The sequence below is a fragment of the Salmonella sp. SJTUF15581 genome (assembly GCF_043356775.1).
GTDB classification, from domain to species: domain Bacteria; phylum Pseudomonadota; class Gammaproteobacteria; order Enterobacterales; family Enterobacteriaceae; genus Salmonella; species Salmonella enterica.
Map to the genome: position 1 here is coordinate 1 of NZ_JBEUJY010000005.1, position 57,671 is coordinate 57,671.

General features: G+C 51.7%; 42 protein-coding genes and 4 pseudogenes (1 of these 46 running past the window's edge). 18 read left to right on the plus strand and 28 right to left on the minus strand.

Annotation, left to right across the window (positions count from 1 at the left end):
- Positions 1 to 552, plus strand: a 552-nt coding sequence (locus tag ABVN36_RS10740) for an IS6-like element IS26 family transposase (RefSeq protein ID WP_024181434.1), incomplete at its 5' end; no start/stop codon positions are given.
- A 53-nt stretch (positions 553 to 605) separates the two neighbouring features.
- Positions 606 to 3,263 (plus strand): annotated as a pseudogene (locus tag ABVN36_RS10745) (Tn3-like element TnAs3 family transposase); the annotation flags it as partial.
- Positions 3,264 to 3,401: 138 nt separating this feature from the next.
- Here the strand turns inward: ABVN36_RS10745 and tetR(A) are convergent.
- Positions 3,402 to 4,037 (minus strand): tetracycline resistance transcriptional repressor TetR(A), encoded by a 636-nt coding sequence (gene tetR(A), locus ABVN36_RS10750; protein ID WP_039045916.1) that lies wholly within the window; start codon positions 4,035 to 4,037, stop codon positions 3,402 to 3,404.
- Positions 4,038 to 4,142: 105 nt separating this feature from the next.
- On the opposite strand from tetR(A), the gene tet(A) reads away from it, so the two are divergent.
- Positions 4,143 to 5,342, plus strand: a complete 1,200-nt coding sequence (gene tet(A) / locus ABVN36_RS10755; protein ID WP_000804064.1) for a tetracycline efflux MFS transporter Tet(A) — start codon at positions 4,143 to 4,145, stop codon at positions 5,340 to 5,342.
- A 31-nt stretch (positions 5,343 to 5,373) separates the two neighbouring features.
- On the opposite strand, the gene ABVN36_RS10760 is transcribed toward tet(A), so the two are convergent.
- Together ABVN36_RS10760 and ABVN36_RS10765 are read right to left on the minus strand one after the other, a co-directional pair.
- Positions 5,374 to 6,258, minus strand: coding sequence for a DMT family transporter (locus ABVN36_RS10760; RefSeq protein WP_000058717.1), 885 nt, complete (start codon positions 6,256 to 6,258; stop codon positions 5,374 to 5,376).
- 137 nt (positions 6,259 to 6,395) lie between these two features.
- Positions 6,396 to 6,788, minus strand: a complete 393-nt coding sequence (locus ABVN36_RS10765) for a cysteine hydrolase family protein (protein WP_001351729.1) — start codon at positions 6,786 to 6,788, stop codon at positions 6,396 to 6,398.
- 3 nt (positions 6,789 to 6,791) lie between these two features.
- On the opposite strand from ABVN36_RS10765, the pseudogene ABVN36_RS10770 reads away from it, so the two are divergent.
- A pseudogene (locus ABVN36_RS10770) lies at positions 6,792 to 8,543 on the plus strand (Tn3-like element TnAs1 family transposase); the annotation flags it as partial.
- Here the strand turns inward: ABVN36_RS10770 and ABVN36_RS10775 are convergent.
- Entirely contained in the window at positions 8,540 to 8,854 is a 315-nt protein-coding gene (locus ABVN36_RS10775; RefSeq protein WP_050901219.1) for a helix-turn-helix transcriptional regulator, read from the minus strand. The pseudogene ABVN36_RS10770 and the gene ABVN36_RS10775 overlap by 4 nt on opposite strands.
- Before the next feature lie 105 nt (positions 8,855 to 8,959).
- Here ABVN36_RS10775 and ABVN36_RS10780 point away from each other — a divergent pair, with 105 nt between their 5' ends.
- The gene (locus ABVN36_RS10780) at positions 8,960 to 10,093 is read left to right on the plus strand and encodes a permease (protein ID WP_001089729.1); all 1,134 of its coding nucleotides are present in this window, start codon (positions 8,960 to 8,962) and stop codon (positions 10,091 to 10,093) included.
- 127 nt (positions 10,094 to 10,220) lie between these two features.
- Here ABVN36_RS10780 and ABVN36_RS10785 read toward each other — a convergent pair.
- Positions 10,221 to 10,625 (minus strand): annotated as a pseudogene (locus ABVN36_RS10785) (recombinase family protein).
- A 167-nt stretch (positions 10,626 to 10,792) separates the two neighbouring features.
- Between ABVN36_RS10785 and ABVN36_RS10790 the strand changes: the two are divergent.
- Positions 10,793 to 13,770, plus strand: a pseudogene (locus tag ABVN36_RS10790) (Tn3 family transposase).
- Positions 13,771 to 14,051: 281 nt separating this feature from the next.
- On the opposite strand, the gene ABVN36_RS10795 reads toward ABVN36_RS10790, so the two are convergent.
- The 7 genes from ABVN36_RS10795 to ABVN36_RS10825 all read right to left on the minus strand — a co-directional run bounded on the left by ABVN36_RS10795 (position 14,052) and on the right by ABVN36_RS10825 (position 22,984).
- Complete coding sequence (locus tag ABVN36_RS10795) at positions 14,052 to 14,351, minus strand: helix-turn-helix transcriptional regulator (RefSeq protein ID WP_001097216.1); 300 nt, start codon at positions 14,349 to 14,351, stop codon at positions 14,052 to 14,054.
- 352 nt (positions 14,352 to 14,703) lie between these two features.
- The gene (locus tag ABVN36_RS10800; protein ID WP_000262423.1) at positions 14,704 to 15,630 is read right to left on the minus strand and encodes a hypothetical protein; all 927 of its coding nucleotides are present in this window, start codon (positions 15,628 to 15,630) and stop codon (positions 14,704 to 14,706) included.
- A gap of 11 nt (positions 15,631 to 15,641) precedes the next feature.
- Entirely contained in the window at positions 15,642 to 17,198 is a 1,557-nt protein-coding gene (locus tag ABVN36_RS10805) for a TnsD family Tn7-like transposition protein (RefSeq protein WP_001324699.1), read from the minus strand.
- A gap of 40 nt (positions 17,199 to 17,238) precedes the next feature.
- On the minus strand, positions 17,239 to 18,687 hold the full coding sequence (locus ABVN36_RS10810; protein ID WP_001049180.1) for an ATP-binding protein: 1,449 nt from the start codon (positions 18,685 to 18,687) through the stop codon (positions 17,239 to 17,241).
- Entirely contained in the window at positions 18,687 to 20,810 is a 2,124-nt protein-coding gene (locus ABVN36_RS10815; RefSeq protein ID WP_000351437.1) for a transposase, read from the minus strand. Before ABVN36_RS10815 ends, ABVN36_RS10810 begins: the two co-directional genes overlap by 1 nt.
- Positions 20,797 to 21,639, minus strand: a complete 843-nt coding sequence (locus ABVN36_RS10820) for a TnsA endonuclease N-terminal domain-containing protein (RefSeq protein WP_000090707.1) — start codon at positions 21,637 to 21,639, stop codon at positions 20,797 to 20,799. The genes ABVN36_RS10815 and ABVN36_RS10820 overlap by 14 nt, the downstream gene beginning before the upstream one ends.
- A 142-nt stretch (positions 21,640 to 21,781) precedes the next feature.
- On the minus strand, positions 21,782 to 22,984 hold the full coding sequence (locus ABVN36_RS10825; RefSeq protein WP_023138191.1) for an NAD(P)/FAD-dependent oxidoreductase: 1,203 nt from the start codon (positions 22,982 to 22,984) through the stop codon (positions 21,782 to 21,784).
- Positions 22,985 to 23,214: 230 nt separating this feature from the next.
- Here ABVN36_RS10825 and pitA point away from each other — a divergent pair, with 230 nt between their 5' ends.
- A complete protein-coding gene (gene pitA, locus ABVN36_RS10830) occupies positions 23,215 to 24,711 on the plus strand; it encodes an inorganic phosphate transporter PitA (RefSeq protein WP_000902764.1) in 1,497 nt (498 codons plus the stop codon).
- Between the two features lie 139 nt (positions 24,712 to 24,850).
- Here the strand turns inward: pitA and uspB are convergent, their stop codons facing one another.
- The gene (gene uspB / locus ABVN36_RS10835) at positions 24,851 to 25,186 is read right to left on the minus strand and encodes a universal stress protein UspB (RefSeq protein ID WP_000626193.1); all 336 of its coding nucleotides are present in this window, start codon (positions 25,184 to 25,186) and stop codon (positions 24,851 to 24,853) included.
- 387 nt (positions 25,187 to 25,573) lie between these two features.
- Between uspB and uspA the strand changes: the two genes are divergently transcribed.
- Together uspA and dtpB are read left to right on the plus strand one after the other, a co-directional pair.
- Positions 25,574 to 26,008 (plus strand): universal stress protein UspA, encoded by a 435-nt coding sequence (gene uspA / locus ABVN36_RS10840; RefSeq protein WP_000323565.1) that lies wholly within the window; start codon positions 25,574 to 25,576, stop codon positions 26,006 to 26,008.
- A 324-nt stretch (positions 26,009 to 26,332) separates the two neighbouring features.
- Entirely contained in the window at positions 26,333 to 27,805 is a 1,473-nt protein-coding gene (gene dtpB, locus ABVN36_RS10845) for a dipeptide/tripeptide permease DtpB (protein WP_001098275.1), read from the plus strand.
- Positions 27,806 to 27,896: 91 nt separating this feature from the next.
- Here dtpB and rsmJ read toward each other — a convergent pair whose 3' ends face one another.
- The 3 genes from rsmJ to ABVN36_RS10860 all read right to left on the minus strand — a co-directional run bounded on the left by rsmJ (position 27,897) and on the right by ABVN36_RS10860 (position 31,520).
- Positions 27,897 to 28,655 carry a 16S rRNA (guanine(1516)-N(2))-methyltransferase RsmJ gene (gene rsmJ / locus ABVN36_RS10850; RefSeq protein WP_079818069.1) on the minus strand — a complete coding sequence of 253 codons (759 nt, stop codon included), beginning with the start codon at positions 28,653 to 28,655 and terminating at the stop codon, positions 27,897 to 27,899.
- A gap of 6 nt (positions 28,656 to 28,661) precedes the next feature.
- The gene (gene prlC / locus ABVN36_RS10855) at positions 28,662 to 30,704 is read right to left on the minus strand and encodes an oligopeptidase A (protein ID WP_023138192.1); all 2,043 of its coding nucleotides are present in this window, start codon (positions 30,702 to 30,704) and stop codon (positions 28,662 to 28,664) included.
- 162 nt (positions 30,705 to 30,866) lie between these two features.
- Positions 30,867 to 31,520: a hypothetical protein gene (locus ABVN36_RS10860; protein ID WP_000469190.1), complete on the minus strand. Its 654-nt coding sequence runs from the start codon at positions 31,518 to 31,520 to the stop codon at positions 30,867 to 30,869.
- Positions 31,521 to 31,797: 277 nt separating this feature from the next.
- Between ABVN36_RS10860 and ABVN36_RS10865 the strand changes: the two genes are divergently transcribed.
- The 3 genes from ABVN36_RS10865 to gorA all read left to right on the plus strand — a co-directional run bounded on the left by ABVN36_RS10865 (position 31,798) and on the right by gorA (position 34,661).
- Positions 31,798 to 32,241, plus strand: coding sequence for a hypothetical protein (locus ABVN36_RS10865; protein ID WP_033903584.1), 444 nt, complete (start codon positions 31,798 to 31,800; stop codon positions 32,239 to 32,241).
- A 120-nt stretch (positions 32,242 to 32,361) separates the two neighbouring features.
- Complete coding sequence (locus tag ABVN36_RS10870; RefSeq protein WP_000954233.1) at positions 32,362 to 33,204, plus strand: 23S rRNA (adenine(2030)-N(6))-methyltransferase RlmJ; 843 nt, start codon at positions 32,362 to 32,364, stop codon at positions 33,202 to 33,204.
- Positions 33,205 to 33,308: 104 nt separating this feature from the next.
- A complete protein-coding gene (gene gorA / locus ABVN36_RS10875; protein WP_000160780.1) occupies positions 33,309 to 34,661 on the plus strand; it encodes a glutathione-disulfide reductase in 1,353 nt (450 codons plus the stop codon).
- 46 nt (positions 34,662 to 34,707) lie between these two features.
- Here gorA and fraE read toward each other — a convergent pair whose 3' ends face one another.
- The 5 genes from fraE to ABVN36_RS10900 all read right to left on the minus strand — a co-directional run bounded on the left by fraE (position 34,708) and on the right by ABVN36_RS10900 (position 39,964).
- The gene (fraE, locus tag ABVN36_RS10880) at positions 34,708 to 35,751 is read right to left on the minus strand and encodes a fructose-asparagine asparaginase (protein ID WP_023138194.1); all 1,044 of its coding nucleotides are present in this window, start codon (positions 35,749 to 35,751) and stop codon (positions 34,708 to 34,710) included.
- 58 nt (positions 35,752 to 35,809) lie between these two features.
- Entirely contained in the window at positions 35,810 to 37,129 is a 1,320-nt protein-coding gene (locus tag ABVN36_RS10885) for an anaerobic C4-dicarboxylate transporter family protein (RefSeq protein ID WP_000498935.1), read from the minus strand.
- A gap of 53 nt (positions 37,130 to 37,182) precedes the next feature.
- Positions 37,183 to 38,028 carry a fructose-aspartate kinase gene (fraD, locus tag ABVN36_RS10890; protein WP_023138195.1) on the minus strand — a complete coding sequence of 282 codons (846 nt, stop codon included), beginning with the start codon at positions 38,026 to 38,028 and terminating at the stop codon, positions 37,183 to 37,185.
- Positions 38,029 to 38,091: 63 nt separating this feature from the next.
- Complete coding sequence (gene fraB, locus ABVN36_RS10895) at positions 38,092 to 39,069, minus strand: 6-phosphofructose-aspartate deglycase (protein ID WP_077908604.1); 978 nt, start codon at positions 39,067 to 39,069, stop codon at positions 38,092 to 38,094.
- A gap of 175 nt (positions 39,070 to 39,244) precedes the next feature.
- A complete protein-coding gene (locus ABVN36_RS10900; protein WP_000572566.1) occupies positions 39,245 to 39,964 on the minus strand; it encodes a GntR family transcriptional regulator in 720 nt (239 codons plus the stop codon).
- A 325-nt stretch (positions 39,965 to 40,289) separates the two neighbouring features.
- Here ABVN36_RS10900 and ABVN36_RS10905 point away from each other — a divergent pair, with 325 nt between their 5' ends.
- A complete protein-coding gene (locus tag ABVN36_RS10905) occupies positions 40,290 to 41,939 on the plus strand; it encodes an alpha,alpha-trehalase (RefSeq protein ID WP_000934252.1) in 1,650 nt (549 codons plus the stop codon).
- 12 nt (positions 41,940 to 41,951) lie between these two features.
- On the opposite strand, the gene ABVN36_RS10910 is transcribed toward ABVN36_RS10905, so the two are convergent.
- Positions 41,952 to 43,541, minus strand: coding sequence for an STY4199 family HEPN domain-containing protein (locus ABVN36_RS10910; protein ID WP_000185003.1), 1,590 nt, complete (start codon positions 43,539 to 43,541; stop codon positions 41,952 to 41,954).
- 280 nt (positions 43,542 to 43,821) lie between these two features.
- On the opposite strand from ABVN36_RS10910, the gene ABVN36_RS10915 reads away from it, so the two are divergent.
- Positions 43,822 to 44,178, plus strand: coding sequence for a glycoside hydrolase family protein (locus tag ABVN36_RS10915; protein WP_023138197.1), 357 nt, complete (start codon positions 43,822 to 43,824; stop codon positions 44,176 to 44,178).
- Positions 44,179 to 44,183: 5 nt separating this feature from the next.
- Here the strand turns inward: ABVN36_RS10915 and ABVN36_RS10920 are convergent, their stop codons facing one another.
- The gene (locus tag ABVN36_RS10920) at positions 44,184 to 44,786 is read right to left on the minus strand and encodes a response regulator transcription factor (RefSeq protein ID WP_001196081.1); all 603 of its coding nucleotides are present in this window, start codon (positions 44,784 to 44,786) and stop codon (positions 44,184 to 44,186) included.
- Between the two features lie 630 nt (positions 44,787 to 45,416).
- Here ABVN36_RS10920 and ABVN36_RS10925 point away from each other — a divergent pair.
- The 3 genes from ABVN36_RS10925 to ABVN36_RS10935 all read left to right on the plus strand — a co-directional run bounded on the left by ABVN36_RS10925 (position 45,417) and on the right by ABVN36_RS10935 (position 49,090).
- Entirely contained in the window at positions 45,417 to 46,316 is a 900-nt protein-coding gene (locus ABVN36_RS10925; RefSeq protein WP_000358046.1) for a LysR family transcriptional regulator, read from the plus strand.
- A 72-nt stretch (positions 46,317 to 46,388) separates the two neighbouring features.
- The gene (gene yhjD / locus ABVN36_RS10930) at positions 46,389 to 47,417 is read left to right on the plus strand and encodes an inner membrane protein YhjD (protein ID WP_000191230.1); all 1,029 of its coding nucleotides are present in this window, start codon (positions 46,389 to 46,391) and stop codon (positions 47,415 to 47,417) included.
- 350 nt (positions 47,418 to 47,767) lie between these two features.
- Entirely contained in the window at positions 47,768 to 49,090 is a 1,323-nt protein-coding gene (locus ABVN36_RS10935) for an MFS transporter (RefSeq protein ID WP_001148981.1), read from the plus strand.
- Positions 49,091 to 49,129: 39 nt separating this feature from the next.
- Here ABVN36_RS10935 and ABVN36_RS10940 read toward each other — a convergent pair whose 3' ends face one another.
- Positions 49,130 to 51,190, minus strand: coding sequence for an AsmA family protein (locus ABVN36_RS10940; protein ID WP_023138198.1), 2,061 nt, complete (start codon positions 51,188 to 51,190; stop codon positions 49,130 to 49,132).
- A gap of 109 nt (positions 51,191 to 51,299) precedes the next feature.
- A complete protein-coding gene (pdeH, locus tag ABVN36_RS10945; RefSeq protein WP_000595624.1) occupies positions 51,300 to 52,067 on the minus strand; it encodes a cyclic-guanylate-specific phosphodiesterase in 768 nt (255 codons plus the stop codon).
- Between the two features lie 228 nt (positions 52,068 to 52,295).
- On the opposite strand from pdeH, the gene ABVN36_RS10950 reads away from it, so the two are divergent.
- Entirely contained in the window at positions 52,296 to 53,225 is a 930-nt protein-coding gene (locus tag ABVN36_RS10950; RefSeq protein WP_023138199.1) for a sugar kinase, read from the plus strand.
- Between the two features lie 53 nt (positions 53,226 to 53,278).
- On the opposite strand, the gene ABVN36_RS10955 is transcribed toward ABVN36_RS10950, so the two are convergent.
- The 3 genes from ABVN36_RS10955 to hmsP all read right to left on the minus strand — a co-directional run.
- Positions 53,279 to 54,766, minus strand: coding sequence for a pitrilysin family protein (locus ABVN36_RS10955; RefSeq protein WP_001163182.1), 1,488 nt, complete (start codon positions 54,764 to 54,766; stop codon positions 53,279 to 53,281).
- 219 nt (positions 54,767 to 54,985) lie between these two features.
- Entirely contained in the window at positions 54,986 to 56,272 is a 1,287-nt protein-coding gene (gene dctA, locus ABVN36_RS10960; RefSeq protein ID WP_000858228.1) for a C4-dicarboxylate transporter DctC, read from the minus strand.
- 157 nt (positions 56,273 to 56,429) lie between these two features.
- Positions 56,430 to 57,671, minus strand: the 3' portion of a protein-coding gene (hmsP, locus tag ABVN36_RS10965) for a biofilm formation regulator HmsP (RefSeq protein ID WP_001266356.1). It continues 765 nt past the right edge of the window; only the last 1,242 of its 2,007 coding nucleotides appear in the window; the start codon falls outside the window, past its right edge; the stop codon is at positions 56,430 to 56,432.

Below are 57,671 nucleotides of genomic sequence, written 5' to 3' on the forward strand. Positions count from 1 at the left end.
CAGCGTTATGCGCCTGAAATGGAAAAACGGCTGCGCTGGTACTGGCGTAACCCTTCCGATCTTTGCCCGTGGCACATGGATGAAACCTACGTGAAGGTCAATGGCCGCTGGGCGTATCTGTACCGGGCCGTCGACAGCCGGGGCCGCACTGTCGATTTTTATCTCTCCTCCCGTCGTAACAGCAAAGCTGCATACCGGTTTCTGGGTAAAATCCTCAACAACGTGAAGAAGTGGCAGATCCCGCGATTCATCAACACGGATAAAGCGCCCGCCTATGGTCGCGCGCTTGCTCTGCTCAAACGCGAAGGCCGGTGCCCGTCTGACGTTGAACACCGACAGATTAAGTACCGGAACAACGTGATTGAATGCGATCATGGCAAACTGAAACGGATAATCGGCGCCACGCTGGGATTTAAATCCATGAAGACGGCTTACGCCACCATCAAAGGTATTGAGGTGATGCGTGCACTACGCAAAGGCCAGGCCTCAGCATTTTATTATGGTGATCCCCTGGGCGAAATGCGCCTGGTAAGCAGAGTTTTTGAAATGTAAGGCCTTTGAATAAGACAAAAGGCTGCCTCATCGCTAACTTTGCAACAGTGCCCCTGAGCGAGCTGCAAACCGTGTTCGGTTTCCGGCCCTTCACCATGAGCCATTACCGGCAGGCCGTCCAGATGCTGACCGAGCTGGCGATGCAAACCGACAAAGGCATCGTGCTGGCCAGCGCCTTGATCGGGCACCTGCGGCGGCAGTCGGTCATTCTGCCCGCCCTCAACGCCGTCGAGCGGGCGAGTGCAGAGGCGATCACCCGTGCTAACCGGCGCATCTACGACGCCTTGGCCGAACCACTGGCGGACGCGCATCGCCGCCGCCTCGACGATCTGCTCAAGCGCCGGGACAACGGCAAGACGACCTGGTTGGCTTGGTTGCGCCAGTCTCCGGCCAAGCCAAATTCGCGGCATATGCTGGAACACATCGAACGCCTCAAGGCATGGCAGGCACTCGATCTGCCTACCGGCATCGAGCGGCTGGTTCACCAGAACCGCCTGCTCAAGATTGCCCGCGAGGGCGGCCAGATGACACCCGCCGACCTGGCCAAATTCGAGCCGCAACGGCGCTACGCCACTCTCGTGGCGCTGGCCACCGAGGGCATGGCCACCGTCACCGACGAAATCATCGACCTGCACGACCGCATCCTGGGTAAGCTGTTTAACGCTGCCAAGAATAAGCATCAGCAGCAGTTCCAGGCGTCAGGCAAGGCCATCAACGCCAAGGTACGTCTGTACGGGCGCATCGGTCAGGCGCTGATCGACGCCAAGCAATCAGGCCGCGATGCGTTTGCCGCCATCGAGGCCGTCATGTCCTGGGATTCCTTTGCCGAGAGCGTCACCGAGGCGCAGAAGCTCGCGCAACCCGATGACTTCGATTTCCTGCATCGCATCGGCGAGAGCTACGCCACCCTGCGCCGCTATGCACCGGAATTCCTTGCCGTGCTCAAGCTGCGGGCCGCGCCCGCCGCCAAAAACGTGCTTGATGCCATTGAGGTGCTGCGCGGCATGAACACCGACAACGCCCGCAAGCTGCCAGCCGATGCACCGACCGGCTTCATCAAGCCGCGCTGGCAGAAACTGGTGATGACCGACGCCGGCATCGACCGGCGCTACTACGAACTGTGCGCGCTGTCCGAGTTGAAGAACTCCCTGCGCTCGGGCGACATCTGGGTGCAGGGTTCACGCCAGTTCAAGGACTTCGAGGACTACCTGGTACCGCCCGAGAAGTTCACCAGCCTCAAGCAGTCCAGCGAATTGCCGCTGGCCGTGGCCACCGACTGCGAACAATATCTGCATGAGCGGCTGACGCTGCTGGAAGCACAACTTGCCACCGTCAACCGCATGGCGGCAGCCAACGACCTGCCGGATGCCATCATCACCGAGTCGGGCTTGAAGATCACGCCGCTGGATGCGGCGGTGCCCGACACCGCGCAGGCGCTGATAGACCAGACAGCCATGGTCCTGCCGCACGTCAAGATCACCGAACTGCTGCTCGAAGTCGATGAGTGGACGGGCTTCACCCGGCACTTCACGCACTTGAAATCGGGCGATCTGGCCAAGGACAAGAACCTGTTGTTGACCACGATCCTGGCCGACGCGATCAACCAGGGCCTGACCAAGATGGCCGAGTCCTGCCCCGGCACGACCTACGCGAAGCTCGCTTGGCTGCAAGCCTGGCATACCCGCGACGAAACGTACTCGACAGCGTTGGCTGAACTGGTCAACGCTCAGTTTCGGCATCCCTTTGCCGGGCACTGGGGCGATGGCACCACATCATCATCGGACGGACAGAATTTCCGAACCGCTAGCAAGGCAAAGAGCACGGGGCACATCAACCCAAAATATGGCAGCAGCCCAGGACGGACTTTCTACACCCACATCTCCGACCAATACGCGCCATTCCACACCAAGGTGGTCAATGTCGGCCTGCGCGACTCAACCTACGTGCTCGACGGCCTGCTGTACCACGAATCCGACCTGCGGATCGAGGAGCACTACACCGACACGGCGGGCTTCACCGATCACGTCTTCGCCCTGATGCACCTCTTGGGCTTCCGCTTCGCGCCGCGCATCCGCGACCTGGGCGACACCAAGCTCTACATCCCGAAGGGCGATGCCGCCTATGACGCGCTCAAGCCGATGATCGGCGGCACGCTCAACATCAAGCACGTCCGCGCCCATTGGGACGAAATCCTGCGGCTGGCCACCTCGATCAAGCAGGGCACGGTGACGGCCTCGCTGATGCTCAGGAAACTCGGCAGCTACCCGCGCCAGAACGGCTTGGCCGTCGCGCTGCGCGAGTTGGGCCGCATCGAGCGCACGCTGTTCATCCTCGACTGGCTGCAAAGCGTCGAGCTACGCCGCCGCGTGCATGCCGGGCTGAACAAGGGCGAGGCGCGCAATGCGCTGGCCCGTGCCGTGTTCTTCAACCGCCTTGGTGAAATCCGTGACCGCAGTTTCGAGCAGCAGCGCTACCGGGCCAGCGGCCTCAACCTGGTGACGGCGGCCATCGTGCTGTGGAACACGGTCTACCTGGAGCGTGCGGCGCATGCGTTGCGCGGCAATGGTCATGCCGTCGATGACTCGCTATTGCAGTACCTGTCGCCACTCGGCTGGGAGCACATCAACCTGACCGGTGATTACCTATGGCGCAGCAGCGCCAAGATCGGCGCGGGGAAGTTCAGGCCGCTACGGCCTCTGCAACCGGCTTAGCGTGCTTTATTTTCCGTTTTCTGAGACGACCCCCCGTAGCGGGCTGCTACGGGCGTCTGACGCGGTGGAAAGGGGGAGGGGATGTTGTCTACATGGCTCTGCTGTAGTGAGTGGGTTGCGCTCCGGCAGCGGTCCTGATCAATCGTCACCCTTTCTCGGTCCTTCAACGTTCCTGACAACGAGCCTCCTTTTCGCCAATCCATCGACAATCACCGCGAGTCCCTGCTCGAACGCTGCGTCCGGACCGGCTTCGTCGAAGGCGTCTATCGCGGCCCGCAACAGCGGCGAGAGCGGAGCCTGTTCAACGGTGCCGCCGCGCTCGCCGGCCTGCTCCTCAAGCACGGCCCCAACAGTGAAGTAGCTGATTGTCATCAGCGCATTGACGGCGTCCCCGGCCGAAAAACCCGCCTCGCAGAGGAAGCGAAGCTGCGCGTCGGCCGTTTCCATCTGCGGTGCGCCCGGTCGCGTGCCGGCATGGATGCGCGCGCCATCGCGGTAGGCGAGCAGCGCCTGCCTGAAGCTGCGGGCATTCCCGATCAGAAATGAGCGCCAGTCGTCGTCGGCTCTCGGCACCGAATGCGTATGATTCTCCGCCAGCATGGCTTCGGCCAGTGCGTCGAGCAGCGCCCGCTTGTTCCTGAAGTGCCAGTAAAGCGCCGGCTGCTGAACCCCCAACCGTTCCGCCAGTTTGCGTGTCGTCAGACCGTCTACGCCGACCTCGTTCAACAGGTCCAGGGCGGCACGGATCACTGTATTCGGCTGCAACTTTGTCATGCTTGACACTTTATCACTGATAAACATAATATGTCCACCAACTTATCAGTGATAAAGAATCCGCGCGTTCAATCGGACCAGCGGAGGCTGGTCCGGAGGCCAGACGTGAAACCCAACAGACCCCTGATCGTAATTCTAAGCACTGTCGCGCTCGACGCTGTCGGCATCGGCCTGATTATGCCGGTGCTGCCGGGCCTCCTGCGCGATCTGGTTCACTCGAACGACGTCACCGCCCACTATGGCATTCTGCTGGCGCTGTATGCGTTGATGCAATTTGCCTGCGCACCTGTGCTGGGCGCGCTGTCGGATCGTTTCGGGCGGCGGCCGGTCTTGCTCGTCTCGCTGGCCGGCGCTGCTGTCGACTACGCCATCATGGCGACGGCGCCTTTCCTTTGGGTTCTCTATATCGGGCGGATCGTGGCCGGCATCACCGGGGCGACTGGGGCGGTAGCCGGCGCTTATATTGCCGATATCACTGATGGCGATGAGCGCGCGCGGCACTTCGGCTTCATGAGCGCCTGTTTCGGGTTCGGGATGGTCGCGGGACCTGTGCTCGGTGGGCTGATGGGCGGTTTCTCCCCCCACGCTCCGTTCTTCGCCGCGGCAGCCTTGAACGGCCTCAATTTCCTGACGGGCTGTTTCCTTTTGCCGGAGTCGCACAAAGGCGAACGCCGGCCGTTACGCCGGGAGGCTCTCAACCCGCTCGCTTCGTTCCGGTGGGCCCGGGGCATGACCGTCGTCGCCGCCCTGATGGCGGTCTTCTTCATCATGCAACTTGTCGGACAGGTGCCGGCCGCGCTTTGGGTCATTTTCGGCGAGGATCGCTTTCACTGGGACGCGACCACGATCGGCATTTCGCTTGCCGCATTTGGCATTCTGCATTCACTCGCCCAGGCAATGATCACCGGCCCTGTAGCCGCCCGGCTCGGCGAAAGGCGGGCACTCATGCTCGGAATGATTGCCGACGGCACAGGCTACATCCTGCTTGCCTTCGCGACACGGGGATGGATGGCGTTCCCGATCATGGTCCTGCTTGCTTCGGGTGGCATCGGAATGCCGGCGCTGCAAGCAATGTTGTCCAGGCAGGTGGATGAGGAACGTCAGGGGCAGCTGCAAGGCTCACTGGCGGCGCTCACCAGCCTGACCTCGATCGTCGGACCCCTCCTCTTCACGGCGATCTATGCGGCTTCTATAACAACGTGGAACGGGTGGGCATGGATTGCAGGCGCTGCCCTCTACTTGCTCTGCCTGCCGGCGCTGCGTCGCGGGCTTTGGAGCGGCGCAGGGCAACGAGCCGATCGCTGATCGTGGAAACGATAGGCCTATGCCATGCGGGTCAAGGCGACTTCCGGCAAGCTATACGCGCCCTAGGAGTGCGGTTGGAACGTTGGCCCAGCCAGATACTCCCGATCACGAGCAGGACGCCGATGATTTGAAGCGCACTCAGCGTCTGATCCAAGAACAACCATCCTAGCAACACGGCGGTCCCCGGGCTGAGAAAGCCCAGTAAGGAAACAACTGTAGGTTCGAGTCGCGAGATCCCCCGGAACCAAAGGAAGTAGGTTAAACCCGCTCCGATCAGGCCGAGCCACGCCAGGCCGAGAACATTGGTTCCTGTAGGCATCGGGATTGGCGGATCAAACACTAAAGCTACTGGAACGAGCAGAAGTCCTCCGGCCGCCAGTTGCCAGGCGGTAAAGGTGAGCAGAGGCACGGGAGGTTGCCACTTGCGGGTCAGCACGGTTCCGAACGCCATGGAAACCGCCCCCGCCAGGCCCGCTGCGACGCCGACAGGATCTAGCGCTGCGTTTGGTGTCAACACCAACAGCGCCACGCCCGCAGTTCCGCAAATAGCCCCCAGGACCGCCATCAATCGTATCGGGCTACCTAGCAGAGCGGCAGAGATGAACACGACCATCAGCGGCTGCACAGCGCCTACCGTCGCCGCGACCCCGCCCGGCAGGCGGTAGACCGAAATAAACAACAAGCTCCAGAATAGCGAAATATTAAGTGCGCCGAGGATGAAGATGCGCATCCACCAGATTCCCGTTGGAATCTGTCGGACGATCATCACGAGCAATAAACCCGCCGGCAACGCCCGCAGCATCGCGACCGTCATCGGTGAGAAGTTCGGCAGGTATTGGGTGGTGACAATGTAGGTGCTGCCCCAAATGGCAGGTGCTATCGCTGTGAACAATAAATCGGGCGTGCGTAATGACATGCGATTACAAGACCTCCGCTACGGCGATGGGTTTTTGAGAGTTGCAGGCGCCGCGATGACCGCACCCTGACTTGGACTGGCCCTGCCTCGCACCAATCCACCTGCGGCTATGGCCGCGATCATGCGAGGCCCGAAAATTACACGACCTGTACACGTCCGCCGAACCCGGAACGCAACAGAGCTTCGTGGGCATCCCGATCCGGGTCGTAGCAGCAGTCCTGGACCAAACGCACGTCGTAGTCCGCATCACTAGCCCAGGCGACGCTTGAAAGAACAACGCCGGTGGTGCTTATCCCGGCCATGACAAGCGTGCTTACGCCGCGCGTCCGAAGGTCGGCGTCGAGCGCCGTGCCATAAAAGACGCTGGCTCGCGGACATGCATAGAAAAGGTCGCCCCGTTCGATCGCAAGCCCTTCGACGGGCAGACCGGTGCGAAATCGTCCGCTCGGGAGATACGGTGAGATTTGGCGATTCGTCGCCGGCGGCGCATGTTCATACTCTTCGCCGAGCGAAAAGTTGGGGAACAGCACGGGCCGGCCGCGCAAGGCGTGCTGGCAGCCGTGCAGACCCTGCGTGAGATGAACGCCGACAACCTGCGCAAGGTGCCGGCCGATGCACCCACGGCCTTCATCAAGCCGCGCTGGAAGCCGCTGGTGATCACCCCGGAAGGCCTCGACCGGAAATTCTACGAAATCTGCGCCCTGTCCGAGCTGAAGAACGCCCTGCGCTCCGGCGACATCTGGGTCAAGGGCTCGCGGCAGTTCCGCGACTTCGACGACTACCTGCTGCCGGCCGAGAAGTTCGCCGCACTCAAGCGCGAGCAGGCCCTGCCCCTGGCGATCAACCCGAACAGCGACCAGTACCTGGAAGAGCGTTTGCAGCTGCTGGACGAGCAGTTGGCCACCGTCACCCGCCTGGCCAAGGACAACGAGCTGCCCGATGCCATCCTCACCGAGTCAGGGCTGAAAATCACCCCGCTGGATGCGGCGGTGCCGGATCGGGCGCAGGCGCTGATCGACCAAACCAGCCAGTTACTGCCGCGCATCAAGATCACCGAACTGCTGATGGACGTGGACGACTGGACGGGCTTCAGCCGCCACTTCACCCACTTGAAGGACGGGGCCGAGGCCAAAGACAGGACGTTGCTGCTGTCCGCAATCCTCGGTGATGCGATCAACCTCGGGCTGACCAAGATGGCCGAGTCGAGCCCCGGCCTGACCTACGCCAAGCTGTCCTGGCTGCAAGCCTGGCACATCCGCGACGAAACCTATTCGGCGGCCTTGGCCGAGCTGGTCAACCACCAGTATCGCCACGCCTTTGCCGCCCACTGGGGCGACGGCACGACCTCATCCTCCGATGGCCAGCGCTTCCGCGCGGGTGGCCGGGGCGAGAGCACCGGGCACGTCAACCCGAAGTACGGTAGCGAGCCGGGACGGCTGTTCTATACCCATATCTCCGACCAGTACGCGCCGTTCAGCACCCGCGTGGTGAATGTCGGCGTCCGCGATTCCACCTATGTGCTCGACGGCCTGCTGTACCACGAGTCCGACCTGCGGATCGAGGAGCACTACACCGACACGGCCGGCTTCACCGATCACGTCTTTGCCCTGATGCACCTGCTAGGCTTCCGCTTCGCGCCGCGCATCCGCGACCTCGGCGAAACCAAGCTGTACGTGCCGCAGGGCGTGCAAGCCTACCCGACGTTGCGCCCGCTGATCGGCGGCACCCTGAACATCAAGCACGTGCGTGCCCACTGGGACGACATCCTGCGCCTGGCCAGCTCGATCAAGCAGGGCACCGTCACCGCCTCGCTGATGCTGCGCAAGCTCGGCAGCTACCCGCGCCAGAACGGACTGGCCGTGGCCCTGCGCGAGCTGGGCCGGATCGAGCGCACGCTGTTCATCCTGGACTGGCTGCAAAGTGTTGAACTGCGCCGCCGCGTGCATGCCGGCCTGAACAAAGGTGAGGCGCGCAACTCGCTGGCCAGGGCGGTGTTCTTCAACCGCCTTGGGGAAATCAGGGATCGGAGCTTCGAGCAGCAGCGCTACCGGGCCAGCGGCCTCAACCTGGTGACGGCGGCTATCGTGCTGTGGAACACGGTGTACCTGGAACGCGCCACCCAGGGGTTGGTCGAGGCCGGCAAGCCGGTGGACGGCGAGCTGCTGCAATTCCTGTCGCCGCTGGGCTGGGAGCACATCAACCTAACCGGCGATTACGTCTGGCGGCAGAGCCGCAGACTGGAAGACGGGAAGTTTCGGCCCTTACGGATGCCCGGAAAACCTTAGCGTACGATTTTTTCCGAATTCTGCGGGCTCCCCACACAGCACTCTTCACGTAAGAATTCGATGATAGCTTCCAGTATTTCGTATTGAGAGACACACATGAGCGTTCGACTCTCCCGGTTTTGTGTGACGAGCCCTACTGATACCAGGGCTGAAATATGATGACTTAACGTTGATGAGGGAATGCCAAGCTGCTTTTGCAATTCACCTACAGGCAAACCTTGTTCTCCAGCTTTTACAAGATGTTTGAATATGAACAAACGGGTCGGGTGACCCAGCTCTTTTAGTGCTTTAGCTACTTCTTCCAGTTGCATGTGACAACCCTCTGTCTAATGATATTTCGATAATACCAGAAATATCTTGACCAGAATTATATTTCGATTATTCTAGAAACGTAGATTTTGTCAAGAGGGTTTAGTATGAATAGTTGGATTTCTATGCTGCAAGATGCCGCAGAGATGTTTTTGTTTTTGGCCGTCGAGCTATCTTTGCTGTTTATTGTCATCAGTGCCGGTGTGAGCCTGATAAGGCAAAAGGTCCCGGACCATAAAATCCAGCAATTGATAGGGGCGAAAAAAGGAAAAGGCTACCTGCTGGCCTCGTTGTTGGGAGCCGTTACCCCTTTCTGTAGTTGCTCAACAATTCCAATGCTACGAGGGTTGTTGTCGGCGAAAGCAGGGTTTGGTCCGACACTCACTTTTTTGTTTGTTTCACCGTTGCTTAATCCCATTATCGTGGGGTTAATGTGGGTTACCTTTGGCTGGAAAGTAACTTTGTTGTACGCGATCATCGCTGCCGGTGTCTCAGTCCTTGCCAGTATCGTATTGGATTTACTAGGATTTGAACGTCATATTGTTGATCACAAAAACTCAGCATCAAGTGGTTGCACCACGAAATGCGATGATTCCGAAGCTTCGGTAAAAACGTCGGCGGGTTCCAGTTGTTGCAGCACTAGCTCGACTCAATTGCCTTTAAAAACGAGTTGCTGTACTTCATCAGCGAACCCCATAATTAACTTAAGGACGGTAAAGAACGAGCAGAACGTATCAGCGTGTTGTTCATCAATATCATCTGAACAACCAGCTGTTAGCTGTTGCAGCAGCGAGAATCTGGGCAATGTGAATCTCACAACGAATACCACCTCTGGCCCAATAAAGTTAGCTATGAAAGATGCCTTACAGCAGTTTAAGGATGTTCTGCCTTATCTTTTGTTAAGTGTATTAATAGGTTCATTTATTTATGGCTTTATCCCTTCAGAGTGGATTGCAGCTCATGCCGGAGCAGATAATCCCTTAGCCATACCGCTGAGTGCAGTTGTTGGTATTCCGTTGTATATCCGCGCAGAGGCAGTGATACCACTTGCATCAGTGCTGATGACTAAAGGAATGGGCCTGGGGGCATTAATGGCCTTGATAATCGGTAGTGCTGGAGCGAGTTTGACAGAAGTAATACTGCTTAAATCAATGTTCAGAATGCCTATGATAGTCGCTTTTCTGACAGTAATCCTGGGTATGGCCATACTTATGGGGTATCTGACCCAATTGCTTTTTTAATAATAATAGTAAGGGTCTTCTGGTTTCATGTTGAACAAAGAAGACCCTTTAGCTTCTGTAATCCATTTAATCAGTCTGAATGAAATAGATTATAAATTCTGCTCTGCATACCTGCTTAACCAAAGTCTCATGATTCTGATTGTCGGTACAGTGCCTGAATGTGGCATATCTGGGAGGTGCTGTACCCTGTTGCATCTGCCGTTTCTTTCTTGACCTGCCGGTAGTAAAGTACCTTTTGATGCCGTTCCTGAGCGACCTGTTTTCCCTGATATTTACCCAGCGTATGTGCGAGTTCAACTCCCTGCTTTTGGCGCTGGCGGTCAATTTGCTCGACCAGCAAAATATCATTGCGGTGACTGTCCATCAGTAAGCGACCCAGTTCCGGTCGGTCAAGTTTTGTACCGCTGATATTCTCCCGGTAGTAACTGGCTATTTTATGCCCCCGCTCCTAAACAAACTGCTCCAGCATCTCTTTTGCCCGATCGGTGAACTGATCTTCCGTCTATGCCCTTAAATAAGTGCTGATGAACATTTTTTCACCGCATTACCGCATTTAGGTTATTGCATTTAATCTATCGCATATAGGCTATGTCGTTCATTGTGTGCCGTCACGTTTAGATTATGGTGTCAGGGTATACCCTTATGCGATAACCATTTTTGTTAAAAATAACGCATCGAATAATTTATGAGGAAAACTATATGGCAAGGAGGCAGATTCTTTCTCTGTCGGAAAGAGAATCATTACTGGCATTACCGGACGATGAGTTAACGCTGACCCGAATGGCCTATTTCAGTGAGCATGATCTGGCGCTTATCAGTGCTCACCGTAAACCCGCCAGCCGTTTTGGTTTTGCCGTCCTTCTTTGCTATCTGAAAAATGTCGGCTTTGCCCCGGATAAAAAAATCTCTCCCTCTGATGCGCTGCTGAAGCATATCGCCAGCAGGCTAAAGCTTACCGGGGATCTCTGGCCTGCTTACCTTTCCGGCCGGGATACGACCCGGCGTGAGCATTTAACCGAACTGTACCGCTATCTTGGCGTAAAGGCGTTCACCGGCAAAATACAGCAGGACTGTATTACGCACCTGTTATCGATGGCGACGCGCACCGATAAAGGCATTCTCCTAGCCGAAGAGTTACTTGTCTATCTCCGGCAGAACAACGTGATAATCCCCGCGATTGATGTCGTGGAGCGTACCTGTGCTGAAGTCATGGCAGGCGGCGATAAAATCGTATTTCAGACCCTGAATGCCCCGTTAACTCCGGCTCACAGGGATGCCCTGGATCATTTACTTGAGTCATCAGATAATCAGCCTTCCAGGCTGACATGGCTTCTGCAACCGCCGGGTAAAATCAATGGTAAGAACGTGCTGCAACATCTTGATCGGCTCAGCAGCATTGAATCGCTGGCATTACCTGAAGGTATAGATCGTACCATTCACCAGAACCGGTTGCTGAAACTGGCGCGGGAAGGCCGAAAGATGAGTAGCCGGGATTTGACCCGATTTTCAGCTGCCCGGCGTCATGCGATCCTGGTGTGCGTGCTGGAAGAAGCCAGAGCCACACTGACAGACGAAGTGATTGAGCTGCATGAGCGAATGCTGAATAGTCTTTTCAGCAAAGCCAAACGAACACAGGCTGAGCGCCTTCAGCAGACCGGAAAGCTGATCCAGTCAAAACTGAGGCAGTACATCGATGTCGGTCAGGCGCTGTCTGATGCCCGTGATTCCGGTGGCGATCCCTGGCTCGCAATAGAAAACATACTCCCATGGGCTGAATTTGTCGCCAGTCTGGATGAAACACGCCATCTCGCCAGAAAAAATAATTTTGACCCGCTGCATATTATTACCGAGAAATACAGCACATTACGGAAATATGCCCCACGCATGTTGTCCGCTTTACAGTTAGTCGCAACCCCGGCAGCGCAACCTCTGGCTGATGCACTGGTTGTGATCAAGGATATGTACCGGAAGCAGTCACGTAAAGTTCCGGCGGCAGCGCCGCTTGAGTTTGTCCCTGAAAGCTGGCGCAAGGTGGTGATTACACCTGTGGGTATTGACCGGCAGTACTATGAGTTTTGTGCACTCAGCGAGCTTAAGGGGGCGTTGCGCTCCGGGGATATCTGGGTTAAAGGCTCGCGCCGCTACAAAAATTTTGATGATTACCTCATACCCGAGAAGGACTTTGACAAACTCACACCGGCACTGCCACTGCCCGTATCTGCTGATTATCATGAGTACATTACCAGCCGTATGACCCTGCTTCAGTCCAGACTTGAAGAGGTCAATGCCATGGCTGCCCTTGGTGAACTGCCCGATGTGGAAATATCCGACAGGGGCGTAAAAGTCTCTCCGCTGGATAACTGCGTTCCGGCGCAGGTTTCACCGCTGGCAGAGCTGGTTTACAGCATGCTACCGCGACCTAAAATCACGGAAATTCTCGATGAGGTAAACAGCTGGACGACGTTTACCCGACATTTTTCGCATATAAAAAATGACATTACCCGTCCCGATACCCGCTTGCTCCTCACCACCATTCTTGCGGATGGCATCAATCTTGGCCTGACCAAAATGGCAGAAGCCTGCCCCGGGAGCACCAAATCATCACTCGAAGATATTCAGGCATGGTACATCCGTGACGAAACCTATTCAGCCGCTCTTGCAGAGCTGGTAAATGCGCAGGGGAAAAGACCGTTGGCGGCATTTTGGGGAGACGGAACAACGTCATCATCAGATGGACAAAATTTCAGAACCGGCAGCTCAGGCCGCTACGCAGGGCAGGTTAACCCGAAATATGGGCAAGAGCCTGGACGTCAGTTTTATACCCATATTTCGGATCAATACAGCCCGTTTTACACCTGCATAATCAGTCGGGTCAGGGATTCAACCCATGTTCTCGATGGCTTGCTGTACCACGAAAGCGACCTGGAAATCAGGGAACATTACACCGATACCGCTGGTTTCACCGATCATGTCTTTGCCCTGATGCATCTGTTGGGATTTGCGTTCTGTCCGCGAATCAGGGATCTCCACGACAAAAAACTGTTTATCAAAGGGAAAGCAGAGAAATACCCGGCGCTTCAGTCACTGATATCAACGACCAGCCTGAATCTGAAAGAGATCGAAATCCACTGGCGTGAAGTGCTGCGTCTGGCAACCTCGATAAAGCAGGGAACCGTGACGGCATCCCTGATGCTGAAAAAGCTTGCCAGCTACCCCAAGCAAAACGGACTTGCCAAAGCACTGAGAGAAATTGGCCGCATTGAGCGAACCCTGTTTATGCTCGACTGGTTCCGCGACCCGGCTCTGCGTCGGCGGGTACAGGCGGGGCTGAATAAAGGCGAAGCCCGTAACGCGCTGGCGCGTGCGGTATTTATGCACCGACTGGGAGAAATCAGGGACAGAAAACCGGAAAATCAGAGCTATCGCGCCAGTGGACTGACGCTGCTGACGGCTGCCATATCCCTGTGGAATACCGTCTATATGGAAAGAGCGGTCGATGCCCTGAAGCGTAAAGGGGTGAAGATCAACGAGCAACTGCTGTCGCATTTGTCGCCGTTGGGCTGGGAACACATCAATCTGACAGGTGATTATATCTGGAAAAGCAACCGGATACCGGCTTCTGGTAAGTTTCGTCGGCTAAGACCAGCTAAAGTCGAAAGGTCAAAAAACAGCCTTAACGTACAATAATTTTCGATATCCAAACTGACCCCTACTGACACTGATGAATTTAAAAGAAGATAGATTTTCATTTACGGATTATTTCCTAAATTCATCGATAATGTGATCGACATAAAATTTTCACTGAAGAATGAAGAGATAATTTAAGGCCGAGCGAAATAGCTCAAAATGGTGTATTTAACATAACAGAAGAAATGAAAGGCTCTATCGCAACCTGATACTTCAGGCCGCTAAGGGGTTAATCTTGTTGAAGAAAAATTAGACCGGGAAGCGCCAGGCGTCACCATTTCTCCCGCCTGGCTGGAAGTGAAGAATAATTGTGCATAGCTCCGTATTCGGGCTTTGCATCTGACAATGGTTCCCTGGATGAAAGTACGATCTCCACTCCAAGGACGCTGAACACCCTAAACAAACGCTCAAAACCCGCACTTGCAGGGTTGGCCTCTAGTCGGGCATAAGTTTGCTGTGTTATACCCAAACGTTCAGAAACATCTTTTTGCGTCAGTCCATTGGCTTTGCGAAAGCCGATTAAAACAGGACGTAACTGATTCAAAGTCTTCAAAGCGTATTGAGTGTTCATAAGTGACCTTCCGTATCGACGAGTTAACAAGCATAACGCAGGGATTTACAGCATATAGGCTGTAATGCTCATTAACAGACTATAGGCTGTAATACGAATCCTGCCAAGATGCGGCATCTTTCAAATACAAGGCCGTATTGGGTAAGCAGTACACCGTTATATAGCACCCCTTGCCCCTTTGCTGGAGAGGGACCCACGTGATCGCAGGTCTTTTAGACGTTGTTGCTAACCGGCATCATACACAGGTGGTAACCCCCAGGGAAACTCTATGAGTGATAATTTATTCCTGCCCCAGTCAAAATATAAAACCTTATCTAACTAGCTTTCTTAGTATTTTATAAATGAAGTGAAATTAGCGAAGAAGTTTTACATTGTAAAGTGAGCAAAAATATTTACCATTCAACTGGCAAAATTTACAATCTGCAGCCCTTAGCCTGAGAAAATGCACATTAACAGAATAATCATCAAGTCCGATAGAGGCATAACTTACGTCCTCAAAAATATCAGAAATAAATGAGTTGAAATTACAAAAATTAACTTCACTTAACATCTTGAACACCGCAGAAATATATCTATCATGCATTATCTTGACTTCGATAACCTTAGATAAACTTGAATGCGACTTACATTTGAAGAGATCAAAGAGAAAGTAAATCAGCATATTTTTATTGTCCGAAATCCATTTTAAAATTTTATTACGTGCACATGGTAATATATACACTGGATTTTTGAAAGGGTTTGAAACGTCAACCACAAGGGAACAATAACCATGAGGATTTATTCCACTTATAATTAAGTCACTAAGTCCTTTCACTGCATTCAAATAGTTATCAAAACAAACCTCATATAAACTGGTACTATGAACTGCACATTTAGATTCAAACAACCATCTATGACGCAGATAACCAATGCCTTTAGAGTGTATATCTTCAACAATACATTTGTGACAGTAACGAATGTTTGAGATGTTTACCAATGGATATGAATTAGTTATGTGAAAATTTTTCCGACAGGCATCTTCAACAGCGTTAAAATACCCGTAAACACCAGAAGATAACGACACTATATTGGAAGTTAGTATATAACCATTTCTAGTGGCAAGAATGTCATATATATCCTGCAAGCTATGCAATTTGTACATATCAATCAGTTCGAAACGAGGAAAGGCATCGTACCTTAGTGCGCCATGCTTTGATATTATGTTCCTGCAATTGGATAAGTTATACATTATCTGTGAACGCAGAAGAAAACTGTGCCACAATTCATTTTCGTAAACCATATAACTCCCTCTTATTTAATTAGTTCCATTTTTCTGAGAAGTATCATTGTCATTGGTAGTTTATCTCTGTATTTCAAAAGCCAGCCATGCCCTCCCAGTAAAGCATCTAGACTTGTAAGTGACATCGAGTACTGCCCCTGAGATAAAACATCATTTATTAATGATGATGAGATAATATCTCTCTCGCTCCAGTCTACTCTTTTATTTTTATAGCATCGTATTGTTTTAGGAAGACAGGAATTAAGCCAGTCACATTCATGTTTATTTAGCCAATAGAAACTTGCATAACAACTTTCTTTGACTAACTTTCGTGTTATAGAAACGGATTGATTATGTATAAATCTTAATATTTTCTGCTTATGACGCCGTCTTAAAGAATCTTTTTTACATTTTTTACGCCATGAGCATAAACCGTAACAAGATGAAATTACAGAGGATACAGCTCCTTCCGATAATGAGTTTTTCTCAGCTATGGATGCCAGACTAAACCCCCTTACAGCCATAGACTTGATAAGCAATTCAGTGAATATATTAATTTTTGTGTTTCGCTTAAACGCCCTCAGGTATTTTTTATAAATAAGTGTTTTAATGTAACATCTGCTGCGACTAAATTCCTTCCCAAGGTTGCTAACACTAGTATTATTTTCAACTATATGAAAACTGTATTTCTTATGACTTTTAAAGATTTCTTTCTTTTTATTAGTACGACTTCCTGCATACGTTGGCCAGCAAGTATTTAACAAACAATAACAAAGCAAAAGATGCTTTGTGGGATGCTGACAACATTTGTCTTTGAGTATAGGCTCCCAGTAATGATAATCAGTTAGGGATGTTGGTATAAGTCCCGATGAACCCTCCCCAAATAACTGGCACTTAGCATAAACATGTGCGTAGAATACATTTTTCTTTAAATTTCCATCCAATGATAATAAATTCAACTTTTTAAGTACATCCATGTAATTGGGGTGTGTAATATCTTTTCTTCTGATTATATTTAGGGACTCATAACAAAACTTAGCAAAATCGAAGTCTATCTCATTGCTAAGTTGTTCTGTATACGAAACAGGAGGCATCAGTCCAATACGTATGTGCGGTGAAGAAGGGACATGGATGCTTTCAAGCGCTACCGGATGCCGATGGCAGGTTGTAACCCCATGAAGCTGATGCGCCAGATGCCAATAAGTAACACCATAATGAAAAGTATCTTCACGAGCGCAAACCGGGCAAAACTTCAATAGTGTGCGCTGCCCTAGTGAAAAATTACTAAGGCGGCACAATCGATTAAGCCTGGCAGGGGTCGTGTTGAAATCCATAATTTCATTACGACTGATTGGTAGTGCCCAGGCAAAAAGAGGGAGTAAAGTCTGTTCATGCCAGAGCTGATCTGCACTTTCGGATGTATGAAGAGAAATAGCCTTTAATCCTGAATTGAGAATTGGATGGACGTTCATATCAGGTTTGTTGAAAATGATCGTTAACAGAGAAGATGGGGACATACCGTACACGGTAGTTGTCCGACAAAACCGGCTGAACAAGGATTCATCAGGCAAAACAGGCAACATTCTCATTTCCCACACCTCTCTTTGACCGTTACGAACTGTTACCTCATTACAATTTATTAAGTGGATCTATATTTATAAGCCCGCAACGCTGAAGAGCATCGTAGGTATTTTTCTTTTCAGCTGTTCTGTTGATAACAAGATCGTGGTCAAGAGACAGTATTTTCTCGTCGAAATTGCGCAAAACCTCGTCTATTTTTCCTACGAATTCCTTGTGCTGTGGCCTGTCTATATCCCCAGGGATCAAAGACTTTAGGGACTTCTCTGCCATGATTTTAGCCGAAGCATCACCCTCATTAGATGCAGAGAGCCATTTAGCTTCCTCATCTTCAGTCGCGGCCCCCGGGAGTGGAGTATCCTTATATTCCTCCGTATGACTCACGAGTACCGGTACAGAGGCCGACAAGACTGCGCCAGTGATGATTTCATTGCCGCTACCGATAACCTTTAATTGTGCCCCCCGATAAATCATCTGAGCCAATCCAATATTGCCTTTAGATAAAATGAATAATTTTTCGTTTAACTCATCATTTAATGGAGTTTCAACATTTGTCCATTGTAATGGCCATAAATAATGAATAAACGATTGCCAGTCTTGTGAATCGTATCTAACATTCTTAATTTTCATGTAACCACCAGACTCTGCCCGCCTGGCAATTCTCATTTTCTTTGTCAGCGTCTCGTCAAAAGGATGATTTCCACAAAAAACCATAGATACCCCCATGGAATCTACAATTTCATGTAAAAAATCAATCAACTTACTCTCACCCCCGGTTCTTGAAAATTTAAGCCTCTGCATTTCATCAATAACAAGGATACCCAAAAATGATGATTTAATTCTTTGTGCAATCTGGCGAGCCAGAGCACCATTTCTAATCTCAGGTGTAGTTCGTTCAATACCAATTGCATCATCTAATTTTTGTAAAATCTCTTCACAAAGGTCTCTCACACTTGAATTGTATGGACAATTAATCTTTACCCATACAATTTGCTTACTGAAGCCGGGAAAAACTCCTTTATAGCTGCTGTGTTCTATAATCTGAGGGAAATGATCCATGACTTGCTCAATCATGGTAGTTTTTCCAGAACCACTCATTCCAACTATCGTAATAGTTTCAGCCTGGGATTTAAAATATCCACTTTCTGGCTCAATATCAGGACGCTCATTTCCATAGTAATGAAGATATTGAATTGTTCCGCTTTTTAAAGGATTACGAGCTGCATAGCTTTCCCTAAGTGCCCGTAAGATCATCTTATAAGCCTGGATAAGATTGGTTTGAGGGCAACGGAATTTCTTTATACGTTCGACATACTGCTCTCTAACATTCGCCGGGGCAGTCCAGCGGATTTTTTCGTCAATTTCGGGGAAATAACTCATTTCCAGAAGTACTTCATCTTCCGTAAGCGCTTCAGGAAGTGCTTCAATTAAGGGATTGCCACGATACTCAGGTAACTCCTGTTCTTTATATATCGCTGAAACGCGCCGTATAAGATTCATTATTCTGCGTCCTCAGTCTTCTTCTTACCTTTTAACCATCTTTGTTTCTCCTCCCGGCCAGGCAAAAGCAGAACATTACTGGATGAAGGAAGTAGGGGTTCAGATCTTCCATTAGCAACATGAGTTCGCCCTAATGAATCAAGTTCATTTTTCCTGTTCTTTTTAATATCTTTACCATGTACCCGGCGAGATTCGTATATTTCATTTAATCTTTCGTTACCTTTCCTGTTAAATTCATCTTTATTATTGATATTGCTGAGCGAATCCAGAGTAAATAAATTAATTTCTTTTTGAGTATCTACCCAATCAGCCATTACATCTGTATCAAGATGAGCTTTCCCTTTAAATACATCTCTTTTCTTAAGTAGGTAATGTTTTTTGAAAATGCTATTTTTGTCAAATCTTACATATATATAATCTACGCAATTGTCATCTATTCTTGCTTCACAAGTGGTTCTTCCAAATACTCTGACACCTGATGCAATTTCAGGATCACATTCATAAAAAAGATTATTGTACTGAATCCCACCGGCGGTAATGTTAGCGTTCACAGGGATTAACAATCGTGCGATCACTTCGTCGGCCCCAACGGCTCTTGCGCTGAATCTCCCGTGCTTTAAGCTTATCATCCAACTATTTTTTGGTGATATTACGAGATCATTTTCAATCAGTAAGGGATTGATATAAGCCAGTTCCTCATACGTTCTCTGATTATGTGCAAGTATCTCCCGAATCAGTAAAGACGTGACCTCCTGAATCGTTAAACAAGCCCTGGATTGCGGTGTTGGCTCTCCTTTAACAATCTTTCCCCTTCGTGTTGTTCCAATAAGCCTATGAATAACCTCATCATTCAGAATGCCGAAACAGCGTTCAACAATGCTTTTTCTGTCGCCTCTACCGACTGGCGCAAACTCAAGTTTTGTCAGGGGGGTCATCTCTTCCTGAGGTTTAAGACCAATCATCTCCCCGTTGTCACACATCAATGTTAATGGAATGTGAGAACAAGGCCAATCATCATCAGTAATAGAGATTCCAAATAATCTACAATATTCTTTTTTTGGCATAAAGCAATTTGCTAACGCTTGTCGGGCGGCTCGCCATGAAGCATGGTATAAAGAAACATGAAGGCCAACAATCATTCTTGTTGCACGATCCACCACTGTATAAATAGTAGGACGCCCAATGACTTTTCGTCTGTTTAAACTCGAAATAAGATGTACATCAGCGACAGTTGAGTCTATTTCGAAAACATCACCCGGCAAAACAGTTGTATTAGCCACACTACCTAAAAGCGCCCGCATTTTGAGGTCTATTTCTTTTTTCGTGTTCTTCTTATTTATCGAGAAATCTTTAGTGAAGAGTTTTTTATTCCAGTATGAAAATTGTTTTAAAGAAGGAACATATGGAGCTCTATTTTCTAGGTTTGCTGTTTTAATTTCATCCCTAAAATACAAATCAATATGTCTCTCTAATGTTTTCTTTATCGTATCTCCGTTAACTTTATAATGATACGTAATGAGAGATTTTCTAATATTATTTATATCTCTTTCATTAAGAATGAAAACACGTGATCGTTCATTAGGTAATGCTCTGTTTTTTTTGGAATTCCCAAGTTTAATTTCATGTTTGATTCTACTTTTCCCAGCGGCGCCACAGTTCGAGAATGCGGGTAGCAATGCATAAATATCCTGCCCATGTCGCCAATACAACGCCAGAAGCGTTCTGATAGTATATTGTGATATTTTTTTATTTCTTGAGTAATCCATTAAAAGGTGCGACTTTTTATGTAATGCATAGTCGAACAGAAACATTCTGTCATCTACAAGATCTTTAATGATATTGTAATTTTCATCTCGCCTTCCTCTGTCTTTATCTGTTAATTCTTTCTCATCTACTAACATATATGAAGGATATATATAATCTTTACAAGTTATGCTATTTGATTCAATATAATATTTAAACATTGAAAATGAGAAAGGGATTGGCTTACCCGTTCTTTCTGATTTTATTTTAAACAAAATTAACAAATCGACCTTTCTGTCAAAATCCAAAACACGGTAAAGTCCCTCTGCAAGCAAATCAGTGCCTTGAGAGAGCCAGACTGAATTCCTAATAATATCCATTTGCGTTCAGTCCTATATAGTGGTCATTGGAAATTATCTTTATCAGACCGGTTTCGAGTATTGGATATGATAAATCAACATTTATCATTTTTAATCCAATCATTGCCTGCAATAACATCATCGCTTCTTGTGCATCTACCCCAAAGATTGATGAAATCATTGCACGTAGTCCTACTATGGGATAAACATCTGGTTTAAGCTTCCATAGGATTTTATCAAGAGGATATTTATCATAAAATTCAGAACCATCTCTTAATACAGAAGTAGCCCAGCAAATGTTTTTACCGACGACGTTATTGAGTTCCGAGCCAACATAAATTTGAAACTCAACATCAATCAACTGCCAAAACATCCTCTCTATTTCAAGTTTTTGGGCTTCGCGTTCAGGTATGCTCTCGTTATGTTTTACTGCTATAGCTTTGTATCGAAGTCCGCCTTCAGGAGTTCTCAAGGTCAGTAAAAAATCGGTTGTCATAACATTCAGAACTTCGACAGGTACTCCTCTTACTCCCCTCACCATAGGATGTTGAAAATGTAGATGATTTGCTATTTGTTGGGTAAGCCGGAGAGGAAAGAGTGGGAATTGTTCCCGGATATCAATCACCGAGTCATTAAACTCAGCCAGATAGAAAAAGTTACTTTCGACAGAAGAAAGGAGATGATGGTTTCGAAACGTCTTAAGGCCAAAGACTATCGAACGGTTTCCACGGGATTTAACGTCCTGAGCTCTAAGCCAGGGCTGATAACTTTGGCCATAGCCCACTCCTATGCCGTCACCTAGCGCATTTTCATAATCCAAATAGGATTTGAGACGCCTACCCCTAGCCATGATCGTACCCTAAAAACGACATTGATACGTACCTATATGTGCATTTTATAGTCTCCAACCCTATAACCACACATTCAGTAAGTATACAACATTAGCGTCGTTTTTTGAGAATGGTTACAACTTTAGTGCTTTGTGTACAACTTTATTGTCCTCGGACAGCCGCCAAATCCTGCGCGCAGGCCCAGGCGCTCGACCACGCCCACTGGAAGTTATAGCCGCCCAACCAGCCGGTGACGTCCATCACTTCGCCGATAAAATAGAGACCCGGCACGCGGCGCGCTTCCATAGTCCGCGATGATAGTTCGTTTGTATCCACACCGCCCAGCGTCACTTCCGCTGTCCGATAGCCTTCGGTGCCGTTAGGCTGCACTTGCCAGGCTGTAAGCGTGTCAACCAACGCCTGCTGGTCACGAACGTTCAACTGTCTGAGCGATACATCCGGGATCTGCCCCAACTGTTGTAAACACTCCACCAGCCGTTTCGGCAGATGCATCGCCAGCGTGTTCTTCAGACTCTGGTTCGGATGCGCGTTACGCTGTTCATTGAGAACATCTTCCAGCGAGAGGTCCGGCAATAAGTTAATGCTCACTAACTCGCCCGGTTGCCAGTAGCTGGAAATCTGTAAAACGGCGGGGCCGGACAGCCCACGATGGGTAAAAAGTAGGTTTTCCCGAAATACCGTGCCATTGCGGGCGGTAATCACGCAGGGCACAGAGACGCCAGACAGCGTCTGGAGCTGTTCTAACAGCGGCTTATGTAGCGTAAAGGGCACCAGCCCGGCGCGCGTCGGTAACACCTTGAGACCAAACTGTTCGGCGATTTTATAGCCAAACGGCGATGCGCCAAGCCCCGGCATCGACAGGCCGCCGCTGGCAATCACCAGCTTTTGCGTAGTCACCGTCTCGCCGTTCAACGCCAGTACGAAACCCGACTCATCACGCTCGACGCTCAGTACCTCGCTACGCAGGCGCATCGTTACGCCGCCTTTGTCGCACTCGGCAACCAGCATATCGACAATGCGTTGGGCGGAATCATCGCAAAAAAGCTGTCCCAGCGTTTTCTCATGCCAGGCTATCCCATACCTGCCGACCAGATCGATAAAGTCCCACTGGGTATAGCGGGCTAATGCTGATTTGCAAAAATGGGGGTTCTGGCTCAAATACGCGGCAGGCTCAACATAAAGATTAGTAAAGTTGCAGCGCCCGCCGCCGGACATGAGGATTTTACGTCCTGGCTTCTTGCCATTATCGATGAGCAGCACGCGGCTACCCGCATGTCCTGCCTGCGCGGCGCAAAACATGCCCGCTGCGCCAGCGCCTATAATAACGGCATCAAACCTTTCCACGTCGCCTTCCTCTCTCAAATTCGGGCGGGAATTGTAAAGTTTCCTCAGTGGTCGCACCAGCGCGAAAAGCGCCTGAAAATGGTATTTATCTGAAATATATAAGATAATTCTTTAGTGATATCAAACAAAGCACGAAGTACATCAAAAAAAGTCTATATTTCACTTTGCCCGCGCCGCCAAAGTCACTGATAATGCGCCGCGTTCATGTCCTCAAAATGGCGTAACGTCCTATGCTACATTTGTTTGCTGGCCTGGATTTACATACCGGGCTTTTATTATTGCTTGCTCTGGCTTTTGTGCTGTTCTACGAAGCGATTAACGGCTTCCATGACACAGCCAATGCAGTCGCAACCGTGATTTACACCCGTGCGATGCGTTCGCAGCTGGCGGTTGTCATGGCGGCGGTGTTTAACTTTTTTGGCGTTTTGCTGGGGGGTCTCAGCGTGGCGTATGCCATTGTGCATATGCTACCAACGGATCTCCTGCTCAACATGGGTTCCGCGCACGGCCTCGCTATGGTCTTTTCCATGTTGCTGGCGGCGATTATCTGGAACCTCGGCACCTGGTATTTCGGGTTGCCGGCGTCCAGTTCCCACACGCTGATTGGCGCCATTATCGGCATCGGTTTAACCAATGCGATGATGACCGGCACGTCAGTGGTGGATGCGCTTAACATCCCGAAAGTTATCAATATTTTCGGTTCACTCATTATCTCCCCTATTGTCGGTCTGGTATTCGCCGGCGGTCTGATCTTCTTGCTGCGCCGCTACTGGAGCGGTACTAAGAAACGCGCCCGTATCCACCTGACGCCAGCCGAACGTGAAAAGAAAGACGGCAAGAAAAAGCCGCCGTTCTGGACGCGTATCGCGCTGATCCTCTCAGCTATCGGCGTGGCGTTTTCGCATGGCGCGAACGATGGTCAGAAAGGCATTGGCCTGGTCATGCTGGTGCTGATTGGCGTCGCGCCTGCGGGTTTCGTGGTCAATATGAATGCCTCCAGCTACGAAATCACCCGTACGCGCGATGCTATCAACAATGTCGAAACGTACTTTGAGCAGCGTCCTGACCTGCTGAAAGCCGTCACCGGCGTTGACCAACTGATTCCCTCTCCGGAACCGGGCGCGACTGAACCGACTGAATTCCACTGCCATCCGGCTAACACCATTAACGCGCTTAACCGTGCGAAAGGGATGCTGGCAAACGTGGAAAGCTACGACAAGTTAAGCGTTGAACAGCGTAGTCAGTTGCGTCGCATTATGCTGTGCATTTCCGACACGACCGATAAAGTCGTGAAATTGCCTGGCGTAAGCAGCGATGACCAGCGCCTACTGAAAAAGCTGAAGACCGATATGTTAAGCACCATTGAGTATGCGCCGGTGTGGATCATTATGGCAGTGGCGTTGGCGCTGGGTATTGGTACGATGATCGGCTGGCGTCGCGTGGCGACCACTATCGGCGAGAAAATTGGTAAAAAAGGCATGACGTATGCGCAGGGAATGTCGGCGCAGATGACGGCGGCAGTCTCTATCGGTCTTGCCAGCTACACCGGTATGCCAGTTTCTACCACTCACGTACTCTCCTCTTCAGTGGCGGGAACCATGGTCGTTGATGGCGGCGGGTTGCAGCGTAAAACCGTGACCAGCATTCTGATGGCCTGGGTATTTACGTTACCGGCGGCGATTATTCTTTCCGGCGTGCTGTACTGGCTTTCCCTGAAGATTATTTAAGCCAAATGGGCCGGATAGCGCTGTCGCTAATCCGGCCTGTCAGGATGAAACGACACAGGCCTGACAGGCCGCTACAAGCGGCGTCATCCGGAGGCTTATCTAATACGAGCGGGTCAGGAAACTGGCCCGCTTTTTTTATTCAGTGCCAAATCATGAGCGCAATCAAGCTCACCACCACCAAACCGCATAACGCGCTGGTCAGCAGAAACTGGCGGCGCACGCGTTCACAACGGCGAATAAATTCTTCATCATGATGATCGCGATAGCGCTGAGCGTAGATATACCATACCAGGCGCACCTGTTTGTTGGGCTGACCATGCGTGGTAAAGAAGCCGCCGCCATCGACATATTGATAGAGCAAAGGATCGCAACCACGAAGTACCACTAACAGTGCGCGTAGCGATGAGAAATAGCGCGCCATATTAACAATGCAAACGACACATAAAGCCCAGAATAGTGAGACGGTGCTTATCATATCTCCTCCCCGGCGACCCGCCCACGGAGTTCCTCTCCGGGACTACCGCTCCCCGATACCCTGCCAGACAATCAGTGAAAGAGTACTACGAAAGCCGTCCATATTAGCGCTCCGCATTCGAACGGCTCTTATACACATTGTAGGAGATCAGTTAATTTTTTTACCAGAAGGTTAATCACTATCAATGCAATTCCCTGAAAATTTTGTTTAACTAACTGGCAAGCAAGGCAGATTGACGGATTATCCTGGTCGCTATAATGTAAGGATAGTTATGGTAAACGGCTGAGCTAGCCCCGCGCATAGAGTTCGCAGGACGCGGGTGACGCGGCGGCATAAGAAACGCCAGTAGCTCAATGGTCATCGACAACTTATGGAAGGAGTAACACTATGGCTTATAAACACATTCTTATCGCAGTTGATCTCTCCCCGGAAAGTAAAGTTCTGGTTGAAAAAGCGGTCTCTATGGCGCGCCCCTACAACGCGAAAATCTCCCTCATCCACGTTGACGTGAATTATTCAGACCTGTACACCGGTCTGATTGACGTCAATCTGGGCGATATGCAGAAACGTATCTCCGAAGAAACCCACCACGCGCTGACCGAGCTGTCTACCAACGCTGGCTACCCTATCACTGAAACCCTGAGCGGTAGCGGCGATTTGGGCCAGGTGCTGGTTGACGCCATCAAGAAATACGATATGGATCTGGTCGTTTGCGGTCATCACCAGGACTTCTGGAGCAAACTGATGTCTTCTGCGCGCCAGCTGATCAACACCGTTCACGTTGACATGCTGATTGTTCCGCTGCGCGACGAAGAAGAGTAATACTTGCCGTGCCGGCTGGCGGCTAAGACCGCATCTGGTCTATAGTCAATCAGGTTGGCCTGAACCATCAGGCAAATTCCGGCTCTCAACAACAACGCCCGCTTAGGTGGGCGTTTTGTTTACCCCCCCTTCTTCGCAGTACTCAGTACATCATTCCATCACACCAAACATAATTAGTGTGATCCACTAATTAGTTTGCGTATCATTTGTATAATAACCTATTGATCAGGCTAATAACCGCAGTCTATATCAGGGTAAGTCTTTTCGGCGCGTTTTGATATACGCGCTCATACGTTTCGGGATGGCATTAAAAGGCGAAGGAATATGAATACAACTGCACCTACGGGCTTGCTGCAGCAACCTCGTCCATTCTTCATGATCTTTTTTGTAGAATTATGGGAACGATTTGGCTATTACGGCGTCCAGGGCATCCTGGCGGTCTTTTTCGTTAAACAATTGGGTTTTTCTCAGGAACAGGCCTTTATTACCTTTGGCGCTTTTGCGGCGCTGGTTTATGGCCTGATCTCCATCGGCGGCTATGTTGGCGACCATCTGTTAGGGACTAAACGCACCCTGGTCCTGGGCGCGATTGTGCTGGCGATTGGCTATTTTATGACCGGCATGTCGCTATTAAATCCCGATCTGATTTTTATCGCACTGGGTACGATTGCCGTGGGCAACGGGTTATTTAAAGCCAATCCCGCCAGCCTGCTCTCTAAATGCTATCAGCCTAAAGATCCCCGGCTGGATGGCGCTTTCACCCTGTTTTATATGTCGATTAACATCGGTTCTTTGTTATCGCTATCGCTGGCGCCGGTGATTGCCGATAAATTTGGCTATGCGGTGACCTATAATCTGTGCGGCGCTGGTTTAATTGTTGCGCTTCTGGTGTACTTCGCCTGCCGTGGCATGGTGAAAAATATCGGTTCTGAACCGGATCATAAACCGCTACGTTTTCGCAATTTGCTGCTGGTACTACTCGGCACCGTCGTCATGATTTTCCTCTGCGCCTGGCTGATGCACAACGTTAAGATTGCCAATCTGGTGCTCATCGTCCTTTCTATCGTCGTCACTATTTTCTTCTTTCGCGAAGCGTTTCGTCTGGATAAAACCGGCCGCAATAAAATGTTCGTGGCGTTTATTCTGATGATTGAAGCCGTTCTGTTTTACATTCTGTATGCGCAGATGCCTACCTCGCTGAACTTCTTTGCGATTAATAACGTGCATCATGAAATTCTTGGATTCGCCATTAACCCGGTGAGTTTTCAGGCGCTGAACCCATTCTGGGTGGTCGTCGCCAGTCCGGTACTGGCAGCGATTTACACCCGACTGGGTAGTAAAGGCAAAGATCTGACTATGCCGATGAAGTTTACGCTCGGTATGTTCCTCTGCGCACTGGGTTTTCTGACCGCCGCCGCCGCCGGGATGTGGTTTGCCGATGCGCAAGGATTGACGTCGCCGTGGTTTATCGTGCTGGTGTATCTGTTCCAGAGTCTGGGCGAGCTGCTGATTAGCGCGCTGGGGCTGGCAATGGTCGCCGCTCTGGTGCCGCAGCATCTGATGGGTTTTATTCTGGGAATGTGGTTCCTGACCCAGGCCGCCGCCTTCCTGCTCGGCGGTTATGTGGCGACCTTCACTGCCGTACCGGAAAACATCACCGATCCGTTGCAGACGCTGCCCATTTATACCGGCGTCTTTAGCAAAATTGGTCTGGTAACACTGGCGGTCACCGTGGTGATGGCCATTATGGTGCCGTGGTTAAACCGAATGATTAATACGCCAGGTACCGAACAGTAATACTCAGTGCCGGATGCGGCTTACGCCTTATCCGGCCTACAAATAATTGAGAATCGTAGGCCCGATAAGCGCAACGCCATCGGGCAATCCGTTACTCCGTCAGAGGGGTTCCGGCATAAATATCAAACCGATGCCCTTTGGTAACGATGGCGTTGGGCGTCGCGACATCCGCCAGCGGCGGCGCATAATCGGGGCGTTTGACCACCACGCGTTTGGTCGCCAACTGACGCGCCGGCTCCAGCAGTCCGTCGGCGTCGAGATCCGGCCCCACCAGCGACTGAAACACCCGCATCTCTTTCTTCACCAGCGCGCTTTTCTGCCGGTGAGGAAACATCGGATCGAGGTAGACCACCTGCGGGCGCGGCGTGATATCGGTTAACGCCGTCAGGCTGGAAGCATGAATCAACTGCAAACGCTCCTGAAGCCAGCCGCCAATATCCGCATCGGCGTAGCCGCGCGTCAGACCGTCATCGAGCAGCGCGGCAACCACCGGGTTACGCTCCAGCATCCGCACGCGGCAACCGACGGACGCCAGCACAAACGCATCGCGCCCCAGTCCGGCCGTGGCATCAACCACATCCGGCAGATAATCGCCTTTGATACCAACGGCTTTCGCCACCGCTTCGCCGCGCCCGCCGCCGAACTTACGTCGATGGGCCATCACGCCGCCGACAAAATCGACGAAAATGCCGCCGAGCTTCGGTTCGTCGCGCTTGCGCAGCTCCAGATGTTGCGGCGTCAATACCAGCGCCATCGGGTTGTCTTCGTCATGCTCCAGTCCCCAGCGGGCAGCCAGAACAGATAAGGCGCCGTCTGTGGCGCCCGTTTCATCCATTAAGCAGATTTGCACGTAAAATCAGCCTTTAATCCCGTAATGCTCCAGCATCGCGTCCAGCTGTGGTTCACGGCCACGGAAGCGTTTAAAGAGTTCCATCGGCTCTTCAGAACCACCGCGAGTCAGGATGTTATCAAGGAACGACTGACCGGTCTCACGGTTGAAAATGCCTTCCTCCTCAAAGCGGGAATAAGCGTCCGCCGCCAGTACGTCGGCCCACAGATAGCTGTAGTAGCCTGCCGCATAGCCGCCAGCAAAGATATGGCTGAACGCATGTGGGAAGCGGCCCCATGTCGGTGACGGCACCACGGCGACCTGTTTTTTGATTTCAAAGAGCGTCTCAAGAATTTTCGCTCCTTGCTGCGGATTAAATTCCGCATGCAGACGGAAATCAAACAGACCGAACTCCAGCTGACGCAGAATAAACAGCGCCGCCTGATAGTTTTTCGCCGCCATCATTTTATCCAGCAGTTCCTTCGGCAGCGGTTCGCCGGTCTCATAGTGGCCGGAGATAAACGCCAGCGCTTCCGGCTCCCAGCACCAGTTTTCCATAAACTGGCTTGGCAGTTCGACCGCGTCCCACGGCACGCCGCTGATACCGGAGACCCCGGCGGTCTCAATGCGGGTCAGCATATGATGCAGGCCATGACCAAACTCGTGGAACAGGGTGATCACTTCGTCATGGGTAAACAGAGCGGGTTTACCGTTCACCGGACGGTTGAAATTACAGGTCAGATAAGCGACCGGCTTTTGCAATGTGCCATCCGCTTTACGCATCTGGCCGACACAGTCGTCCATCCACGCCCCGCCGCGTTTGTGTTCGCGCGCGTACAGGTCAAGGTAGAAGCTGCCGCGCAGCTCGTTATTTTCGTCATACAGTTCAAAGAAACGCACTTCCGGGTGCCAGACATCAACGTCAGTACGCTCTTTGGCAGTGATGCCGTAAATACGTTTCACCACTTCAAACAGGCCATTCACGGCTTTGTTTTCCGGGAAGTACGGACGTAGCTGCTCATCGCTGATGCTGTACAGGTGCTGTTTTTGCTTTTCACTGTAGTACGCGATATCCCACGGTTGCAGCTCCTCAACGCCAAATTCGGCTTTGGCGAAGGCACACAGCTGGGCCAGCTCTTTTTCCCCCTGCGGACGGGCGCGTTTCGCCAAATCGGTCAGGAAGTCGAGCACCTGCTGCGGGTTTTCCGCCATTTTGGTGGCCAGAGATTTAAAGGCGTAGCTTTCGAAGCCCAGCAGTTGTGCCAGTTCGTGACGCAGCGCGAGGATCTCTTCCATTACCGGGGTGTTGTCCCACTTGCCCGCGTTCGGCCCCTGATCGGAGGCGCGGGTGGAGTAGGCGCGATACAGCTCTTCACGCAGAGCCTGGTTGTCGCAGTAGGTCATTACCGGCAGGTAGCTTGGGATATCCAGGGTCAGCAGGTAGCCTTCCTGCTCTTTGGCTTCAGCCTGGGCTTTCGCTGCCGCCAGAGCGCTTTCCGGCATTCCCGCCAGCTCGGCTTCGTCGGTGATGAGCTTCGTCCAGCCCATGGTGGCATCGAGCACGTTGTTGCTGTACTGGTTGCCCAGCTCAGACAGGCGAGTGGCGATTTCACCGTAACGCTGCTGTTTCTCTTTCGGCAGGCCGATGCCGGACAGTTCAAAATCACGCAGCGCGTTATCGACCGCTTTCTTCTGCGCGGTATTCAGAGTGGCGTAATGATCGCCGTCGCGCAGGTCGCGGTACGCGTTGTACAGTCCTTCATGTTGCCCAACCCAGGTGCTGTATTCAGACAGCAGCGGCAGCGTCTGTTCGTAGGCTTCACGCAGCTCCGGACTATTTTTCACCGAGTTTAAGTGGCTAATTGGCGAGAAAATACGCCCCAGAACATCGTCTGCTTCCGCCAACGGCTGGCAGAGGTTTTCCCAGCTATACGGCGCGCCATGCGCCACAACGCCTTCTACCGCCGCCCGGCAATCGGCCAACGCTTTGGTGACCGCAGGCACCACATGCTCCGGTTTAATTGCAGAAAAAGGCGGCAGTGAAAAAGACGTTAGTAATGGATTGGTCATATGCGCAGTCCTGGTCTAAAAAAGAAATGAAGCGCTCTATCGCGCTTTCGCTATGGATCTAGAATGGGGGATAGTTGGGGGAATTTCAATGATGGTGGGCGCTCATTTCACCCGTGCAGCAACGCCAGCATCCGAACGTAGGCATTGCTGCTGAATCCAATTTTAACGACTGAAGATCAGTAGCTGTAACGGCATAGTGACAATATCCAGCGCCAAAGTTACCGGCAGCAACACTCTGCCAAATTTTGCCCCGGACATACTGCGCTGATACTGATAGAACTCAACGGTGAAAGGATGGTAAAACGCTAGCTGCTGAGTAACGCTCTGATCTTTATTTTTCTGATGGATAGTCCCCTTCAGGTCCATGACGGATAGCGTGCAATTTACCGCGCCGTCTGCACAAATAAACCCATAGCCTACCGCTGCCAGTTTATCTTTCTCGTCCACCCAGGCGTAAGTCACATTGACTTCACCCGTAAACTCCTTCTTATCTGTATCAATCAGGAATTTAACACCATCCTTTACTCGCATTTTATCCCGGCGAATAGTCGCATCTTTTAACAGCGCCACCACATTATCGCCGCCCTGAGTCAACAGGTAGTCAAAATGTTCGCCAACAAACACCCAGCCCGTTTTCCCGTTGCTATCTTTACCTAAGGAAAGCGCGGTAACGGTATCCGATTTCCAGGTAGACTGATGACGATTGCCATCTTTATCGGTGGCAAGTATCAGCCCAAATGAAAGACAGCCCGACAGCGAACAGCAAACCAGTAATAAAAACAGCGTGCGAACGACACATTTTCCATAATGGAACATCAATGAATCCTTTCTTTTCTATTATTAGCGCTATCGTTTTAATCAAATAAACAAGGTAAAACCAGCACTATCATCATAATAAAAACGATTTCAGAATAAGACCCGACAGGGGTAAGTCGGTGGACGCGTCGCGGCATGATTAGCGTTAAATTCAGATAGGTTTTTCATGGGCGTTTTTCTGAAAACAGGGCCGTGGCATCAATCGCTGTCATTTTTGCGCAAACTGCCCATGTATAATATTCTCAACTTTTTCGTTTCTGGAATACAAGGATTGTATATGACCACGTTATTACAGTTTATTGTACTGATATTTATTGTTTTCTTTATTTTCCCTGGGCGAAAAATTTTCCGTCGGAGTAAGCATCTGCAAGATGGCCGTAAATTAATTTCATCTTCTTCGCTGATGCTGCGAAAATTTGGCAGTTCTCGCGGCTATAACGCGGATTACTACTTTGACATGCAGTACCTCTATGAAGTCGCGGACGGTATCACCACCGCGATACCACTCACCAGCATCATTGAGGCGAAACCGGGAACAACGAGAGTCAGTGGTCGTTCAGTCTGGTCAGTCGACTGGATAACAGCGGAAGGGCAAAGAAAACAGACGCGCTTCCTTCATAACTACACCCTATTCAATCAAAGTTTTGCCACCTTCCTTAAGACCGTGAAACAGGCCAATCCAGACGCCTGCATCACTTCGTTGACGTTATTTACGCTCTGACGCCACAGCCTACTTGTTTTTCCTCCTGGCCAACGGCGATAAAAGCGCAAGAGCGGTAATCTCTACGGATCTGCGGTAAACTATCGGCTAACTTGTTTACTTCCCGGAATATCTGCATCCATGCTCAGTTATCGTCACAGCTTTCACGCTGGCAACCACGCCGACGTCCTTAAACATACCGTTCAGAGCCTGATCATCGAGTCGCTAAAAGAGAAAGAAAAACCGTTTCTCTATCTGGACACGCACGCGGGCGCGGGGCGTTATCAGTTGGGCAGCGAACATGCTGAACGTACCGGAGAGTATCTGGAAGGCATCGCCCGTATCTGGCAGCAGGACGACCTGCCCGCCGAACTGGAACCGTATATTAGCGTCGTAAAACATTTCAACCGCAGCGGGCAGTTACGCTACTATCCGGGCTCCCCGTTAATCGCCCGCCAGTTGCTGCGTGAGCAGGACAGTCTGCAACTCACGGAATTGCATCCCAGCGACTTCCCACTGTTGCGCGCGGAGTTTCAAAAAGACAACCGCGCCCGTGTGGAACGCGCTGACGGCTATCAGCAACTGAAAGCCAAATTGCCGCCGGTTTCCCGCCGCGGTCTGATCCTCATTGACCCGCCTTATGAAATGAAAACCGATTACCAGGCGGTAGTCAGCGGCATCAGCGAGGGTTATAAACGTTTCGCCACCGGGACATACGCGCTATGGTATCCGGTGGTGCTCCGCCAGCAAATTAAGCGCATGATTCATGATCTGGAGGCCACCGGCATCCGTAAAATCCTGCAAATTGAGCTGGCGATCCGCCCGGACAGCGATCAGCGCGGGATGACGGCGTCCGGTATGATCGTGGTTAACCCGCCGTGGAAACTGGAGCAGCAGATGAACAACGTGCTACCGTGGCTGCACAGCAGGTTGGCGCCAAACGGTCACGGACACACTTCGGTAAGCTGGATCGTGCCGGAGTAATCACAGCCATCGGTGGAACCTTTCACCTTCAGGTATACAATCGCGAATATTTTGGCGGGTAGCGCAGAATCTATCCGTCCGACAACGAACATAAAGGAGCGGTCATGACCAAACACTATGATTACATCGCTATCGGCGGCGGCAGCGGCGGTATCGCCTCGATTAACCGCGCCGCTATGTACGGCCAGAAATGCGCGCTCATCGAAGCCAAAGAACTGGGCGGCACCTGTGTTAACGTGGGCTGCGTGCCGAAGAAAGTGATGTGGCATGCCGCGCAGATTCGTGAAGCGATTCATCTGTATGGCCCGGACTACGGTTTTGACACCACGATTAATCAGTTCGACTGGAGCAAGCTGATTGCCAGCCGTACCGCGTATATTGACCGCATCCATACTTCATACGACAACGTGCTGGGCAAAAATAACGTGGATGTGATTAAAGGCTTTGCCCGCTTTGTCGATGCCAAAACCATTGAAGTGAACGGCGAAACCATCACCGCCGACCATATTTTGATCGCTACCGGCGGCCGTCCGAGCCATCCGAGCATTCCAGGCGTGGAATACGGCATTGATTCCGACGGTTTCTTTGCGCTGTCTGCCTTGCCGGAGCGCGTCGCAGTGGTAGGCGCAGGTTATATCGCCGTTGAACTGGCTGGCGTTATCAACGCGCTGGGGGCGAAAACGCATCTGTTTGTCCGTAAACATGCGCCGCTGCGCAGTTTTGACCCGATGATTAGCGAAACGCTGGTTGAGGTGATGAACGCCGAAGGCCCGCAACTGCATACTCACGCCGTGCCGAAAGCGGTGGTGAAAAACGCCGACGGCAGTCTGACTCTGGAACTGGAAGATGGCCGCAGTGAAACCGTTGATTGCCTGATCTGGGCCATTGGTCGCGAACCGTCGACCGACAATATTAATCTGGCGGCAGCAGGCGTGAAAACCAATGAAAAAGGTTACATCATCGTTGATAAATGGCAGAACACGAACGTAGAAGGCATTTACGCTGTTGGCGATAACACCGGCGCAGTGGAGTTAACGCCAGTCGCCGTCGCCGCCGGTCGCCGTCTCTCCGAACGCCTGTTTAACAACAAGCCGGACGAGCATCTGGACTACAGCAACATCCCGACCGTGGTCTTTAGCCATCCGCCTATCGGCACCGTCGGGTTAAGCGAGCCGCAGGCGCGCGAGCAGTACGGCGACGAGCAGGTGAAAGTCTATAAATCATCGTTTACCGCTATGTATACCGCGGTAACGACACACCGCCAGCCGTGCCGTATGAAGCTGGTCTGCGTCGGGCCGGAAGAAAAAATTGTGGGTATCCACGGTATCGGCTTCGGCATGGATGAAATGTTGCAGGGCTTCGCGGTAGCACTGAAGATGGGCGCTACCAAGAAAGACTTCGATAATACCGTCGCCATTCACCCGACCGCATCGGAAGAGTTTGTGACCATGCGTTAATATCTTGTGCGCCCATCTTCGAGGGTGGGCGCACAAGCCTGCATGATTAATACGTACTGAAATAACTCTGGATCAGTTCCGGATTACGCGTCTGAGTTAATGCCGTCATCAGCAAGACTCGCGCCTTCGCCGGGTTGAGCGAGTCAGACACCAGCCCTGGCTGCCCTTTATCCAACGGTACGACGCCGTTTCCGGTGCGGGAAGCGCGCACCACTATAATCCCGGCTTTCTCCGCTTTTTTAATCCCCGCGTCGCTGCGTACCGAGACCGAACCTGCGCCGGTTCCGGCATAAATAATACCGTCCGCGTGATGGGCGATCGCCGCATCATACATATATTCCGGGTCGTCCTGATAGCCGTAAATAATCACCACATTGGGTAATTTCTTGATATTACGTACGTCAAAAACAGAGCGCAGGGTATGAATTTTTTCCACCCGCGTTTCGAACTGTGGCTGACCATTAACGATGACCCCCAGATAGCCCTCTTCCGGCGCTTTAAAGGTATCCAGAGTCGTGGCATTAGTTTTCGTCACAAAGCGCGCCGAACCAATACGATCGTTTAAAACCACCATCACGCCGCGTCCCTTCGCATTCGGGTCAGCAGCCACCGTGACCGCTTCCAGCAGGTTCATTGCGCCATCGGCGCTGATTGCCGACGCGGGCCGCATTGCAGCGGTAAACACCACCGGTTTGTCGCTTTTCACGGTCAAATTAAGAAAGTAGGCGGTTTCATCGAGCGTGTCAGTGCCATGAGTAATAACCACACCGTCAACATCGTCCCGCGCCAATAACGCATTCACCTTCTGTGAAAGTTTCAGGATGATATCGCTGGTCATATTTTCGCTACCAATATTCGCCACCTGCTCGCCGTCAACGCGAGCGATATTATTCATTTCCGGCACGGCATTTATTAATGTTTGCACGCCAAGTTCACCAGATTTATATCCGGCGGTTTGCGTATTATTGGCTGCCGCCCCGGCGATAGTACCGCCTGTCGCGAGAATAACAATATGCGGTAGTGACGTTGTGCTAAATACACAGTGGCTGATGAGCAGCAACACGGTGGCCATGAAAACTCTAATTTTCATTTTCTTCCTCTGAATTAAAAATAATAAGTGACGTGTGCTATAAAAAATTTAATAACAATCAGGCCAGAACCATTTTTCCTATTAACAGCCCGACAATGACCGAGACAATCACGTTAACTAATCCCGGACGCATAAAACTATGGTTAAGCACATATTTGCCAATACGCGTCGTACCGGTATCGTCAAACGCCAGCGCCGCCAGACACTGTCCCGCCACCGGAATAAAGAAATAGCCGTTAACGGCAGGCCAGGAACCGATTAATGCATAAGCGGGCAACCCTAACGCCAGCCCCAGCGGCAACAGAATTAACGTCGTTGCCGCCTGGCTGCTGACCATAGCGGACACGAAAAACATCATAATGGCGATAAGCCAGGTATGCTGTTGCAATAGAGTTTGCACTTCTGCCTTAATCAACGCGATATGACCATTCACGAACGTCTCACTCATCCAGGCCAGGCCGAAGGCGCAGACAATCGCCAGCGCGCCCGCCCGAAATACCGTACCGCTGATAATCTGATCGACCTGCGGCCGACATAACAACACAATCAGGCAGGCAAAAGAGAGCATCGTAATCTGGATAGCGGCGGACATCGAAAGCGGTTGTAGCCCTTTCGCTGTTTCCACCATGGGCCGCAGCGCCGGAATCAGTCCTAACAGAACGATAACGATCGCGCTGGTCAGAAATAACGCCACCGACAATTTGGCGCGCGAAGTGACCACCGTATTTTTACTTTCTTTCTGCGCAGGTTTAATTAACCCTTCAGCAAGCCGACGTTGATATTCCGGATCGTCTTTTAACTCTTTTCCTTTATTAAAGGTCGCTATTGCCCCCATCGCTACACCGATTAACGTGGCAGGCACGCAAATCATCATAATGGTTGAAATAGAGACGCCCAACGGCGCCATTAAACCAATCATCGCCGCCATGGCGGCAGATATAGGGCTGGCGGTGATCGCCTGTTGCGATGCGATAACGGAAATAGATAAAGGACGTTCCGGTCGAATACCAGAATCCCGTGCGACTTCAGAAATAACCGGTAACAAGCTATAAACGACATGCCCCGTTCCTGACATAAAAGTGAAGATATAACAGATAAACGGCGCTAATAACGTAATGTAACGAGGGTGGCGACGCAGAATTTTTTCCGCCAGTTTGACCAGTAAATCCAGCCCGCCGGAGGCCTGTAAAGAAGCGGCCGCCAGGACAACAGAAAGAATAATCAGAATAACATCAATCGGTGGCGTAGAAGGCGTCAAGCCAAAAATAAAAACCATCACGCCGACGCCTAACCCGCCGACCATCCCTAAAAATACGCCGCCGATCCTGGCGCCTATCATCAGGGCCACAAGGATAAAACATAATTCCGTCCAAAACATACTTCCTCCTGGGTTATCTGGAGTGAGTGTCGCTTTACATTGAGGGACGTAACCTATTGTGCAAACGGTTTACCAAAACCAAATGCGCCGTAATGAGATAACACCTGCGCCGCCGATTTCCCGCCCTGCCGCATGGCGCGTAACACGCTTTCTTTATCGGGTTCCGCCATACCCGATTGCAAAATGGAAAGCAAAAAACCGGTTAAGAAGGCGTCGCCTGCGCCCAGCGTATCGACAGGTTCGATATAAGCAGGTTGCCACTCCAGATAATCCGCGCCGGAAAAATAATAAACTTTTTCATGCCCGCAGGTGGCAATAATATGCCGACAGCCATAACGATAAAGTTTATTGAGTTTTATTTTGATTTCATCTGGCGATAACCCGCTACAGGAGACAAATCCATAATCTACCCACGGGCATACCTTTTCAAAATAGTCGTCTGTACCGCGCCCGGAAAAATCAAAAGAGAGTAAGACAGTTTGTTGTTTAATTTTCTCCAGTTCCGATTCCAGGTGGCCGTTAATACTGGAATGGACTAAGGTAAATTGTGATATATAGCGAAGATCGTCGTCAGACAGACTAAAAGGATGTTCCCGCAATACGCCGTTTTTGTTGCTGGCGACAAATTGCCGATCGCCATGCGAGAGACGGATACAGGCATACCCATTTTCGCCGGTATAATGGCGGCTGTGAGAGATGTCTATCTGTAGCTGGTGTAATACATCCTGTACGTGCTGCGCGGCGTCGTCATTGCCAAACGCCCCCATAAACGCGCTGGGGATGTCTGCTAATTTCGCATAGACAGCAAAATTTAATGCATTACCGCCGGGGTACATGATGCCGGAATCCAGGTATTTATCGACAACGTTGTCGCCAATACCCAATATGCTGATGCTCATCATTATTCCTTGTTTGTCTTTACAATAAAAAGCGTCCCTGCTTTTTTATCCATCCTGATGTAATTAATATTCCACTTTCCACATATAGCGGCGCGTCGTTAACGGATGCTGACGCGCCTCAGCTAACGCCCGATTGTAAACGGGATAAACGTTATTAAAGAGAGAGTGGTTAAAGTAATCAATAACCGTGGTTTTAATGGTCGATAGCCCCAGCTCTTTCGCATCGACAACTTCAATCCGGCGGCCATATTTTTTCAGGAAGTTTAACGCGCGTTCATCCACCGCCCGCGTATTGCCCTCGGAAAACTGGAAGAAGAAAGGCGTATTCGCATCGGTAATTTCAAACGGCCCGTGGAAAAACTCACCGCTATGAATACAGGCGGAATGTATCCATTGCATTTCCATAAAGATGCAGATGCTCTGTAGGTAGGCTGCGCCATAGCCCGCGCCGCTGGCGACGGTGTAAATGACTTTATCGTCTTTATATTCCTGCGCGAACGCCTGCGCGCGTTCCGCAACCTGCTCGCAAGCGCGCCAGACGATACGGTTGATTTTGCTGACGCCATCCTGAAAATCGTCATAGTACGCATACCCTTCCGTCTGCTGGAGCAGTTCGACCGCACTCAGCAGGCCTTTCATCGTTTTCTCTCCGGCAATATCTTTACCGTCGCCAAACGTGTACGTTTCCACATAGTCGCAATGCGCCACCAACGGTGAATCCATTATCCAGGTTAAACCAATGACCGGCGCGCCGTGCTGACGGGCGATTTCAGCCGCTTTAATTGTCTCTGGCGTATTACCTTTGTGGGAGGCGACAACCACAACGGCATTTTCTCCCAGCGCTACCGGCGGGTTGTTAATAAATTCTCCGCTGTTATACAGACCGACAGTCAACGCTTTCGCTTCTTTTTCTAAGAATGCTTTCGCCGGATAGAACGCCGCATAAGAACCGCCGCACGCCACGTAATAGACGTGTTTAACGCCCCCTTTCTCTGCCTGGCTGGTCACAATATTGCTAACTGTCTCTTTCATACCCATCATGCTTTCCTCTGGTTCCATCAATGATACAGGCGAGGATTCGCCATAAATGACTCATAATGTATTATTATTTTTATATGACATTTAAAAACATTTGATCAAGATGGAAACCAAAAAAAATCGGGATCCGCGATCTGGATCCCGATTCAGCCTGCTCTTCGTTAGCGTAATGCTGACATCATACGGTAAACCGTATTTTATCGCCGACAATCAACTGTTGCGAAACGCAGGAGAGTTCTCCTTTGTTATCAATCATTTCACTTTTTATCAGGATCAGCGGATAACCCTCGTTGACGCCAAGATAATGGGCGACTTCAAAGCTGGCATAAACCAGTTCGATCATCTTACGGGAGTGGGTAAACCATAAATGGTATTTCTCGCGTAAGCATTCATACAAAGAGTGATTATTAAGATCTTCGTCCAGCAAAAACGCAAAACGAGGGGGAAGATGTACGGTTTCCAGCGATACCGCCACATCGTCGGCATAGCGGATACGTTCAATGACGACCGCTTTTTCGCCATCGTTCATATTCAGTAACGCTTTTGTCTCATCATCAACCGATTCAAAAACGGATTTGATGGTGCGTGACCCCGGGCGACGTCCCTGGGACTGGCATAACTCGCTGAAACTCATGATGCCGGTCATGCTGCGCTGAAATTTCTCACCAGAGACAAAGGTGCCTTTGCCGGAGACACGGGTCAGCAAATTTTCACGCGTCAGCGCATCCAACGCCTTACGGACCGTGACCCTGCTCACCTGCCAGCGCGCGCTCAGTTCATTTTCCGTCGGGATCTGCTGGCCTGGTTTATACTCTCCACGCGCAATGGCCTCTTTTAAGGCGGCCTCAAGCTGCTTATAAAGCGGTTTGGCGCTTTTACTGTCGGGTTGCTCGATCATTTGTATCCATTTGTATTATCATGGTGCCATAGCTTGTATTATAACTATTTACGTTACCTTTGCTTGTGAATCCACGCCATGCGGTGACGTAGTGATACCGCTATGAAACGAATGTTCTGATTTTAGGTCTGGGGCGGGCGTCATGAAAATAGGATTTTCGCAATACTATTCAGTAAGTTATAAATTGTTTTTCTTGAGAGACAAATTGCAAAATGTGATCTATCGCACACTTTGCCACTCAGGTATCGAAGCGAATGTCTACGCTTAATAGACAGCCGGGCAACACCCGTATCTTTTACGACGCAAGCCGGAGGTCCTTGTCATTATGCTCAACCAGAAATTAAACCCCACGCCTTCTGAAGATCTGACTATTGATGTCGATCTGCTTTATGAAACAGACCCGTGCGAGTTAAAGCTGGATGAAATGATCGAGGCGGAACCGGAGCCGGAGATGATCGAGGGGCTTCCCGCCTCTGACGCCCTGACCCCTGCCGATCGGTATCTCGAACTGTTCGAGCATGTACAGTCAACAAAACTGTTTCCAGACAGTAAAACGTTCCCGGACTGCGCGCCGAAGATGGACCCGCTTGATATCCTGATCCGCTACCGTAAGGTCAGACGCCACCGTGATTTTGACTTACGCCGCTTCGTCGAGAACCATTTCTGGCTACCGGAAACCTTATCCAGCGAGTATGTCTCTAACCCCGAAAACTCGCTCAAAGAACATATTGACCAGCTTTGGCCGATACTGACGCGCGAACCGCAGGATCATATTCCGTGGTCTTCGCTGCTGGCGCTGCCGCAATCCTATATCGTGCCGGGAGGCCGCTTTAGCGAAACCTATTATTGGGACTCTTATTTTACCATGCTGGGTCTGGCGGAAAGCGGGCGCGAAGACTTACTTAAATGTATGGCGGATAATTTCGCCTGGATGATTGAAAACTATGGCCATATTCCCAACGGCAACCGGACCTATTATCTGAGCCGCTCGCAGCCGCCGGTTTTCGCCCTGATGGTTGAACTGTTCGAAGAAGATGGCGTACGCGGCGCGCGGCGTTATCTCGACCATCTCAAAATGGAATACGCCTTCTGGATGGACGGCGCCGAATCGCTGGCGCTCAACCAGGCTTATCGCCACGTTGTGCGGATGCCGGACGGTTCCCTGCTGAACCGCTACTGGGACGATCGCGACACGCCGCGCGACGAGTCCTGGCTGGAAGATGTCGAAACTGCAAAACACTCCGGTCGTCCGCCCAATGAAGTCTACCGGGATTTGCGCGCCGGGGCGGCGTCCGGCTGGGACTATTCTTCACGCTGGCTACGCGATGCGGGCCGGCTTGCCAGCATACGTACGACCCAGTTTATCCCTATCGATTTGAACGCTTTTCTGTATAAACTGGAGAGCGCTATCGCCAATATTTCAGCACTGAAAGGCGAACGTGACACCGAGGCGCTATTTCACCAGAAAGCCAGCGACCGACGCGCCGCCGTGAACCATTATCTGTGGGATGATGAAAACGGCTGTTATCGGGACTATGACTGGCGACGCGAAGAAATGGCGCTCTTTTCCGCTGCCAGTATCGTGCCGCTGTATGTCGGTATGGCGAACCATGAGCAGGCCGACCGTCTGGCAAATGTGGTACGCAGCCGTCTGCTAACGCCCGGCGGGATTATGGCGACCGAATACGAAACCGGCGAACAGTGGGATAAACCGAACGGCTGGGCACCGCTGCAATGGATGGCGATCCAGGGCTTCAAACGGTATGGCGACGATATGCTGGGCGATGAAATCGCCCATAACTGGTTAAAAACGGTGAACCATTTTTATCAGGAGCACCATAAACTGATCGAGAAATACCATATTTCCGGCGGTACGCCCCGCGAAGGCGGCGGGGGCGAGTATCCGCTACAGGACGGGTTCGGCTGGACCAATGGCGTGGTGCGCCGCCTGATTGGCCTTTACGGAGAGCCTTAACCTGCTCCGGCCTCAGTGAATCGCATCATAAATGGCTGACTGAATTTTCAGCCATTTTTTATTGTCTGCGCTGGGCCGGGCCTGAGCGCGCAGTCGGGCCTGCTCCGTATCGTGCTGCTGGCGCGTCACAACAGCCGGAACGGTGCAAAACGTTTGCAAATAGGTTTTATGCATCGCGGTCAGCGGCGCGCCGCTCGACATGTCATGACTTAACGTTGTGATAAATCGTCGGCAGGGTTTGACCTCATCCATCAGCGCGGGATAACGCAACAACAATTGCAGCACCTCGGTATGTCCTGCCGCAAACGCCTGCTCCGTCCACGCGAGCTGCCAGTTCATTCCGCCCTGGAGGAACAGCGCCGTCACCCGCGTATCATTGCGCTCTATCGCCGCCCGCATGGTAAACGCATCCCAGGTAATCCCCATATGATTGAGCGTTTCCCGCGCGGAAGGCGCCTCGCGCGGCGGTTCATCCTGCGCCATTGCGGGAGTTTGCCCGTTATCGGAGCCTGGCGACGGCGAACTAAATAGCCAGAACGCGCCCGCCAGTATCGCCAGCGTCATGACGCCAACCGCGCCCCACAAAGCGCCGGAAATAAGTTGCTCACGCTCTTCAGGCGTACGCGGAGGCCGCTTACGCGGTGGTTCTATGCTCTCGCTAATCTCATGCTTATCTCCCCCGGCCTGCCGATCTTTAAGCCGCGCGGTTTCCCAGAACTGGCGCAATTCACGTTCATCCGCCAGCAGAAACGAAGCGGGATTCACGCGGGTACGTTTTTCGGCATAGGCGCGCTGGATGGGCCGAACGATTTGCTGATACTGAACGTTTAGCAGCATAAGCTGCGCTGAGGTGAGCGGCTGCCTGGCGATAACCTCGTTTCGCGCGAGGCGGCAATCATCCAGAAACATACGCAGAGTGGTGCGCGACTCGGCGAACAGCGTTAACGCTGAGGCGTCATTAAAAATTCTGACGTAATGACGGGCAAACAATTTTTTATCGACCACCATAAGCGCCAGTTCGCTGAACAACATGCCCTCCAGCGCATGTTGATCTTCTCCCTGTTTTAACCACTGGCGCAAACGGTCCGGGCCAAAATGTTGCTTGAGGTAGTGATTCAGCGACGCCCGATCCGGCCATGCGCGCGCAATAAGCGCTTTTAACGTCAGTTCTATCGCCCGAAGCTGACGCTGCGCCTCAAGATGCGCCTCCTGGTCGGGGTCTTCCAGCTCAGTTTGATACGTCAGTAGCGGCTGCTGCTGACGTAGATGTTCCAGCGAGGTGACAAAACGCAACGCGGCAAGGAGTTGATTTTCGCTCACCTCTTGCCCGCTGTCATACTGGGGAACATGCTGCTGAAGGTGACGCAGTTGCAGCATAAACTGGCTCAACTGCGCGTCATTTATCCGCAATTTTTTCGCCACCGCGCCCCAACCGCCCAGGTTAAGACGCGCCTGCTCAAGTTGTTCCATGAACCACCGGGGCTCTTTTCCCTCGGTGGTATGAATACCCAGCAGCAGCAGGATTTCTATTGATGCCTGGCGGATAATCCCCAGGCTATGTTCAAAAGGCGCGCGTGTCGCCTGCGAAGCGCTATTCGTCATTATCTTCCCTAAAAAGACGATCCCGCGACGAGATCTTCGTTTTCTTTTAATTATGTTTTTTCATAGATATAACAGATTCAGCCACATTTCAGTGACTTAATCTTAATGATTGCAAATTTATAAGAAGATCGGTTACTAACCAAAAACATCAGTTTTTCATTCTGTCAACGCGGCGTGACGCTGAACGGCATAGACCTTTTCCCTGCCTGCGTTTGGCCGTCTGACCGCTAGCCACGCGTGCAGCACACTTTATAATCGCGCTTTTTATGAGAAAGATGCCATGCCGCACATTTCATCTCGCTTTAGCTCCGCCTGCATCGCGTTTATTAAACAGTGGCAGGGTCTGTCGCTGGAAAAGTATCGCGATCGCCAGGGTAACTGGGTGATTGGTTACGGGCATATGTTGACGCCGGATGAGACGCTGACGTTCATTACGCCCGACCAGGCGGAGGCATTCTTGCTGGATGACCTCAATAGCTGCGATATGCTGCTACAGAATTGTTTGCCGGAACTTAACGATTGGTTTCAACGCGAAACGCTTATTGCGCTGATGTTCAGCATCGGACATCAGCGTTTTTTATCATTAATCAATACGGGTGATATTTCACCGCCAGAAATAAGCGGACTGCGAATTTAACGTCGTTAATTCGATTCATTTAACATCATGGCGGCCTGGGTACGATTTTTTACATCCAGCCGCCGGTAAAGCGACTCCAGATGCGCTTTAACCGTCCCGGTACTAATATTTAACGCCCGCCCAATTTGTTTATTTGATTCTCCTGCGGCAAGCATCTGTAAAATTTCCCGCTGGCGGGCGCTTAACGCTTTTATATCACGGGACTCCAGCTCCGTTGAATTTAACCAATCCCCCGGTAAAAACATCATCCCGCGAGCGACAGCATTGAGCGCAAGGACAAAGGTTTCGGCATCAGAATCGCGTGGCACCACGGCCTGAACGTTAAATTGCATGACTTCATGCAGCCACTTTTGACTGCCATCCATCGCCGTGATAATAATCTTCACCTCCGGAAATTGCTGCGCGATTCTTTGTAGCACCTCGCGGCAAAATTCAGCATCCAGGCCGCTATCCAGCATGACCAGCGCATCCGGCGCGCTTTCTATTTTTTGCCAGAGTTCTTCTGCCTGACCGACACTCTGGATACTTATTCCTGGAATGTGCTGCTGCAAACTGATTTTCATTCCATGAATAAATATTGACTGCCTGTCAAACATGATTACCTGCATTACTTTTCTCCACCTGGGTAAGATAATAGTCTCAAGATGAGGAAGGGTATTACCCGTAGGGTAAAATAAGAAGTCGCCATTTGGTATAGGCCATTTTACCGATAGTCATTGGTTGAGGAAGGGAAAGGTTATGAATATTTACAGCTTCAACATCGGGATTACAGAATTCGCTAAAATTAGCCTTTTAAAGTAAGGAATATCTTATTAGCGCGAACAGCCAAGGCTAATTTGAATATTAATTCAATGAAGAGTACGCCTGGCGCGTCACAAAGGAAATATCTGCTTTTCGCCTGATGTGTTACAAAAAATAAAGTAGCACATTTTGTTAAAAAATAGCCAATCCGCCTGAAAACCGCGACGATGGGTCAATGACAATACCGTGTATGTACATGCATTTCTCTCTCCCACTACACCCGCGGCTATCAGCGTGTTTTACCGCTCTCGTCCCGTTTATCGGCTTTTTGGCGCTAAAATGCCTGGCCGGAAGGCGATAAATCCGCCGCGCAACGCGATCAGACGTATTCGTCACGCGAGCAATGATTGCGAAAGGGCTTATTAGGTGCTAGAAAATCAATAAAACCAGCCGCTTCAGCGTCACTGTTTCAATAAGAACAATAATAGAGCCTGATGATGGATAAAATATATGCAATGAAATTGTTTGTACGCGTGGCGGAACGGGAAAGTTTTTCCCGCGCAGCAGAGGATATCGGCCTTCCCAAAGGCAGCGTCTCACGGCAAATACAAGCGTTAGAACATCAACTGGGCATCCGCCTGCTCCACCGCACCACCCGGCGGGTACAGCTTACTCAGGACGGAATGGTTTACTACGAACGGGCAAAAGATCTGTTGAGTAACCTGGATGAACTGGAGGGTCTTTTCCAGCCTGATCCCGCCAGTATCAGTGGCAAAATACGGGTAGATATACCGCCATGTCTCGCAAACAGCCTCATCATGCCGCGCCTGCCCACTTTTTTGCATCAGTATCCCGGCATTGCGCTGGAACTTTGTAGTAGCGATCGACAGGTCGATTTACTACGGGAAGATTTCGACTGCGTGGTGCGCACAGAACCGCTACATGCGCCAGGGATACTGACGCGCCCGCTTGGCAAACTGAGGAGGGTGAACTGCGCCAGCCCACAATACCTGGCGCGCTTTGGGTATCCAGAAAACCTTGACGACCTCGCCTCACATGCGGTGGTGCATTATTCATTGACGCCGGGAGTCTCTTCACCGGGTTTTGCCTTTGAAACTCCCCACGGTATGCAGTGGGTAAAAACCGGCGGAATGCTAACGGTAAACAGTACGGAAACCTGGCATACGGCCTGTCTGGCAGGATTAGGGATCATTCAGACGCCGCGCATTGCTGTACGGGAGGCGTTACGCGCCGGAACGCTCATTGAAATTTTACCGCAATATCGCGCCGCTCCACTGCCGGTGACGCTGCATTATCCCCATCGCCGTAATCTTTCCCGCCGGGTACACCTGTTTATGGTATGGCTGACTGAAACCATTAAAGAGGCCGCAGAGTAGCCGCATTTTCAGCATCCACCGGGGAGAAGCTATACTGACATATTCTATTAATGATGAAGGACTACCGACCTGATGACGCAGGAAAATGACGTAAAACGCCCTATTCAGGAACTGGAGCACGACCCGATACAAAAAATAGAAACGCAGCCGCATGACGCCCCGGAAAAAAACGAAAAGGCAAATCAGGCGTTGCATTCCGTCACCTCCCTGGTGCAAAAAATTCAGCGTCAACCGATGGTGGCCCACCTCATTCGCGCGACCGAACGTTTTAACGATCGACTGGGTAATCAGTTTGGCGCGGCTATCACCTACTTTTCGTTTCTGTCGATGATCCCGATAATGATGGTGTCCTTTGCCGCGGCAGGTTTTATCCTCGCCTCGCACCCTAATCTACTGGAAGATATTTTCAGCAAGATATTGATGAATGTGAGCGATCCTACGCTGGCGTCCACGCTTAAAAATACGATTAATACGGCGGTTCAACAGCGTACCACGGTAGGGCTGGTCGGACTGGGTATCGCGCTCTATTCCGGCGTTAACTGGATGGGCAACCTGCGGGAAGCGATTCGCGCCCAGTCACGGGACGTCTGGGAGCGCAAGCCGCAGGATCAGGAGAAAATCTGGCTCAAATATCTGCGCGATTTTATCTCGCTGATTGGATTATTAATCGCTTTAATCATTACGCTGTCCATTACTTCCATTGCCGGTTCCGCCCAGCAGATGATCATCTCCGCCTTGTACCTCGACAGCATCGAATGGTTAAAACCGGCCTGGCATTTGATCGGTCTGGCCATCTCTATTTTTGCCAACTATCTGCTTTTCTTCTGGATTTTCTGGCGACTGCCTCGCCATCGTCCCCGTAAAAAAGCGTTGATTCGCGGGACATTTATCGCCGCTATCGGTTTTGAGGTGATTAAAATCATTATGACCTATACGCTGCCGTCACTGGTGAAATCGCCTTCCGGCGCGGCGTTTGGCTCCGTACTCGGTCTGATGGCATTCTTCTACTTTTTTGCCCGCCTGACGTTATTCTGCGCGGCCTGGATAGCCACCGCCGAATACAAGGACGACCCGCGAATGCCGGGTAAAACGCAACGCTAGTCTGCGGCTTGCTGCCGAATGGCACGCACGGCGTCGTCATTCGGCCTACTGATGTGTAGATCCAGGCCGGGCAAGCAAAGCGTACCCGGCGGTACAATCAGGCACGTCCTTCCGCCTCATCTCATTGTTTCAGCATATAAATCCAGTAATTAACTTTTATTTAACCCGAAACCAGTTTTATCCACCAATTCTAAAATTATGTGAAGCATTTCATAGACGCAAAATGGCTGGCTTAAACATTATCCCCTTTTTGCGCTTTTTTTGACCATTTTTGGCTTTTGTTACACATTGAAATATAACTTTTGCTGTGCGTAATATGGCTATTCGTTCGCTAAAAATAAGAAAATAGTATGCAAGCAACCGCCACAACACTCGACCATGAGCAGGAACATGTTCCGGTAAACTCACGCAATAAAGTCGTTATTGCCTCGCTTATCGGCACCGCGATTGAGTTCTTCGACTTCTATATTTACGCCACCGCTGCGGTGATCGTGTTCCCCCTTATCTTCTTCCCCCAGGGCGATCCCACTGCGGCAACGCTACAATCGCTCGCCACCTTCGCTATCGCGTTTGTGGCGCGTCCGATTGGCTCTGCGCTATTCGGCCACTTCGGCGACCGGGTAGGCCGCAAAGTCACGCTGGTGGCTTCGCTGCTGACGATGGGGATCTCCACGGTTATTATCGGTCTGTTACCGGGCTACGCGACGATAGGTATTTTCGCGCCGCTGCTGCTGGCGCTGGCGCGTTTCGGTCAGGGACTGGGGCTGGGCGGCGAATGGGGCGGCGCGGCGTTATTAGCGACGGAGAATGCGCCGCCGCGCAAACGCGCGCTGTATGGCTCCTTCCCGCAGTTGGGCGCGCCGATCGGCTTCTTCTTTGCCAATGGCACCTTCCTGTTGCTCTCCTGGCTGCTGACCGACGAGCAGTTTATGAGCTGGGGCTGGCGCGTGCCGTTTATCTTCTCGGCGGTGCTGGTGATTATCGGCCTGTATGTGCGCGTGTCGCTGCATGAAACGCCGGTGTTTGCGAAAGTCGCCGCAGCGAAAAAACAGGTAAAAATACCGCTGGGCACGTTGCTGACGAAGCATGTCCGCGTAACCATTCTCGGCACGTTTATCATGCTGGCGACCTACACGCTGTTCTATATCATGACCGTCTATTCCATGACTTACAGCACTGCCGCCGCGCCGGTAGGGCTTGGCTTGCCGCGCAATGAAATACTGTGGATGCTGATGATGGCGGTGATTGGTTTCGGCGTGATGGTGCCCGTCGCCGGCCTGCTGGCGGACGCATTTGGCCGTCGGAAAAGCATGGTCATCATTACCACGCTCATCATTCTCTTCGCGTTGTTCGCCTTTACCCCGCTGCTGGGTTCAGGCAATCCAGCGCTGGTATTCGTATTCCTGTTGTTAGGCCTGAGCCTGATGGGACTGACCTTCGGCCCAATGGGAGCGCTGCTGCCGGAGCTATTTCCGACGGAAGTGCGCTATACCGGCGCATCGTTTTCCTACAATGTGTCATCAATTCTGGGCGCTTCCGTCGCGCCATATATTGCCGCATGGCTGCAAAGCCACTACGGGCTGGCGGCGGTAGGGGTTTACCTGGCGTCAATGGCGGCGCTGACGCTGATTGCACTGCTGTTAACCCATGAGACGCGTCATCAGGCGTTGTAATAGGGCGCCGGATGGCGTCATCCGGCGCTACGTTTCACGTTACTGCTTCATCTGCGTTAAAATTGTCCGGCACTGATTGGCTTCGCCCTCAGAGGGCGAAATGAGCGCCAATAGCGCGGCGGCGGGCGTTACCAACGTCGCCAGCGCTGCCGCAACCGCGCCGCGCGCAATCAGCGGGCCGGGCTTGACGCCCGCCTGCGGATTTTTAAATGTCCCGCGCACGTACAGCGGCGATCGCAGCGTAATAATACGAATCCCTTTACTTTCCGGATCAATGGTTAAATCGAGCTGTTCAGAGGCGAAGCTCGCCGTACCGGTCACGTTAATCAACGCATTTTCTGTATCAAAAGCAAAAATTTGCGGTCGCGCCACGCCGTTCGCAATATTGAGATTCGCCGCCGCGCAGTTAACCCGCACTTCGTCATCGCCAAAAATCTGCCCGACAATATAGTTGCCGACGTTCAGCCCCACGATTTCCATCAGGTTGCGGCTAATCAATCCATCATTCATCAATAATTTCAGATTGCCGTTACTGTTGCCAAGCAGCGCGGCGACCGAGTTGCCCGTCCCGCGAATATCCGCATCGCCGTTCAGCTCGCCCAGCGTTTTCTGCATCAGCTCCACATCCGGCATCAGTTCTTTAAGCTTCAGCCGACGCGCCTGTATATCCGCCCGCCCCTGCATTGGCTTTTTATCCCCTTCCAGATGGATGTTGGAGACAATACTGCCGCCTGCCAGACCAAACTTCAGCGGCTGTAGACGTAAGTCGGCGTTTTTCAGGATGATATGGGTCGAAAGATCGCTAATCGGTAGACTGCCGCCATGCTCAATACGTCGGCCTTTAAACCGGACATCGGCGTCCATAACGTCCCATTTGTCGGTTTCAAAGCGATCGTAAGGCAACACTTTATCCGCCGGCTGAACATTCTTCTCGCCTTTGCGCTGTTCAGACCGTTTCGACTGCTCAGCGTCTTTCCCGGAATCCACGCCAATCAGCGGCCCAAGATCGGCCAGTCGTAACTGGCGCGATTCGACATCGCCTTCCAGTTTAGGGCGCGGTTTACCGGTGGTATAAGTGAGGGAACCGTGGATATCACTGTCGCCAATGCGCCCGTTAAAACCGCGATAATCAAATACCGATGACTTTTCGGCGTCAATTTTCGCCACCAGTCGCCCATCGGTCTCAAACGGCGGCGTATCCGGCAGCAGCACGCCGGTTAAATCATATAAATCGCCCAGTGAATCGCCAGAGAATTTAAGCCGCAGATCGACGCCGCCCATTTTCATCGGCTCGTTCACCACGCCGCTAAAAGCCACCCGCGTGTTGCCAGAGCGGAAATCGGCCTGCACAGGAAAAGGCGTACTTTCGCTGCGTAGCGCCAGCATACCGCCTATTTTCCCCGTACCGGTCAACGGTTCCCCGTTATAACGCCCCTGCGCCTTCAGGCCGAAGACATAGTCGCCCACGGTGGATTTGTCTGCTTTGCCTTTCGTTCCCGTCACTTCGCTGAACGGCAACGGTTTGCCTAACGGATCGACCAGAATAGTGATATCCGCTTTACTGACCTTATCATCGATCGCGATTCGCCCCTGGTCGAAGAGAATATTATCCAGCCGGAAGGACCAGGCGGAAGGTTTAGCATTGGGGTCCGTATTCTTGTCTTGCGTGAGGTTAAAGGTCCAGTTATTGGTTTTCTCGGACAGACGAATAAGACGCGCGTCGGGTTTCACCAGTTTGATCCACGGCAGCCAGACGGTTTTGGTCAGGAGCGCCAGCGGGGCAAGCGTCGCCTCAACGCGTGGCAGATGCACCATCGTGACTTCCGGAATATCCGGCGGATTGCCGAGAATGACGTCTTCCGCGTGAACATGCGGCCACGGTACCCAGCTTCGCCAGCCGGTTTCCTGTTTTTGGCGTTCCCACACCACGCCTAAATCGCCGCGAATAGCGAAAGGCCGGTTCAATTCGGTAGAGACTTTCTGGTTGATGGTCGGTTTGAGGCGGTTCCAGTCAAATGTTGCGATCAACAAAATCACTATGACGATCAACAACAAGAAAGTCCCTGTGATGGCGGCGGTTATTTTGCCTGCTTTAGTCATGTGTTATTTCCTCACTTCTTCCCTTGCCTGTCCTAAAGATAGTTCAGCCAGACGAAAAAGGAGGATGACCGCGCCTCGTAATACCACGTATTACGGGAACAGTCTGGCGTTACAGGGTCAGAATCACCTCTTCGAGCGATATCAGCGGCACGGGTCGAGAAAGAAAATAGCCCTGGGCGGCAAAGGCGGGCGAACGCTGCACATCACGCCACTCTTCCAGCGTCTCCACGCCCTCGACAATAACGCCGCGGCAGTAGCGGTTCATCAGTTGCAGCAGCAGAGTGAACAGGTTGCGTCCCTCCGCGGACTGACGCAGCATGACGAACAGCTCGCGCGCCACTTTAATGTAGTCATAACGCACTTCGCTCAGCGCTGAAAAATTGGCCATGCCTGTACCAAAATCATCCAGCCACAGCGGGCCGAACTCACACATCGAGGCGAAAGAGGAGTCTTTCGGCAAACGAATATGTTCCACCAGTTCGAAACGCAGCCAGGGTAAGCGCTCCATCGCTGCCAGAATGTCCGGCTGTCGTCGCATGGCAATCAGCGTAGGGCCGTCGACATTGACCGATGCCAATAAGTGATGGCGAGTGAAAAAATCCGCTTTTTGTTCAAGCTGATGAAGTTGTTCTTTCACTACGTCAATGCGGTGTCGAACCGCTAACTCCGCGAAATAACGATCCGGGGCAATACGTCTGGAAGGGTTATCAGGATGGGTGACGACAGTGAGAAGTTCAACCGCCATCAGACGGCCATCCGTCTGGTATATCGGCTGGTAAGTATAGGCACGCTCGCATTGCAGCCAATAGCGCCGTTCCTGCAAATTCTCTATACCTGCATCAGGAACGCGTAGCTGCTGGATAACCTGCTTTATCATCTCAGTTGTCCTGTTAATGGGAGTGTGACTGTCCGGACTCGTCAAAGGTTATCGGCGTTCAGGCAGAGAACTTTACCCTCGGTCCCTGGCAAAATAAAAACAGACCCCGAAACTTGTCAAAAATACGCACTTGCTCAAAAAAATAATGGACCGATGTTTTAATATTATTGACCACTAAACATCCACAGCGCACACTAACGCTAATTTTTACAGATCAGGTTCACGACTATGTCTAAAAAGATTGCCGTGATTGGCGAATGCATGATTGAGCTGTCGCAGAAAGGCGCTGATGTTCAGCGCTGCTTCGGCGGCGACACGCTGAATACCTCCGTTTATATTGCCCGTCAGGTCGATTCTGCCGCTCTGGCCGTTCACTATGTGACGGCGCTGGGTACCGACAGTTTCAGCCAACAGATGCTGGAGGCGTGGCAGCATGAAAATGTGGATACCTCGCTAACGCAGCGGATGGAAAATCGCCTGCCAGGCCTCTATTACATCGAAACCGATGACACTGGCGAGCGTACCTTCTACTACTGGCGTAACGAAGCGGCAGCGAAATTCTGGCTGGAGAGCGAGCAGTCAGCGGCTATCTGCAAGGCGCTGGCGACCTTCGATTATCTCTACCTGAGCGGCATTAGCCTCGCGATTTTAAGCCCGACCAGCCGTGATAAGCTGCTGTCTTTATTGCGTGAATGTCGGGCCAACGGCGGGAAAGTCATTTTTGATAATAACTATCGCCCGCGTTTATGGACAAGTCGCGAAGAAACGCAGCAGGTCTATCAAAAGATGCTGGAATGTACTGATATCGCCTTCCTGACACTGGACGATGAAGACGCGCTATGGGGTCAACAACCGGTGGAAGAGGTCATTGCCCGCACCCATGCGGCAGGCGTGCAGGAAGTGGTGGTAAAACGCGGGGCGGACTCTTGCCTGGTCTCGATTCAGGGCGAGGCGCTCATTGACGTTCCGGCAGTGAAACTGCCGAAAGAGAAAGTGATAGACACCACTGCCGCAGGCGACTCCTTCAGCGCCGGTTATCTGGCCGTTCGTTTGACGGGCGGCAGCGCGACGGATGCCGCGAAGCGCGGACACCTGACGGCCAGCACGGTGATTCAGTACCGTGGGGCCATTATTCCGCACGACGCGATGCCGCAGTAAGTCATTCGCTCTTGCCCGGTGGCGCTGCGCTTACCGGGCCGGCAGGCGGCAGCTTACTGTGCCGCCGGTGTCTCCGTCACTTCCGGATGCGCCTCATCTGCTTCAACAGCGGCGGCAGTTGTCGGGACCATGATTTCATCCCACGTCGCCTTTAACGCCTTCATATTAAATTCCGGCTCGCCTTGCGGTTGCAGCAAAATTAATGCCATCTCCTGCGATAGCTGCTGACGTAGATTCTGATTGAGCATATCGACGGTCAGGCTGTTGAGGAAATTCTGACGCAGCTTCTGATACTGCTCCGGCGCGATATCCACCACCTGATTCTGCAGCGAGCGCATACGCTGTCCAGTCAAAATGTCAGTATCGGTACGCGCGTAGGTCGCGAACAGCTTTTGCAATTCGAGATTTTTCTGCGCCACCAGCGCAGTAAACTCCTCTTCCGACAAACCTTTATCGCGTACTTTCGCCAGTTCATTCGCCACCAGGCTCAAATTGGTATTGAGCTTATCATTAGGTGATTCAATGTTGATGGCGCACTGCGCGCGCAGGAACAGAACCCGGCAGTCAAACCCCAGACCAATATCTTTCGCGTTATTTTTAGTAAGCTCTTGCTGGATATGCCAGAACAGCGCTTCGCGCGCCAGATCCGCCTGCCAGTAGCGCAACAGCGCCGCCGACTCGCGAATCGGTTGCCACGGCGTATCCCACATAATGGAGAGACGATCCTGGCGCACCGCATCGGTCATAATGCTCACTGATTCCGCCCGCAGCGGCGAAAGCGTCGGCACCGGGGCGGGCGTTTCGCGTTTACCTTTCAGCGTACCGAACGTTTTATTGATCTGCTCGGCGACGGAGCGCGCATCAATGTTGCCGACAACAATCAGCGTCATGGCATCCGGGGTGTACCATTTTTCATAGAAAGCCTGAATTTTGGCTGCGTCTACCGGCTGCTTTAACGGTTCCGCGGGATCGTGCCCCAATAACGCCGACCCTTTCAGCCGATAACGCCACCAGCCCTCTTTAGTATCTGCTGGCCACGTCGCAACCATATCTTCGCTGCTTAACGCATGATTCACCGTCTCTGGCGTAATGGTTAATTTACCGGAGACGTTAGCCAGATAGGTCAGCGCTTCTTTCAGCAGATCGTTACGGTTATTGGGTAAACTGAGGTTATAGAGCGTGGAATCATAAGAAACAATAACGGGCGGCATGGGACGTTTCGGATCAAACCCTTGCTGCCATAAAGAACGTGCCTGTGCGGCATCCAGACCACCGCTTTGCGTCAGCGCGATACGGGGAATCGCATGGCTGAACCCGCTCTGTTGCGTACTTTCGGTGAGCGAACCGGTATTAACCTGTAGACGAACTTCAATACGATCGCTGGGGCGCTGAGGCGTAGCCAACACTTGCCACTGTAACCCATTAGCCAGCGTCCCCTGTTGCCATGCCGGATCGGGCTGGAGCGCATCTGCCTGCACATAGCCGGCAGAGGCCAACATCAACAGACTGCCCGCTAAGAGTCGAATTTTTGTGCCCTGCATGTGAACCCCTGATCAACAATCCTGGTAATAAAAAGACAGCCCCGGCAGGGATGCCTGAATATGACGTAAAAACACTTCGTGTTAGACCGCGAGAACCTAAAAATGTCACGGAAGAAGTGAAATAATCCCTAAGCATCATGCTGTATGCTTTGGGCGCAGGGGTCAATTATGCGCAAACACCCGCAGTCCTGGAAGGGACTACGGGCATAAGTGGCGAGATTAGGAGGAAATTTCGTGCGTTTTGCCATCCGGCGCACGATTATTAAGCACATCGTCCAGCTTTTGGTGATCTAACTCTTTCACCCATTTGGCAACCACCACCGTCGCCACGCCGTTACCCACCAGGTTAGTCAGCGCGCGCGCTTCGGACATAAAGCGGTCGATACCGAGGATTAACGCCAGTCCCGCAACCGGTAAATGGCCTACGGCGGAGATAGTGGCCGCCAGCACGATAAAGCCGCTTCCGGTCACGCCCGCAGCGCCTTTTGACGAGAGTAGCAGCACGACCAGCAGCGTTATCTGGTGGAAGATATCCATATGGCTGTTGGTCGCCTGGGCGATAAACACCGCCGCCATCGTCAGGTAGATAGAGGTGCCATCGAGGTTGAACGAATACCCCGTCGGGATCACCAGCCCCACCACCGACTTACGGCACCCCAGTTTTTCCATCTTATCGAGCATACGCGGCAACGCTGACTCGGAAGAGGAGGTGCCGAGCACAATGAGTAATTCTTCCCGGATATAGCGAATAAATTTAAAAATGCTAAAGCCCGTTACCCGTGCAATCGTCCCCAGCACCACCACCACGAAGAGAATACAGGTGATATAGAAGCAGATAATGAGCTGCCCCAGTTGCACCAGAGAACCGACGCCGTATTTACCGATGGTGAAGGCCATCGCGCCGAATGCGCCAATCGGTGCCAGGCGCATGATCATATTGATGATGCCGAAAATGACCTGCGAAAAACTCTCAATCACATTGAAAATGAGCTGGCCTTTGCTGCCCAAACGGTGCAGCGCAAAACCAAACAACACCGCAAACAATAAGACCTGCAGAATGTTGCCGCTGGCAAACGCGCCGATCACGCTGCCCGGTATGACATCCATCAGGAAGGCAATAATGCCCTGCTCCTTGGCTTGTGCGGCATAAACGGCCACCGCCTGCGCATCCAGCGTTGCCGGATCGACGTTCATCCCGGCGCCAGGCTGCACAACGTTGACGATGATAAGACCGATAATCAGCGCAATCGTACTGACAATTTCAAAGTAAAGCAGCGCGACCGCGCCGGTACGGCCCACCGCCTTCATGCTTTCCATGCCTGCGATGCCCGTCACGACAGTACAGAAAATGACAGGAGCGATGATCATCTTAATGAGCTTAACGAACGCGTCGCCAAGCGGTTTCATTTGTGCGCCCAGTTCAGGATAGTAATGGCCAAGGAGAATACCAATGGCGATTGCTGTCAGGACCTGAAAATAAAGACTTTTGAACAGAGAGGTTTTCATAGGGTGTCCTTGAAGTAAAAACCACAGGTCTTGTAAGGTTATGAGTAACCTGCGGCCTTAAAATAACACCCACACAACATGACAGAAATGCGCCAGGATCATAATTGAAACAAAAATGTTAAAAAGTTTGAGCTGGCTCGCACAAGCGCGACCTTTTTTAACTTTTGTAATCAGGATTTTCGTGCGACAGATACCGTTCTTCAAAGATATCCGCGGGAACGGGCCGAGCAAACAGGAAGCCTTGCGCGACGTTGACTCCCGCCTGTTCCAGCCACGCGCGTTGCGCCTCGTTCTCCACGCCCTCGGCAATCAATTGTAAATTAAGACTGCGGGCCATCAGAATAATCGCCGTCACCATACTGTGATCATCCGGTAACCCATCGACAAACATTTTATCAATTTTAAGGATATCGACCGGTAGCGACTTCATATGCTGTAACTGGCGCAGCCCCGCGTAACCCATGCCAAAATCATCCAGTGCGATACGCACGCCAGCATTACGTAACGGACGTAAGATAGCGACGGCAGCGTGCGGATCGTCGATACGGCGGCTTTCAGTGACCTCAAGAATCAGCGTACCCGGTTGAATACGATAGCGGTTTAACAATTCCAGCAGCTCCGACACCATGCCAGGGTGCATGAGCTGTAACGCGGAAAGATTGACGGAGAGCGGCAATGTCACGCCGCGCTCCTGCCAGGCGGCAAGCTGGCGGCAGGACTCTTCCAGCACCCAATGGCCCACCGTGACCATCAGGCCGCAGGATTCAATGCGCTCAATCAGCCCATCTGGTAATTCCCAGCTACCGTCCGGCTGTTGCATACGTAACAAGGCTTCGGCGCTTAATACGTTGCCGCTGCGCATCTCGACCTGCGGCTGCAGCCAAATGGCAAACTGATGGTTATCCAGCGCGGTAAGGATATCGCTCTCTTCGGTAAGGCGCTGTTGAGCGGCCTCCATCTGCGCCGGGTCAAAGAACTGGATCTGATTTTTACCTTTTCGGCGCGCGGTAAAGGCGGCGGAGACGGCGCGACCATAGAGCTCTTCGGCGGTCAGATCGCCATAATACATCGCAATGCCAATACTGCAGCTTGGGCGCAGTTGAATACCCTGGATGGGCAGTCGTTCATTAATGATAGTGAGTATTTGCTGACCTAATGTAATGGCGTGCCACGGCTCTTTAACGCCGTGGGCGATAATGGCGAAGTCATACCCGCTGACCTGCGTAAGCACCATGCGCGGCGCCAGCACCGACTTCAGCTTCTCAACCAGCGTCAGTAATAGAATCTCCCGCTGCGTTTCTTGCAGCACGCCTGCCGTGTCACGCAACGTTTCGCACGTCACGATGATAAGCGCGGTGGTCTGTTGGCGGGTGATAACCTGTTCCAGCAGCGCCATTAA

Coding starts and splice junctions, on each gene's coding strand:
- ABVN36_RS10760 (WP_000058717.1), bottom strand. CDS start 6,258: ATGTCATTACGCACGCCCGATTTATTGTTCACAGCGATAGCACCTGCC.
- ABVN36_RS10775 (WP_050901219.1), bottom strand. CDS start 8,854: ATGCAACTGGAAGAAGTAGCTAAAGCACTAAAAGAGCTGGGTCACCCG.
- ABVN36_RS10780 (WP_001089729.1), top strand. CDS start 8,960: ATGAATAGTTGGATTTCTATGCTGCAAGATGCCGCAGAGATGTTTTTG.
- ABVN36_RS10795 (WP_001097216.1), bottom strand. CDS start 14,351: ATGAACACTCAATACGCTTTGAAGACTTTGAATCAGTTACGTCCTGTT.
- ABVN36_RS10800 (WP_000262423.1), bottom strand. CDS start 15,630: ATGGTTTACGAAAATGAATTGTGGCACAGTTTTCTTCTGCGTTCACAG.
- ABVN36_RS10805 (WP_001324699.1), bottom strand. CDS start 17,198: ATGAGAATGTTGCCTGTTTTGCCTGATGAATCCTTGTTCAGCCGGTTT.
- ABVN36_RS10810 (WP_001049180.1), bottom strand. CDS start 18,687: ATGAATCTTATACGGCGCGTTTCAGCGATATATAAAGAACAGGAGTTA.
- ABVN36_RS10815 (WP_000351437.1), bottom strand. CDS start 20,810: ATGGATATTATTAGGAATTCAGTCTGGCTCTCTCAAGGCACTGATTTG.
- ABVN36_RS10820 (WP_000090707.1), bottom strand. CDS start 21,639: ATGGCTAGGGGTAGGCGTCTCAAATCCTATTTGGATTATGAAAATGCG.
- pitA (WP_000902764.1), top strand. CDS start 23,215: ATGCTACATTTGTTTGCTGGCCTGGATTTACATACCGGGCTTTTATTA.
- uspB (WP_000626193.1), bottom strand. CDS start 25,186: ATGATAAGCACCGTCTCACTATTCTGGGCTTTATGTGTCGTTTGCATT.
- uspA (WP_000323565.1), top strand. CDS start 25,574: ATGGCTTATAAACACATTCTTATCGCAGTTGATCTCTCCCCGGAAAGT.
- dtpB (WP_001098275.1), top strand. CDS start 26,333: ATGAATACAACTGCACCTACGGGCTTGCTGCAGCAACCTCGTCCATTC.
- prlC (WP_023138192.1), bottom strand. CDS start 30,704: ATGACCAATCCATTACTAACGTCTTTTTCACTGCCGCCTTTTTCTGCA.
- ABVN36_RS10860 (WP_000469190.1), bottom strand. CDS start 31,520: ATGTTCCATTATGGAAAATGTGTCGTTCGCACGCTGTTTTTATTACTG.
- ABVN36_RS10865 (WP_033903584.1), top strand. CDS start 31,798: ATGACCACGTTATTACAGTTTATTGTACTGATATTTATTGTTTTCTTT.
- ABVN36_RS10870 (WP_000954233.1), top strand. CDS start 32,362: ATGCTCAGTTATCGTCACAGCTTTCACGCTGGCAACCACGCCGACGTC.
- gorA (WP_000160780.1), top strand. CDS start 33,309: ATGACCAAACACTATGATTACATCGCTATCGGCGGCGGCAGCGGCGGT.
- fraE (WP_023138194.1), bottom strand. CDS start 35,751: ATGAAAATTAGAGTTTTCATGGCCACCGTGTTGCTGCTCATCAGCCAC.
- ABVN36_RS10885 (WP_000498935.1), bottom strand. CDS start 37,129: ATGTTTTGGACGGAATTATGTTTTATCCTTGTGGCCCTGATGATAGGC.
- fraD (WP_023138195.1), bottom strand. CDS start 38,028: ATGAGCATCAGCATATTGGGTATTGGCGACAACGTTGTCGATAAATAC.
- fraB (WP_077908604.1), bottom strand. CDS start 39,069: ATGATGGGTATGAAAGAGACAGTTAGCAATATTGTGACCAGCCAGGCA.
- ABVN36_RS10900 (WP_000572566.1), bottom strand. CDS start 39,964: ATGATCGAGCAACCCGACAGTAAAAGCGCCAAACCGCTTTATAAGCAG.
- ABVN36_RS10905 (WP_000934252.1), top strand. CDS start 40,290: ATGCTCAACCAGAAATTAAACCCCACGCCTTCTGAAGATCTGACTATT.
- ABVN36_RS10910 (WP_000185003.1), bottom strand. CDS start 43,541: ATGACGAATAGCGCTTCGCAGGCGACACGCGCGCCTTTTGAACATAGC.
- ABVN36_RS10915 (WP_023138197.1), top strand. CDS start 43,822: ATGCCGCACATTTCATCTCGCTTTAGCTCCGCCTGCATCGCGTTTATT.
- ABVN36_RS10920 (WP_001196081.1), bottom strand. CDS start 44,786: ATGCAGGTAATCATGTTTGACAGGCAGTCAATATTTATTCATGGAATG.
- ABVN36_RS10925 (WP_000358046.1), top strand. CDS start 45,417: ATGGATAAAATATATGCAATGAAATTGTTTGTACGCGTGGCGGAACGG.
- yhjD (WP_000191230.1), top strand. CDS start 46,389: ATGACGCAGGAAAATGACGTAAAACGCCCTATTCAGGAACTGGAGCAC.
- ABVN36_RS10935 (WP_001148981.1), top strand. CDS start 47,768: ATGCAAGCAACCGCCACAACACTCGACCATGAGCAGGAACATGTTCCG.
- ABVN36_RS10940 (WP_023138198.1), bottom strand. CDS start 51,190: ATGACTAAAGCAGGCAAAATAACCGCCGCCATCACAGGGACTTTCTTG.
- pdeH (WP_000595624.1), bottom strand. CDS start 52,067: ATGATAAAGCAGGTTATCCAGCAGCTACGCGTTCCTGATGCAGGTATA.
- ABVN36_RS10950 (WP_023138199.1), top strand. CDS start 52,296: ATGTCTAAAAAGATTGCCGTGATTGGCGAATGCATGATTGAGCTGTCG.
- ABVN36_RS10955 (WP_001163182.1), bottom strand. CDS start 54,766: ATGCAGGGCACAAAAATTCGACTCTTAGCGGGCAGTCTGTTGATGTTG.
- dctA (WP_000858228.1), bottom strand. CDS start 56,272: ATGAAAACCTCTCTGTTCAAAAGTCTTTATTTTCAGGTCCTGACAGCA.